This window comes from Paenibacillus shenyangensis (assembly GCF_000346635.1).
Classification (GTDB): domain Bacteria; phylum Bacillota; class Bacilli; order Paenibacillales; family Paenibacillaceae; genus Saccharibacillus; species Saccharibacillus dauci.
In genome coordinates this window covers 1-57,671 of sequence record NZ_AOIG01000009.1, presented here as the reverse complement: position 1 = coordinate 57,671, position 57,671 = coordinate 1, and the positions used below count along the sequence as shown (strand labels likewise).

Below are 57,671 nucleotides of genomic sequence, written 5' to 3'. Positions count from 1 at the left end.
AGTCGTCTTGGCAGTGAATATGCCCGCTGGTATACTCGCCAGAACGTGCTGCCTGCACCGGTCCTGCAAGCTGTACAGCAGAATCGCATTTATATCCATGACCTGGACCATTATGCTCTGGGCACGACGAATTGCATCTTTATTCCATTTGAGAAACTGCTGCGGGACGGATTCAGCAGTGGCAACGGCAGCCTGCGCACACCCAACTCCATCATGACCGCGATGGCGCAAGTCGCAATCATTTTCCAATGTCAGCAAAATGCCCAGTATGGAGGCGTCGCCGCCAACAAGCTGGATTATGATCTGGCTCCCTATGTGACCCGTTCCTTCCGCAAGCATCTGCGTAAAGGCCTGCGCTATTTTGAATCGGCTGCAATACATACCAGCGCCAATGCTGCTGCAGAAGAAGCCGACTTTGCAGCGTCGACCGGTTCATCGGCTGTATCCTCTGTATCTGCTGCCCAGTCATCCGGTTTTATAGAGCAGCCGGAATCCACGCTGTTCCAGAATACACTTAGAAATGATTGGGAAGAGCTGATTCTGACCGCCTCTATGGGCGATGAGCAGCTGGCTGTCCGTTATCCTCATGCTTATGCCTATGCGGTGGAAGAAACCCGTACCGAGACGTATCAGGCGGCAGAGAGCCTGATTCATAACCTGAATACGATGTCCAGCCGCGGCGGTGGCCAGATTCCATTTACCAGCATCAATTATGGTACCTGCACATCACCGGAAGGACGGCTTGTTGTACAGAGTCTGCTGGCGGCTACGGTACGCGGACTGGGGCATGGCGAGACGCCGATTTTCCCGATTCAGATCTTCAAATGCAAACAGGGGATCAACCAACAGCCCGGCGAGCCCAATTATGATCTGTTCCTGCAGGCTGTGGAATGCTCCTCCCGGCGGCTGTACCCGAACTTCGCCAACCTGGATGCGCCGCTGAATGCGGAATATATGATTCCCGGTAAGCCGGATACCGAATTTGCTACGATGGGCTGCCGTACACGGGTCGTAGCTGACCGATTCGGACGAAACCATCTGTCAGGCAAAGGAAATCTGTCTTTCAATACCATTAATCTGGTGAAATTGGGCATCGACCATGGCATTTACCGTCAGCAGCTCTCTTCGGCTCATCGTCAGCAAGCGCAAGGGAAGAGAATAAACGATCGTCCGGAGAACCTGCGCTCTGCGGATACTCATGTACATAGTATCCCGTCATCTTCTCCTGCGCTGCCGGATGAGAAAGGGTTCTACCGTGCACTGGACGAGTGTATCGCGATTGCCGCCGAGGCGCTGCTGCATCGTTACCAGATTCAGGCGGTGCAACCTGCCAAAGCATCGGACTTTATGATGCGGGAAGGCGTATGGGAAGGTGGAGATCATCTGCAGCCGGACGAGCCGGTCGGTGATTGTCTCAAGCATGGCACGCTGTCGATCGGCTTTATCGGGCTGGCCGAATGTATGAAAGCTCTATATGGTGCGCATCATGGTGAGGATGAACAGGTCTATGAACGTGCACTGGAACTGATCACCTATATGCGCCGTGCCTGTGACGCACTGAGTGAGCGGCATAATCTGAACTTCTCACTGATGGCAACACCTGCCGAAGGATTATCCGGCAAATTCGTGCAAATGGATCGCCAGATATACGGCTCGATTGAAGGCGTGACCGATCGGGAATATTACACCAATTCGTTTCATATTCCGGTCTATTATCCGGTGACGGCAGCACGTAAAATCCGACTGGAAGCGCCTTTTCATCATCACTGCAACGCCGGGGCCATCTCCTATATTGAGCTGGATGGCAACGCAAGACAGAATCCGGAAGCGATGACGTCCATTATCCGGTATGCATTGTCGCAGAATATCAGTTACTTTAGCATTAATCATCCTATTGACCGCTGCACTTCCTGCGGATACGAGGGTATCATCGGTTCTCATTGTCCGGACTGCGGTGCTTCCGAACAGGAAGTGCATATTGCCAGACTGCGCCGGGTAACCGGCTATCTGACAGGCGATTATCAGACCCGGTTCAATCCAGCCAAACAGGCTGAAGTGCGTGACCGGCTGAAGCACAGCTGATGAATATTTGCGGTTATATTCCCGAGTCGATCAATGAAGGGCCGGGGCTGCGCGCAGTTGTATTTATTAGCGGCTGCACCCACCGCTGTCCTGGCTGCTTCAGCCCGCATACGTGGTCTTTTCGTGCCGGTGAGCCATTTACCCTGGAGCTGCAGCAGCAGATTATTGAAGAAATGGCAGAGAATCCATTGCTCAGCGGTCTGACAATTGCTGGCGGCGATCCTTTCTTTTCCGCTGCGGAAGTAAGTGAATTTGTACAGCGTGTGCGGGAGGCTATCCCGAACTTCTCGATCTGGATCTACAGTGGATATACATGGGAAGAAATTATTCATTCTGCGATTCCGGAATATTTGAAACTTTTGCAATTATGCGACGTATTGATAGATGGTCGATTCGTTCAGCAGCAGCGCGATGTATCACTGCTCTATCGAGGAAGTCGTAATCAGCGTATAGTCGATGTTAATCGCAGCATGGATCAGGGGAAAGCAGTATGCTTGCTTTAATCCTATTTCTGAAATAATCAGTATGTAAATTATGCTATATTAGAAAAATGTTGGAAATAAAAAGATTGACTTTCGCGATTTAATTGCATATGATTTGCTTATAGTAGATTGATTTTGTAAAAAACAGGCGTTATCCATACCGGGCACAAGCAGCGGTATTAACCTCATAATTCTATTCCTGTTAAAGGGGAGTAGCTGTACAGGCACAGTCGTCATTACGGGTGAATAACCCCGGTTCTGCCTGGCAATGAATAATAACCATTGTTAGCGAGACCTTTACCACAAATTGGTGAAGCCTCGCTATTTTTCGAGAGACCTTTACCTTTGTGGTAAAGGTCTTTTTTAATACACGCCGAGTCATTTGACCGGTATATATTCTATTTTTAGGAGGAGTCTCATGGATGCAGCTTTGTTATTAGAGTATGGCTGGGTATTACTCGTGCTGATTGCACTGGAAGGTCTGTTAGCCGCAGATAACGCGCTTGTGCTGGCGATTATGGTTAAACATCTGCCGGATGATCAGCGGAAAAAGGCATTGTTTTATGGATTGTTCGGAGCATTTATTTTCCGATTCGGCTCCCTGTTCGTTATCTCGTTCCTCGTCGATGTATGGCAGGTGCAGGCGATTGGTGCTCTTTATCTGTTGTACATTTCTATCAATCATATTGTTCGTGCGCTTCTCTCCAAGCGTAGCGAGACGGAAGAAGCTGCCGAGGATAAAGGTCCAGCAGCCAATCCGAAAAAGCAGTCCGGCTTCTGGATGACCGTATTCAAGGTCGAAGTGGCTGATATCGCTTTTGCCGTCGATTCGATTCTGGCAGCAGTCGCGCTGGCAGTAGCCCTGCCGGCAAGTGGATTACCACCGATCGGTGGACTCGATGGCGGACAGTTTATTGTTATCTTCCTGGGTGGTCTGATCGGATTGATCATTATGCGTTTTGCCGCTTCTTTCTTCGTCAAGCTGCTTCAGGAACGTCCGGGTCTGGAACTGGCTGCATTTGTAATCGTCGGCTGGGTAGGTATCAAGCTGACCGTTATTACACTGGCACATCCGTCTCTGGCTATCATATCTGAACATTTTCCTGAAAACTCGATCTGGAAGCTCAGCTTCTATATCGTCCTCGTGGGGATTGCACTGGCTGGTTGGTTCCTGTCCAGCAAGCAGACTATTGATGAAAACGGAAATGCTGTCAAAGAAGTTAAAGAAGAAATCAAACGGGATCTGTAAGCCCAATCCTTCAAGCAAACGAGCGAAGCCTCTATCCAGAGCCTCGCTCGTTTTTTATATATTTTACTTTGTCGATGATATAAACACCGGATATACATAGATTAGCTAATTAATTTTCCATAATTTTGAATTAACTATTATAATTTTGAATTTATGGACGAAATAATAATCATACAAGCTTAACTTAGGTGAGTTCTTCAGAGCTATAGATGGATTATATTTCAAATTATAGAAATTAAAAGATTGATATTTATATAATTTGGATAACTGTGTTACATAAGCTCTGCAAGACACTCACACTATCATACATTGGAGTGAATATTATGCGCCTAGCCAGTAATTTCAAAACATTCACCAAATTGATCAGTGCCTTTATTTTAGTAGCTCTTATCCTTGCAGCGATAGGAATTTATGGACTGAACAATCAGAATGTTATGAAGAAAAACATCGATAGTTTATATACGAACAACCTCGTTTCTGTACAAGCCCTGTCCGCTGCCGAACTTTCTCTTCAAAAAATGCGTGTAGCCTCTCGTGATATTGCCCTGAGCAGCAGTACGGCCGACAAGCAAAAAGTACTCGATACCGTCCCTGATCTGATTGCTACCGTGAATGAAAATATAGATAAATACCGCAATACTCCACTGAGTACTGCTGAAAGTACAGAACTGCAGAACTTTGATAAATCGTGGGCTGTTTATCATGAGTTATATAACCGCGCTATCAAGCTCGCCGAGAATGCTTCTCCTGCACAATTCCAGCGTTTTGTACAAACCCAGGTACTGCCTGCCGGAACCGAAATGTACAAAAGTATCGGTACGCTGAATGAATTGAATATTCAGCAAGCCGGAATGTCGTATAACAAAGCCAACAATGTGTTCGATAGTGCCAAGCTCTGGACAACGATCTGGATTGTCGTCGCTTTCCTGTTCTGTCTGCTGCTTGGAACCGTTATTGCCCGGATGATCAGTGCTCCACTCAAAAACATTGCCGGATTGCTCAAAAAAGTAGCCGCCGGTGACCTGCGTGAACGCTCCAACCTGACAGGCCAGGACGAAATCGGCCAGCTCGCTACAGCTGCCAATGAAATGACCGAACGCCTGAACGTACTAGTATCCGAAATTATCGATTCTGCCCAGACGGTAGCTGCCACTTCCGAACAAATCTCTGCCAGCACCGAAGAAATCGCCGGCAGCAGTGCTAATCAGTCCCAATATGCCCAATCGATCGCCCAATTGTTCAAAGATATGTCGGTAGCTATTGATGATGTCGCCCACAGTGCAGAAGAAGCCGCTGAGCTGTCCAATAACACAGTGAACAAAGCACAAAAAGGTGGCGAAATTGTCGCTCAGTCCACTACAGGTATGCAGGAAATGAATCAGCAGATGTGCAAGCTCGAAAAAGACTCCAATCAGATTGGCGAGATTATCGGGGTCATCGATGATATTGCGGATCAGACCAACCTGCTCGCACTCAATGCTGCTATTGAAGCGGCACGTGCCGGAGAACAAGGTCTCGGATTCGCTGTCGTTGCTGACGAAGTACGCAAACTGGCTGAACGCAGCAGTGCCGCTACCAAAGAAATCACTGGTATTATCCGCTCCATGCAGTCTAATATGAAGCAGAGTCTGAGCGCTGTTGAACATAATGCGCAGCATTCCATTCATACAAGTGAAGCTTTTACCGATATTATAAATCGTGTCAGTGATTCCGCAATGAAAATCAATGGAATCGCCGCAGCCAGTGAAGAACAAAGTGCCCAGTCTGTTGAGGTTATGCACTCTGTCACAGAGATTGCTTCCGCTAGTGAAGAAGTCGCTTCAGCCTGTGAACAGACAGCAAGTTCTTCCCAGGATCTGGCACAGCTCGCTGACCGTCTGCATTCATCCATCAATACATTCAAAATCTAATTCCAAATAAAGAAATAAAGCATCCTCCTGTTCGCTGAGTACTTTGCAGCGGTACGGGAGGATGCTTTGATGTATAGGGTCTGATTTAGTCGTTACAACGATTCGATAATATCACCTGCCAGTAGGGACGCCGGGTGACCCGTCCGCTTGCGGGCGGCTTCTTCTCCGGCATGTCCATGCAAATGTACACCAAAAGCAGCTGCCTGCAGTCCACTTAGTCCCTGGGCCATGAGTCCGGAGATAATGCCAGTCAGTACATCTCCCGAACCGCCGGTAGCCATACCCGGATGACCGGTAGTGTTCACCAGTATATCTCCCTGCGGCGAAGCGACGATTGTTCGCGCACCTTTGAGTACCAGCACTACGCCATGCTCTTGGGCAAAGTCACGAGCGATACCGATCCGGTTGCGCTGAATATCCGCAGTGGATACACCAGCCAGCCTTGCCATTTCCCCAGGATGCGGTGTCAGTACCGTATCTGCCGTGCGGCGGGACCAATGAGACAATCCTCCGGCTTCGGATAATATGTTCAGTCCGTCTGCATCCAGTACCCAGGGTTGCTCGGTCTCTTCCCACAAGGTACGGAGCCATTCTCCATCCTGTTCGAATCGGCCCAGTCCCGGACCGATTGCGAGTACATCCGCTTTGGCAGTCTGCTCGATGATTGTTCGTGCAGTATCGGCTTTCCATTGTCCATCCGGGTCCTGGGAAGCAGGGATCATCATCAGTTCAGGCACATGCCCAACCATATGCTTCATCAGCTGCTCCGGCAGAGCCCATGTTACCAGACCACTCCCGATACGGAGCGCAGAACGCGAAGCCATCAATCCGGCACCACTCATATTCATACTCCCGCCAATCACCATCACATGACCATATGTCCCCTTATGACCATCAATCGCCCGGGAACGGCTCGTATCGATCTTCAGCACATCCTGCAGCACATCATCCGTGATCAGATGGTTGCGTAATCCAGCCTGCTGAGCTGTAGAGCGCGGAATCCCTATAGAACGCACAACTACTTCACCGGCTGCTCCAGCGCCGGGATACTGGGTAAGTCCCTGCTTGAGAAAGGCCAGACAGACTGTCAATTTGGCTTGAATACAGTTGTCTGCCAGCTCTCCAGTATCTGCGTTCAGGCCGCTCGGAATATCTGCAGCAATAATCGGTTTACCCGATGTGTTAGCGGATCGGATTATCGATGCATACGGTTCGCGGGGTTCTCCCTTGCTGCCTGTGCCAAGCAGAGCATCGATAATACCGGTATAGCGGCTCCAATGACTGGAGAATACCTCTTCTGATTGTGAAGCGGCATGATCGGTACGGATTCCCTTTGCACCAGGATCAGATTCTTGCGAATGCAGATTCCACTTTTCATTCCAGACCAGATGAGGAATACCTGAGCGCTGCGCAGCATCCCGCTGAAGTGCTGCGTCTCCTGTCAGTTCTTGTGGATCATGGGCATACAGCAGCGTTACGGCTATACCGGCATCGGTCAGATAACGGGCAGCAACCAGTCCATCTCCACCGTTATTGCCTTTGCCCACCAGTACGAGCCAGTGCTGACGGGAGCGGTCCGGAATGACTTTCTCATCGCTGCGGATGCCTCCTTCATTGGTCAGTGCCCGTCCGCGCGGCACATCAGCCTGCTCATCCTGCTGTCCGCCGCACCAGGCAATCACTTCCTCCGCAATCGCTTTGCCTGCACTCTCCATCAGGGACATCGCCGGAATTCCCAGCTGTTCAATCGTATATTGATCCAGATCACGCATCTGCTGCGCTGTTACAATGTACATGGTTCTGCTCCTTTCCTGATTCACCGTATAAGACGTTCTCTTACTATATAACCGTAATTGCAGGTATACAAAAAGTAGGTTTGTTCAGCGAAAACAAATGAGATTTGCAGGATTAGCTGATAATGCTGTCAAATAAAAAAACCTTTCTCTTTTTAGCGAGAAAATATTTTTTTATTTTATGCCGAGAGTATCCTGCTTACCTTACTGAACATATTAAATAAGCAGCAAGGATCTGCTAATAAATCGGATCCTTGCTGCTTGTTATTTTCCAAAGTATCCATTTTAAATAAGATCTGGTCAACTACACTTTTTGCTAGCTAACTGGCGGATCAGTAAGCTACCGTAAAACGGTCGTGAACAAACTGTGGATCTTCTACTTCATCGAACAATGCAGCTGCGTAATCCTCCGCAGAGATACGGCTGGCTCCATCATCATCCGTGATCAGACGGGATGTACCGATACGGAAATTGCCTGTACGTTTGCCTGGCTCGATCCAGCTGGCCGGGCTGACATAGGTCCAGTCCAGATCGCTATGACGATAGACCTCATAAGCTTCCACATGAGCCAGCGCAAGCGGCTTGATCTCTGCCGGGAAATCCGGCGTGTCCATCAGACGTACGCCTGGTTCCACTTCGAGACTGCCTGCTCCGCCAACAATTACGAGCCGGGATACACCGGCATTTTTCATGCCTTCTACAATAGAACGTGCCGCCTCCGGCAGTTCGGACTCCTGTCCAAACTGTGGACCGAATGCCGTGATCACTACATCATGGCCAGCTACTGCCGCTTCAACGCTGGCAGGCTCCATGACATTCATCCGAATGGCATGCAGACGCTCCGTAGTAGAATCAATTTTGGAAGAATCGCGTGTAGCTGCGGTCACTTCATACTTGCGGCGCAGCCCCTCCTGTACGAGACGCTGTCCAATTGTGCCTGTTGCACCAATAATAATTACTTTCATTGTTATTCATCCTTTCCGTCATGAACGATTAAGCCTGTTTCTGTTTTTTACATACCCCTGGCATCAGCTGCTGATTCAGTTTCAGCTCTGAATTGCCTGGCGAACTTCTTCCATCTGCTGGATATCTGTCGTAATCTGGTGCAGTGTAATCTGCTCCAGCTCCTGTTCCATCGCACGCTTTGCACGGGCAAATACCTGCTCCAGCTCCTGCTGGATATTGCGTCCAATCTCGCAATTAAGATTGGGATTATCGTGGATCGCAAACAATTCATCCCGCGCATCGTTCTGCGTCGCCCGGTAAATATCGAGCAGCGTAATCTCGCCGGCGGGACGTGTCAGCTGTGCACCCGCTACTCCCGGCTGGGTACGCAGCAGGCCTGATTTGGTTAACTGGCTAATCATACGGCGGATGACCACCGGATTGGTATTGACGCTGCCTGCGATCATCTCTGACGTAATGCGTCCTTCTGTGGAATCAAGCAAAGACAGTGTATGAATCGCTACGGCAAAACGGCTATTATACGCCATCTGGATTCCTCCTTTCCTGCTGGCATTCTGATATCGTGATCAGGTTCCCATTTATATGAATAATTGTCTATTTATAATCATTACAATTCCAGTCCATAATTTAGTATACCAGCAATTGACGCAAAGCCAATATTGTTTATCGATCAGGTACAGACAAACCGTGCTTTTTGTGGAAACACTTTATACAGAAATGGAGAAATCCGTCATGCGGGCTTGCCGCAGTCAGAATCTCTGCTGTATTTTGAAACTCAAAAGCGGATTTTTCGTTTAATAGAATAGGAGTGAGTATTTTATCATACTGTCGGTTTGATGTAGATCTATTTCGGAAAGGAAGCTGATATCATGTCAACCGCATTGCCTGTATTAAAATGGGTTACCTTTGCGCTGGAGGCGTTGATGGCAATTCCAATCATAGGCGGAACATTCGTGATCTCTTATGGATATTCGCCGCTGTTTATCGCTTTTGTCCTGCATCTGGTGGCGCTGGTACTCGCGGTACGTCTTGGGCGCTCGCCGTTCGGGAACGCTTTTGGTGTGATTACTTCGGCACTTGCCTGGATTCCATTCCTTGGCTGGATCATGCACTGTATCGCTGCCGTTCTGCTGCTGATCGAATCTATCGCAGTCACTGGAACCCGCAGCACGGATCGTTATCGTCGTTACTGAGTCAGAAAGTGATAGTCTCCCACCTGTTCTTGTATCATAAATAGTGATATCATCAGCATAACCATATCATTCGTATCAATGGATCAATAAAGGAGTGAATCGGGTGGGATCACTGGAATGGACATTGCTTCAACATTATCCGGCACTGCTAGTTACGGTCAGTCTTGCCGGATTGGCGTTACTTGCCCTGACGTACGGCCTGTCTGCCAGACAGCGGCAAAGTACGGATCGGGAACGCATGCGCCGGATTCAATCCAGTCTGGATTATTTTACCCAAGCAGCCGGACAACTGTATCCGGCTGTTGTTATGCCTGCTGCTACGCAGTCTGTCGCTGTAGCTAATTCCTATAAGGTGACCAATGATGAGAGTTCAGCTTCAGCAACCATTCTGGGCTGTAAGGCGGCTCCGTATGCTTCGGATGAGCTAGTGAAGCGGGTTGACGAATATCTGCAGCGTCCGGATCGGCAGTCCACACTGCTGCTCTATCGTACACTCGAGATGGAGATCAGTCGGCTGGCCCGGGAGCGCAGCGGATTGCTGACACGCGGCGAGCATCCTCGCTGGGGGATGCTGTACTGGGTAACTCTCCGTCCATTGCTGCCATTCACAGCGCTGATTGTAGAGATGATCTTCTGCTGGCAGCTAATTGCCGAGTTGTACAATGCGGTACTGCCGGGACCGCCTGCATCATTATTTGCTATCCTGCGGTTTGTGTCCTGCAGCGGAGCGCTGCTACTGCTGTACGGTGTGATTAGCGCCGAATTCCGCGAAAGCGGACGCCGGGCTTCCTTTGTCATCGTGACGCTGATGATTTGCGGGCTGGCTCTACTGCATCTTCTCGGACTAACAGCTGCGCCGTATATTCTGGTTGCGCAGGTGCTGATGTATGCCGCCGGATACCGGCTCACCCGGGAACCCAAGCGCAAGGAACGTCCCTATGCCGGAGAATATGAATAAAAAGGTGCAGTATCTGCCATAACCTGGATCGGGTTATTCAGATACTGCACCTTTTTTGATAAGTTAAACAGGAAACTTTATTAAAAATAGTCTGCTGAATCGTAATCCAATCAGCCTTCTACTTCATTCAGATCCGCCATCAGGCAGACTGGACGATTCAGCGTCAGTTCGTGTCCGGTAGGCGTCAGACGGCCGGTATCCGGTTCAGCGGCAAACTGGGCGATATTATTGCTGTCCTGATTGCAGACGAGTACATAACCACCAGGCACAACGGCAAAATTACGCGGTGTTTTCCCTTTGACAGGTACCCATTCTACAGGTGTCAGCTCGCCGGATTGCTCATCGATATGATAGTGGACGAGACTGTCATGTCCACGATTGGACGCGTACACATGGCGACCGCACAGGGACAGACGAATATCACCGCCTGTATTTTCGCCCTCGAAATCGTCCGGCAATGTCGATACGGTCCCCAGAATCTCCAAGACGCCATTCTCGATATTACGGGCATACGAAGTGACTGTACTGTTCAGCTCGTTAATACCATAGGCAAGCTGTCCATTCGGATGAAATACCAGATGACGCGGTCCGGATTGCGGCGGGAGTTCGGTTACGCCGGCTTTGACCAGTGCACCATTCTCGATCGCATAGCTGACAATCTGATCCAAGCCCAGATCGGATACATAAGCCATCCCGCTATCCAAAGAGGATACGGCAGAATGAAGATGTGGAGCATCCTGGCGTTCGGGATGCGTACCACTGCCTTCATGATGGACTTCGCCGCTCATTTCGCCAAGACTCCCATCTTCTTGTACCGGGAAAATGTTGGCATTTTTGCCGCTATAGTTGGCGACCAGCAGATGCTCTCCATTGGGTGTCAGCTGCACATAGCATGGCGCACCACCACCGGTAGCTTTGCGATCGATCAGATGCAGCTCATGGGTCTGCTCGTCGATCGTATAGGCAGCAATCTCTCCTTCATCGATCTCACATGCTGCATAGAGATGGCGACCATCCGCAGACAACGCCAAGTAAGATGGATTCTCTACTCCAGCTGTCTCCGAGGTGATATGCAGCTCTCCTGTTTCCTGATTCATTACAGCGACATGTATACCGGCTTCTTCCTTGCCTGCGTATGTACCAATGTACATCCATACCTGATTATCGGTTACCGACATGATTATTCCCCTCTCGTATCCGTATTCGCCTGCCTGCTTCTATATGATGCAGCAGGCGTATTCATTCTCTAATTAATACCGATTCTGCGAGGGGATGAATCATCAGTGCATCGATATCCTACGGATAAACATACGCAAAAAGGTCGGGACAGCCAGGAAAATCAGCAGTGTACGGAACAATTGATAGCAGCTTACTGTAGCAATATCGGCACTGACCTCATGCGCAATAATCCCCATCTGGTCCATGCCGCCGGGAGCCATACTGAGCAGTGCTGTCGCCGGTGTAAGATGATGCCACTGGATCAGAATAATACTCATAACACAGGCAAAACTCAGCAGTACTACCCCGCTGCCGACAGCGAGTATAGTCATCTGCAATTTGCGTTCCAGCTGCTCGGGATGCAGCATCAGCCCGATCGAGCTGCCAATCATCAGCTGCGCCGCATCCAGTATAGATGCCGGAAGTGCAGGACCCGGGATGCCGACCAGCTGGATGACTGCCGTGACCAGCATAGGCAGAAGCATATAGGCTGTCGGAAAATTAAACCGCTTGCCGATCACTGCCGCGACAGGACAGACAACAACAAACAGCCAGATCGTCGGGGGCAATGATGACCAGCCCGGCGAAGAATGGGTAATCGCCTCTGTGACCGTATTCAGATCCACGCCAAATAGTGGACTAAAAATCAGCAGCGGCACAAAAATGACGATCATCATCAGCCGGGATACCTGCAGGAAGGTAACGACTGTCAGGTCAATGCCTTTCAGCTCCTGTGCCAGCAGTACCATCTGGGTGAGCCCGCCGGGAATACTGCCGATCAGTACAGTCGGAAAAGGAATACGTGTCCACCGGGAAATCAGATAAGCGGTCGCCGTAGAAAACAAAAGCAGCAGCACCGTCATAACGATCATTGACGGTAGCTGCTGCCCGATCCGGGATAGAGTAGAGAATGTCAGTGATAATCCCAGCGAATAGCCAACGATGATCGTACCGGCATCTCTTGCTGCTGCGGGCCAGGCCAGCTGCAGCCTGCGCCCGCGGAGCAATCGGGAGCCGATAAATATCAGAATCATCGGACCAAGCAGCCAAGGCACCGGCAGATTAAACCATTTGAACAGGAGACCGCCAACCAGTGCCAGCAGCAGAGTATATCCCCAGCTCAGCCACGGGAAGCAGCTGCTCACGAAGATGGTACCAGCTCATCCAGCCGCTGCTGCAAATCGCCACGGAACAATCCACCATGATAGCAGACGACAGTATCTATATCGAGCTCGCGAAACGCGTTCAGTGATTGCAGTGCCTGATCTATATTCGGTGTGAAATTAGGCACTGGCCCCATCAGCTGACCCTCATCGATAGCCATGGCATCCGCAGTAATCAGCGTTTTGCTCGCAGGATGGTACAGGCTGATATGACCCGGCGTATGTCCCGGTGTGTGAATAACCTGAAGACCACCTGCGAATGGCAGCAATTCCCCGCCATGCAGGGTATGGGTTACATTGCCCGGCGTCTCCGGCGAGAAGACCGAATAAAATGCATCGCGCTCCGACTCCGGTAGTTCAGACAGCATCCCTTTCAAGCGTTCCGGTGAAGCTTTGAGAAATGGTGCTCTTCCGTCAATCGTCGGCTGATCACCGATATGCGCATAGACATTCAGCTTGCCGGGTGCCGCATCCAGCAGCTGTGGCAGAGTACCCACATGATCAAGATCCTGATGTGTCAGAATAACGGAACTTATCGTGGATCCTGGACGAATATGCTGCATCATGGTATTGTAGCCACCCGGAACTCCAGTATCAATCAATACGGCCTGATCTCCTTCATAGATTACTACCGGATGAATGACCATTTCATGCTCGCCATATTTTAACTTGAGTTCAATAACTTCTATTGTATCTGTAATTTTCATTATGTTCCAAAGTCTAGGATTAGACTTTGGTTCACCTCCTTGTAATGAATACTTGTCTTCACATCTATTATCCCGTGCTGTATAACCACCTGTCAAAAAACGCGTACAGGTGCCCTTTCATTTGCTTCATATACCGGCTGCACATACCCGGTTGCGTCCTTCGTGTTTGGCCCGGTATAGTGCCTGATCCGCCTCATCCAACAGTTCCTCTGCTGATCGATCCGGAAAAACAGATACTCCGATCGAAGCAGTAATTCTCAGCTGCTGACCATCCGGCAGCAGGAAGACATGCTGTTCAATCTGCTGGCGCAGGCGTTCACCTGCCTGCCGGGCCTGATTGTAACTGCAGCAGTGCAGCAACACGACAAACTCTTCTCCACCTTTGCGTGCACAATCATCCGAGGAACGGACAAAATGATGCAGCAGCTCTCCCATTCCCGCCAATACAGCGTCCCCTGCACTATGACCATATGTATCATTTACTGATTTGAAATGATCAATATCCAGCATCAGCAGGGCAAACGGCTCCCCGGTACGCGTCGCATGCAGCACCTTTTGCTCAAAGATCGCTTCAAATGCCCGTGGATTATGCAGTCCGGTCAGATAGTCACGACTGGCGCTTTCCTTGAGCAGATAAATAGATCGATTCGAACGGCTCAGATAAGTCAGCAGTAGATACGTAAATAACCCACCAAGCGTATAAACAAACATAACGAGCAAAAATGGCAGCATAATATTGCCGTCATACGTCATATATACAGGTAGACCGGGCAAAATCATGCTGCTTCCGACAACAATAGCCCACCGCTTCCAAGAGTGATTATGTTTCCCGTCAAATAAAGCACCCGAAAGCACAAAAGCAAGAATGAGCATTGCTATTCCGGCATATAGTCCGGCTGTATTGCTTATATCCAGCAGTACAAATCGTCCGATCAGCAGAATTATCAGACTGATAGCTCCTGCCAAACGACCCGACATATAAACCGCACTAATAATAGCCAGCACACGCAGATCCAGATGAAAACCACCGGGTGCATTAACGTTGAAGATCATAAGTCCAAGCCCCAGCAGTCCAAGCAAAACTCCTGTAATATAAGGAAAAGTACGGCTATACCGAGGGAAGCTTTCCTGAATCTTGTTCAGCAGCAGATTGCAGAGGAACAGGAAAGTAGTCATTAATGTTAAATTGTTCAACAGATTAACCAGCATGATATCCAGCCTTTCATACAAAAGGTATTCATGGAAAACTGCCCTAGGCGGACCTATGCGACAGAACCCATATATAGTTACGGTCTGTTGAAGCAAATAGTTCATTGATGCAGACCCTCTACATTATAACCGGATATCTTCCAGTATCTGTTACATGTTCTTCATTTATGCGCAAATGCACTCCGGATCAGTTGGCAGGCTTTACAGAAAACGAATAAAAAAACCTGGCGTCCGATAGGGCCAGGTCATTTATAATCTTTATTACACTATGAAATCAGAATGAATTTTTGATAACTGCTTCTTCCAGGGAAAAACGACCTGACGCATAAGCAGGCTTCGCCGCTTTACCGACAGAGATCAACAGTGTTGGAATATAACGTGCAGGCACATTGAAATGTTCCATGAATGCAGCAGCGTCAAATCCACCCATTGGACAAGTATCATAACCAAGTGCTTTGGCAGCCAGCATCAGGTTCATCGCTGCATAAGAAGCATTGCGGTTGGCACTGTCACGTGCTACATCAGAACTCTGGTATGCGCCATTGATCTGGTTAACCAGTGTATCGCGAATCTCTTGTGTCATAGAGCCGGCTTCCACCAGGGAATCATAGACAGGGGCTGCATTACGGTTCGCTTCCAGGTCACCCAGTACCGCTACGACAAAAGAACTGTCACTGATCTGGGACTGATTGTAGGCGATAGGCAGCAGTTCCTGCTTTTTGGCTTCATCATCAATTACGAGGAATTTCCAGTGCTGCAGATTCCATGCGGAAGGAGCGGCATTCGCAGCAGACAGGATCGTCTCCATGTCTTCTTGCGGAATAATATAGCCTTTTTCGTATACTTTGACCGAATGACGTTCTTCCATTACCTGAATTGTTTCCGGTTTGACCATATTAGACATCATAACCACTCCTCGGGATATTTTAAGTCAGGAATTATAAACAGGATGACTGAATTCATAACTATCAATAATAGTTACCAATAGTAATTAGGTGTATATTCCATTGTGATTATATAATCATACCTATCTACTGTCAACTACAGGATTTATATATGTTCATACTACCTGTATCTTTGAATATACTGAGGATTCAATCCCATTTGTCAGGAGTGATTAAAAGTGTACAGTGAAAACAGAAACTATCCTGATTGCAAGCAGATCAAGCGTATCGTAGAAATTGGCGGACTGACAAAAACGCAGCTGCTCCATAAGCTGCAGCAGCACTCTATAATGATGAATGAATTGGGAAAAACATTAATAACCGATAATAAATTCACAACTTCTGATATCAAATACAGTCTGCCGACTGTAGAACTCACTGTTGGTCAATTAGGTTTTCCTGAGGGAGCTACAATAGATCAGATCTTTGATAGAGCAGACGAATCGGGTTTGGCATTGTGCCCGTTAGAGCTGGGACCTCATCTAAGATTGGCGTATCTTGATCAGCCAGAAAATTATGGGGATCAGCCAGTTCAGCAGCATAGAGCGCCGGCCGGCTCTGTTACCATTGCCTCGAGGATACTGACTGAAGACGAAGAGTTTCCAAAGGGATTTTATCTTAGAAAAATCAATGGTGTCTTATGGCTACGCGGTTATATTGCTGACCATCTGCACGTTTGGAGTCCAGATGATCATTTTATCTTTGTTCAAACAACGAGCCGCACAGCAGAGGTCTAAATGAATAGAATTCACACTCGCAAACTGACAAATCTATAGAAAGACAACTTAACGAATGAAAAGAAGGATCGTTGCACAAATGCTAACGATCCTTCTTGTCCATTTATGATGTTATGATCGCACTCTCACGTACCCACTGCAGCAGACGCAGATCCTGATGTGCTCCGGCAATGATCGACAGGCCGACTGGTGCTCCATCTATCGTGCCTGTCGGTATAGTAATCTGTGGCAGACCGGCCAGACCGGCTATCGATGAGAGCTGCATGGTCTGGGAACGGCGGCGCTCACTGTCTTCACCCTGAATATGCAGCGATGGCGCCGGACCTGTAGCAGTTGGCAGGATCATCAAACTATCGGTGCCAAGCAGCGTTCGCAGCGAATCACGCACTGTATTCATTTTGGTAAATGCTTCGCTCTGTTCCTCACGCTTAAGCATACTCGCCCAGGCGAATCGATCAGCTATATCGGGAGCAAATACAGGCTGTACCTGCTCGATCCATTCCCGGTGCTGTTCCCAGATCTGAATCCCCTGTACGCTGCGAAATGCAGTCATCCACGTACCGAGTCCTTCCGGCGCGATAGAGATCCATTCACCGGCGGATGGATATCCTGTCAGTCTGGACAGCAGTTCATGTGCTGCTCCAAGCAGCAATGTGCGTGTACCTTCTTCCGTAATATCCCAGGCTTCCCTTGGTAAATACACCTTGGCAAAATCGTCGCTATCCGGCGCAGTCTGCAGTGGATCAGCCGCCAGCAGAACCTGTCCTACATCATGCAACAGTTCTGCCGTATTTGCCATCCACCCTACCGTGTCAAAGCCCGCTGCCAGCGGAATAACACCTTTCATTGATACCGCATCATGCGTCGGACGCATCCCATAGATTCCGCAGTAAGACGAAGGAATCCGCACCGATCCTCCCGTATCTGTACCAATAGCAAAATCACGCAGACCGGCGGCTACCGCTACAGCCGAACCGCTGGAAGAACCGCCTGGAATCCGATCTGCTGCCCGGGGATTAACCGGTGTACCATAATGAACATTTTGTCCATTCAGACTGTACATCAATTCATCCGTATGAGTAGTGCCTTTTAGCACAGCGCCTGCATGCAGCAGACTCCGAATTGCTGGCGCAGTAGTAGAAGAGGGCTCATGAGTACGCAGCCAGTCCGGATTGCCGGCGCCCGAAGTATAACCTTCCAGTGCAAATACATCCTTGACCCCAAAGGTTAACCCGCTTAGCAAACCTTTGCCGTTCTGGTTCCGTGTTAGCGTAAACTGCTCATTTACAAATGCATTCCACTCAGACGTCATACGGGTTCCTCCCCTATAGTCGGTTAACGGCAGCACAGCCACCTGATCAAACGTAAGCCGAATTTCATTTTAATATTGAAAACGATTATTAAACATTATATATTTATCCATATTGTAATTAAAAGTATTATTTTCTGAACAAAAAGAAAGTTGTATCGTTATTATTCCAGCCATTCGATAATTGTGCACCATGCACTAACGAACAGCTGACTATCCGGGAGTGAATATAATGAGCCAATCCAAATCCTCCGGCGGCATGCAGGAGAACCATATTGATGAGATTGACCGCAAGATTATTGCTATTCTTAACCAGAATGGACGTATATCCTATACCGATCTGGCCAAGGATATCGGTCTGTCACGGGTTGCCGTACAGGCGCGCGTGAATGCACTGATGGAGAATGGAACGATTGAGCGTTTTGCAGCTGTTATTAATCCAGCCAAAATCGGCATCGCCGTCTCGGCCTTTTTTAATGTCGAGGTAGAGCCCAAGCATCTGCACGAGACCGCGGATCAGCTGGCCGAAGAACCGTTTGTAACGAGTCTCTATCATATGACAGGGCCAAGCAAGCTGCATATGCATGGACTGTTCAAGGATAATCAGGAAATGGAGACTTTTTTGCGCGAGAAATTATATAATATGCCGGGTATTATGAGTGTGGACTGTCAGGTGCTGATTACACGCTACAAGAGCCGGATGGGAATGAGGTTATGACGTAATGAATACACACGCTTCCCCCTCTCCGGCCTCTGCCGATGCCCCGTCTTATCGTCAGGCGACCTACAGCGAACTGAGCTGGGCGATGATCCGTACCGGTGTACTCGGCTACGGCGGAGGACCATCGGTCATGCCATTATTCCGGTACGAAGCCGTCACCCGTTACCATTGGATCAGCGACGATGAATTTGGCGAAATTCTGGCGCTGGGCAATGCGCTTCCCGGACCGATCGCTACCAAGATGGCTGCTTATCTGGGCTACCGTGGCAAAGGAATTCCGGGCGCGATTCTGGCTGTACTGGCACATATTCTGCCTTCGTCCATTGCCATGATCGTACTTTTGTCCGCCGTTGCGTACTTGAACAGCTCCAAGATTATTCAGGGCATGATCGCTGCCGTCGTACCGGTAATTGCCGTTATGTTGGGGGTCATGGCTTATGAATTTGGTGAAAAGGCGGTCAAAGGACTCGGCAAGACGCTCGGTATTATTTTGTTTGTGATCGTGTTTATTTTGCTGCAGCTGCTAAATGTTCATGCAGCTATCGTGATTGCGGCATTCCTGGTCTATGGCGCTTTTCACTTCAGGCTGGTACAGCATCTGCGAAAGCGGCGTATCGACGGAGGTGAGCGCTGATGTCACTTGTGAATGACTGGCTGGAATGGCTGCGTCTGCTATGGGGATTTTTCCTTGCCAATGTGCTTGGCTATGGTGGAGGTCCGGCTTCGATTCCGCTGATGTACAACGAAATCGTCACCCATTACCACTGGCTGGATGATACAGCATTCTCCAATGTGCTGGCACTCGGCAATACGCTGCCGGGACCTATCGCGACCAAAATCGCTGCTTTTGTCGGCTTTGATGTGGCAGGTATTCCGGGTCTATTAATTGCTCTTCTGGCAACCATCGTACCTTCGGCGGCAGCGATGATTATCCTGCTGCGTCTACTGCAGAAACATCGCTCTTCGCCGGTAGTCAAAGGACTCACTTTGCTGGTACAGCCGGTTATTGCAGTCATGATGCTGGTACTGACCTGGCAGCTGGCAGATGAATCGTACGGTTCTATCGGGCTATGGCAGACGCTCGGTATTGCGCTGGTAGCCTTCTGGGCGATGCAGATTCGCAAGATTCATCCGGCTTTTGTAATTTTGGCGGCTTTTACCTATGGAGCTATTGTGTTGCCCTATTTTGTGTAAAAGATTGGTTGCACAAGTAGTTATCCGCGCCGCTATTTATTCATGCAGAATGCAGCAAAGCCCCTGTCTGGTATTATCAGGCAGGGGCTTTGCTGCGGCTATAGGCTATAGTATTTCAAAATCCATACTTGGTGAATTTATGTTATGTACCGATCAGACCAGCCGCTGATCTTCCAGCAGATTAGGCTTGAGCGCCTTATGTTCAATAGGAGAAGACAGTACGATCAGCGTTGTATAATCTCCATGGTTGCTAATACGGTCTTCAAAGTCTTCCAGCTCACGGATCGAAGAAGTCACGACTTTGAGCAGATAATTATAGGCTCCACTGGTTCGATGACACTCCACAATCTCCACAGCTTCCCGGCAAAAATCCAAAAAATGCAAACCATCACTGGCTCGGAACAAATAATAAGCTGTAGACTGATGCCCAATCTTCTCTGAGGACAAGATCGCCCGGTAGCCCTGAATAATACCGCTCTCCTCCAGCCGCCTCACTCTTTCGGTCACAGCAGGCTGTGACAGTCCGACCTCCCTGCCCAGATCCGTCATCGAGATGCGTGCCTGCTGCTGCAAATGCAGCAGAATATTTTGATCTACCTGATCCATTTCTTTCCCCCTCCACCTTCATGCTGATCGGTATACTGCAGACTCGAGCCTTATACGCCAAATCCGTACATGAAGTGTAATCGTTTACCTGCTTAATCGTCGATATTTCCCCGGTTGTTATATGTATTAGTGCGATAGTATCACAGAAGCGGTATAGAGTAAATCCATCGCACCGCAAATAAAAAGACTCCATCCTAAGCGAAAAAGCCTAGAAGCTCCTCCGCTCATCATGGAGACAGACCTGTACTGTCGTTTATTTGCTGCTGGCTGCAGCCGTTTCCTGAAGAATGGATTTCATCAAAGGCACATAAATATGCCAGTAAAAAGCATCTTCGCTGTTCGGACGGTCAAATGTCAGCCAGCGCTTGAAGTTCTCCCAGCCCTGATACTTGCGCCAGAATGAATAGTGGTCATAATCCGCATAGTCACCGGCAAAGTAGTAGGAGACATAGGTATCATGCTGCTGCCGGATCACAGCCGGGAATTCATAACTGATTCCGGCGGCCTGAAGCTTGCTCTTTCCATCATCCGTCAGTCCCAGATTGTAATTGGCCAGCACTTCCGCTCCTTCGGCAGGCTTCATCACGTCAAACCAGTAGTTGTAGCGAATCGTACTGTCCAGTCCGAGCCGGGCCTTGCCCTGGGTCGTCAATATCGTCTGCACACCTTCTTCGCCAATCTGCTTGCCATGCTCCAATACGACCACCCGGCCGTCTTCATGAACAAAGACTACGCCCGGTCCAGTATACGGCCAGCGGTTCGGATCACTGCCATCACCGCTCAGAAAGGCAGGCACTTCGCCGCCACGGGTTAGATCGCTGAAATACCTGCCGGTCCATCCTGTCCATTCTGCTCCAATTAGCGGGTAGAATTCCTGGCGGGTACCTGGCTGTGTCGGAGTTGCCAGACTGTTGAATTCGGCGATCAGCGTCTTTACTCCGCCACCCGTTACAGCACTGCGAATTCGCTGTATATCCGAGATGGTCAATCCTCCATAGAGCATTCCTCCCGATAGATCACCGGTGGTCGAATTGTTCTTGTCGTACTGCGCCCGTTCGATCCCGTACGTATCGGCTACATAGATCATATCGGTGCCCTTCAGATCCGCTGGCAGTCCGGTAGTCTCATATTGACGATCCGCTTTTGGGAAAAATCCGTAATAATCACGGGTGTAATCATAAGACTGTTGGTCTGCTTTAACATATTTCTGCTGATTTAGCAGCCAGACGAGTCCCTTGTGCTCACGATATGTCATATCCGGTACCGTCTTATCGAGGATGGCAACCTGCAGTGTGGTCGCCGGCTTCGCTTCCCACCATATCCACGGAGTCAGCAGCAGCACGACAACCAGCAGAGGAATCAGCCAGAATTTCCAGGTACGTTTACGTTTCATGGCTGTCCTCCATTTGTCCGGTTATCCGGTTTTTTGGAGTTCATGACACCACCGCGTGCCATATCCCCCCAGCCTTGATTTTTACGACGAACAATCTGAATCAGTCCTTCAAATCGCCAGAGTGTCATAATCGGGCGATACCAGAAAGTCTCGGATAGCGCGAACAAAAACAGTCGCGTCAGATCCGCTACCCGGTTGTATCGTTTGAAGCACCATTCTTCGAACAGTACTGCTCCCATAGACAGCAGTGAACCGTATAAGAGCATAAGAAGGGCGAGAACCATCGTTATTCTCACGTCTACCGTATCGAGGAAAATCCCGACAATTACCGTAACTACGCCAGCCAGCTCTACCACTGGCCCCAGCAGCTCTACGAATAGAAAATAGGGCATGGAGATCATGCCGATTTTGCCATACTTGGGATTAAATAGCATGACTTTGTGGCGCCATAGACTCTCATACAGACCTCGATGCCAGCGGGTACGCTGACGACGCAGGATTTTGGCTTTCTCCGGGGCCTCGGTCCAGCAGACCGGATCGGGTACATAGACAATCTGCGCCTTGCTTTTCTTTTCCTGGATCCGGCGATGCAGTCGGACGATCAGTTCCATATCCTCACCGACCGTATCCACCTCGTAGCCGCCCACCTCGATCACCCAGCTCTTTTTAAAAATACCAAACGCACCGGATACAATCAGCAGCAGATTATGACGGCTGAGTCCAATTCGTCCCATCAGAAAAGCACGCAGATACTCAATAACCTGCATTACCACCAGCGGTTTGCTGGACAGCCGTACACTCTCACGACTCAGATAACCACTATCTACATAACTGCCATTGGCGATTCCAACACTGCCGCCTGTAGCGACAATCTCTTCATTGGGGCCAGCATCCATAATCGGCTTCATCACTTTGATAAAAGCATCCTGATCCAGTACCGTATCCCCATCCAGTGAGGCAAAATATGGATACTGGCACACATTGATGCCTACATTCAGCGCATCAGCCTTACCGCCGTTTTCCTTGTCGACCAGCACCAGATTATTGTGCTGCAGCGAACGGTAAATGCCCCGGATCGGTTTGGTTGGCTTGCCGAGTCCTGACCAGCGTACCCGGCTTTTAACTTCTACCATATCAAATTCATCGATCAGATACTGTACCGTCTGATCTTTGGAGCCATCATTAACGACCACAATCTCGAACTGCTTGTAATTGATACCCAGCAGCGAGCGCACACTCCACACGATATTCAGTTCTTCATTATAGGCTGGCACAATAATCGACAGTGGCGGAGCCAACTCTTCTTCCAGTACCTGATCATACTGGCTCTCATTCAGATCCTTTTCCCGATTCAGCTTCCGGGCAGCCACGAAGAACAGAACGACATAAGCGATACTGACGGCAACGACATAGATCATAATAATAATGCTAACAATCTCGAATAGGGTTCCTGTAATATCAAGCCAGATTCCGCTCATATTGTTTCCTTTCCAGCGTCTCCTCCGCCATCTCGCGCGCATAGCGGTCCGCATGTTCACCGGCAGCTACCTTTTCCAGCAGCTCCAGTCCATTTTTGTAGGCAGCCAGGGATTCTGCCGCCTGCTGGCGAACCCGGTATGCCGAATCCCCCAGCATCTCCTCCAGATAAGGCACGAAAATATCTTCACGGATATTACCCATTACTCTTGCCCGCATCAGCCGCTCCGGCCAGGAGACCTGCTCCACCGTATGATCGTGCTCATTCTCCATCTGCTCTACCAACTGCCGCGTTGCTTCCGGCGTCAGATAGCCAAAGTTGGAAATTGCTTTGAGCGAACGGATACGCAGCTCACTATCTTCTCCAACCAACTGGCGTTCCAGCAGATTCAGCACTTCGGCAGAACGAATATTACGAATACGCAGCGAATCGATAAAGCTGCACCGAACCCGGAACGGATACTGTTCAAATTCGGCAATCAGCTCCCCCTGTAGTTCATCATTCAGTGGAAGCAGAATCTGCAGCAGCTGACTGTCGGACAGATCATGATTATTCTCCCGCAGATATTCAGGTACACGGTGGCTGTTCAATTTGGAAAGAATCCGCAAAATCTGAAAGTATTCCTCTTCCGAACACTGGGGATCATTCATCCATTCGAGCAGATCCTTTTCCATGGAATTCATCTGGAATTGCTCGATCCAAAGCAAGGTGTTCATGCGGGTACTCCACTGGCGATCATGCAGTGAATGTTCATATTGGCTGGAGAAATACTTTTCCGCAAAGTCATAAATCCGGCTGCGTTCTTCGGGAGTACGGCTGATCGAGAGCCTGTGCAGCAGTGCTTCCTGGATCGCCTCCATCCGAAAAGGCTCTTTGGTAGACAACCGGCGCGACGTCTCTCCGGTCAACAGGTACTCTTCCAGTACCGAATCGGATTGTTCCAGTTCCTTGCGCAGCTTGTAGACAGCAGCCTCTCTGCGGTTGAAGCTTGATTTGCGTATAGCCAGATAGACATACAGCGCAACCAGTGCAATCAGCATCACCGCACAAAGCCATAAGACAACGGTCAGTACGGAATCAGGGTCCATGCTGTTCATAGTCCCATCCTCCCCAGCAGGCGCCGGATGCGTGCTTCCAGTTCGACAATACTGAACGGCTTGGTCAGGTAATCATCCGTTCCAGCCCGGATAGCTTCCGCGACTTCACGGTCATCTCCAACACTGGTCAGCATAAGAACCATATAATTGGCGCGCATCTCCATGCTGCGAATACGGCGCAGCACTTCCATGCCGTTCATGCGTGGCATCATCCGGTCCAGGATAACGACATACTGCGCATCCTCTCCATGCCATGGATCTGTGAAAAATTCTTCCCCATCGCTGAATGTTCTAATCTCCAGCGTATGTTCGATATCCAGTCCGCCAAGCCTTTTGCTGAGCATACCACGGATCAGATCGTCGTCGTCGATAATAGCCAGCCGCCACGGTTTCACCCCGGCAGGCGGTACAGGAGCCTGTTCTACCTCGGCTACCTGTTGGCTAACCAGTGTCCGCTCCTCATATCCCATCCATTCCAGTGTACCGCGCCGTCCACCGGTCTCACCGGTCGATTCACGTTCGCGAATCGTATCTACCTGAAGCGGTAAAGAAGATGGTGTAGAGGAAGACATTTCAGAATCATTCGACCAGGAGGTTCCTTGGACTTCATCAGGAATAGTCGCTGCAGAGGCTGTAGATACCGATACTTCAACACTATCCACTGCAGTCCGTTCTTGTTGCAGCGGCACTGACTGATTCGAATCCTCTACGGTCAACATAGACGATTGCTCTTCCTGATCGCCAGGAAAAATGGGCTTTTTGTCTGCATATTTCTTGAGTCGTGAAGAAACCGAAGACAGCAGCGTTTCTACCTGATTCGTTGCTTTAGCCTCTTCATGGACTGCAGAAAATTGAACTTCACTTGCTGCAGCAGATGGTTCCCGATTCGATACTACAGCAGCCGAAGATGGTTCACCGGGCATCTCTTCAAATGGACGAACTGGACGCGGTTCCGTAATTCGTCGCCGCTCCGGCACGATCATTACACCATCATGCCTGCGCTTGGCTTCTGCTACAATACGCAGAATCTGGTCATAACAGGACTGTGCTGTCATGCCTGGCTTGAGTTCCAGTACACCTGCCGAAAAAGTAACCCGATAGCTGTCCGGGCCAATCAGATGTTCTTCTCCTTCCAGGCGTTCAAGCAGCTGATTGGCAAAGGAAACAGCTTCTTTCTCCCGTATTCCCGGTTGAAGCAGATAAAACCGATCATACCGATCACGTGCCCAGATATCCTGCGGTCCAAGCGAACGACGGACCAGATCGGAGAAATAACGCAGCAGCCGATCGCCTTCGGCATAACCAAATCGTTCATTAATATGGCGGAAACTGTCGAGATCGAACAGGGTTAGGACAGCGGGTTCATGTTGGTCTGCAAGTCGCTGCAGATGACGAACCAGTTCCTGGGCAAAATAGCTGCTGTTATAAGCCCCTGTCAGTTCATCCGACATAAGCAGTGTATTCAGCTTTATCCGCCGCTGTACCTGATGACGGATACGCAAAATAAATTCTTCCATATCCAGCGGTTTGCCGATAAAGTCATCGGCTCCCGATCCATAGGCACGCAGCCGCGTATCCCGGTCTGCACTTGTACTCATCAGAATAACCGGAATCAGATACTGTTCACTCCGTGCCTGAATTTCCCGCAGCAGTTCAAATCCATCCTTGTCCTGAAGCAGCACATCGAGAATAATGCAGTCAGGCTTCATATTATAAAAAATCTCCATCGCCCGGGTCCCGTCCGAAGCGGCAAATGTCATATAGCCCGCCTGCTCCAGCTGATCCTTGAGCATTTGCAGCAGACTCGTATCATCATCCACCACCAGTAATGTACCTTGATACGCCGGGGCTGGCTGTACTTCCGGCTCCATTGCAGGCACATCATCTTTTTCTGGATCTTCATCTGCCAGCAAAAACAAATAAACCATCGGTGCCAGCAGCTCTCGAATCTGCTCTGCTGACCACACCTGCTCCCCTTCCGGGTCCAGACGTTCTATCAATTCTGCAGATACGTTAAACCAGTCTTCCAGTCCAATTGTGCCGGAGGTTCCTTTGGCAGAATGCACCAGACGATACAGCTCCGGCTCGGGTGTCATTTGACCGGATGACGTCATTTTTTTGATTTTATCTTTCATCTGTTTGATAAAAAGCCGCTGATATTTATCCATACTGCCTCCTCCGGCTGTTCTGCATTTACGCTTTTATGGTGCGGCGCCAACGAAGCAGCCCGTTTTCTTTCCGAAATAATTTCCTTTTACTGTTCCATTACCCATTTCAGAGGAGATATCAGTCTTCTTCGCCCAGCAGATCCACACTAATAAAGTCTTCGTTGACCTGCATTTGTACGGCATGCAGTCCATTCTTTTTCAGTGCCGACTGAATTACCTGCTCATTGTGCCCGGCAATCACCACATCGTTGGTATGGGTTCCGCGCTGAATCAGAGCAATACCGAGCTCCTTCATCCGCTCTACGGTAAATGGTTTTTGCAAGTACTTCTCGTTGGGTTTCTCGGCAAAATCACCCGGCTGATCAAGCGCGGACGAGACAATAACAGGTACATGTCGACTGGCTTCCCGGCCTTTGAGGATGCTGATAAAATCCCAGCCGCTACGCGATCCGGACAGCCGAATATCTACAATGCACAGCAGGGGCGGCTTCTCGCTCCGCTCCAGACTGAGTATGGCGGCTTCGGCAGTATTCAGCGACAGGATATCGTACTGCTGCTCTTCAAAGGTAGCCCGGATAAGTCCGGACAGATTATCATCGTCTTCGATAATAACGACTTTGTTGTCCAGCTGCGGGACAAGGAACTTGGGTAAGCGGACAGCAAACGTGCTGCCTTCACCCAGACGGGAATCAAAATAAACCTCTCCGCCCAGATCGCGCACAATTTCGCGTACAATCGCCAGCCCCAGACCGGTTCCGCCAATCTGGCGACGATCCGAATTATCCACCCGGTAAAATTTACCGAACATTTTGTCGCGGGCTTCATCGGGTATGCCAAGTCCATAATCCTGCACCTCGGCGATCCAATCTGTTCCGCCATCGATTATCCTCACATCAATCTGCGGTTGACCTGGTGAATACTTCACTGCATTACTGATCAGATTATGCATTACCTGAGTAATACGATCGGTATCTCCTTCCACAAAGCAAGCCGATTCCGGCAGCTGTATCTGAATATGATGCTCCTGCTTGCCATCCCACTGACGGGCAACATCGTGTACTACCTGTCTCAGATCAAATGGCACCCGGGTATAGTTTTGCTTGCCGGACTCCATCCGCTGCAGATCCAGAAAGTCACTGATCAGATTGGACAACCGGTTGGCTTCCCGGTGAATCGTCTCCATATATTTGCGCGACTTCTCCGGCTTCACTTCGCGATGCAGCAGAATCTCCACAAAGCCGAGGATACTGGCCAGCGGAGTACGCAGTTCATGGGAGACGATGCTGACAAACTCATTTTTCATCTGATCGGCTTGTTCTTCTTCGGTACGATCACGGAATACCAGCAGATAATAGTCCTTCATATCGGCTCCCGTAATCGTATTGATATACAATTCCAGATAATAAACGGAACCATCTCGGCCCCTGAGAGAGAACTGGGTCTTCCAGTCATTCGCCGCGCCCTCAATCGCCTGCTGAATCTGTGCACCCAGATTCTCTGCATGAACGCTGTGTGTATCCAGATAATCACCCAACGCCATAATGCTTGCACCTGTGCGCAGATCTGGCAGTACACGGCTGACCTGCTCATTGGAAAAGGATACCGTTCCTTCCCGATCACATAGCACCAGTCCTTCATGCAGCGAATCGATAATTTCCTGAATAGCATCCCGCTGCTGTCGAATCATCAGCTTTTCTACTTCCAGTTCGGCATTCAGTTCTTCCAGTCGAATGCTCTGTTTGAGACGTTCTTCTCCCGCGAGCTGTGCCTGATAAGCCATGCCAAACTGGTTAATCAGCCCTTCAGTCAGCATCTTGTCATGAATCTGTACCGCTGCACTTCCATAGCTGGTCAGCAACAGAAAACCAATGATTCTCATCTGGTCATCACACAGCGGATAATAATGATCATCCGCACGTTCGTATCCCATATGAATACCGCGTTCTTCGCCGCTCAGTACGCGGCTGCGTACGATAGATCTTTTTTCTTCCATGACCTGAAGCGCCGGACCGAACAATGCGGTTCCATCAGGCTGCTCCATATGCCCAGGCCATCCGATCGCATGAATAGTATGAAATACCGAAGTATCCTGCTCCGACTGAATAACGAGCATCAGCGCATCATGATAGGTCGCCTGTAGCAGCGCTCGCAGGCTGTTTTCCAGAAACTCGCTCATGGTGGTGAATCCGGTCAGCTTTTCCTGATAGGAGTTAATCAATTGCAGCTGTCTCTCCCGGTCGGTCAGCTTGGCCAGTATCACTTCCTGTTCATGCTGCTGTACCAGAATCTCTTCATTTTGTGCTTCCAGTTCATCATGCTGTTCAGCCATATGCCGCAGATTTTTTTCCAGTTCCTGATGACGTTCCTGCAGCTGGTCGCTCATATGATTAATACCGTCCATGAGTCCACCGATCTCGTCTTCATTTATCCGCTGATCCAGTCGTACATGTTCTCCCTGACTGATACGGCGGACCGCAGATTCCATCTGTATGACGGGCTTGACGATCAGCTCCCGCAGATAACGGATGAGCAGGAGCGCTGCTATTAATCCGAGCACAATAAATACCAGTGGTATAAACAGCACCAGTGAATTAAGCTGCTGGCTCTTCTGCATCAGCATCGTCACTTCATCACGTTCATTGGTGATCATCTGTTCCATTTCTTCATTTACAGCGCTCACCAATACAGTCGTCGTCCTGGATAGACGCTCAATCTCCGCCTGATTGTCCTCCTGCTTCATCTGCTGAATAGCGGGGAAATAGCTAAAATATTCCTCGCTCTGGCGAACCAGACTATCCAGCTGTGCAGCCATACTGGTAGAGTGGTTGGATCGTGCGCGATAATCTTCAAGTTCGCTACGGAATTGATCTCTGTCGGTACGCGCTGCTGTCAGAAAATCTTCACGGTCAAACGCCAAATACGCACGGAAGTTGGATACCGTAGAGCGATAACCTTCTTCCATTTTTTGCAATCGGTTCTGCTGATCCAGATGATAGTTGATCTGATCCGTGATCTGTGAGACCTGCTGCTTAAACATCCATTCCACTGCAAATACAATCAGTCCAAAAATCAGAAAGATAACGATAGTCCACCGGGCAATTCTGCGCGCCAATCCCCCGCCGGCCTGCATCAGTTATCCCTCTGCGTACCGGATAACAGTTCTTCTACGGCATCCAGCAACTGTAGCGGACTGAATGGCTTGGAAATATACAGGGTAACTCCCGCCTGTTCCGCCCGCATTCGATCCTTTTCCTGTGCTTTGGCAGTTAACAGAATAATCGGCTTGTCCTCATTGACACTGCCGCTACCACGCAGCCATTCGCAGACTTCAATCCCGGTGGCTTCCGGCATCATATAATCGAGAATGATCAGATCATAAGATTGTTCCGCCAGTTTTTCTTTTGCCAGTCCGCCGTCCTCGGCTTCCGTTACTTTGTACCCTTCATCTTCCAGTGTCTCCAGCAGCAAAAATCGCAGCGCAGGTTCATCCTCCGCTATTAAAATCTCAAATGATGACATCATCGATTCCTCCCTGTATATTAAATATGATGAAATGAACATTTGCTGTTATATACCAATTAACAATAAATGGACTAATTTAAAAACAATAGCAATTTAATTTTAACATAATTATACTTTTCTGCTTCTGTTTGTCTGATCACGAATCACCTTTGCAAAAGTTTGCTTTAGTGTTGAGACAAGTATCTCATTCCAGACATTCTTTTATCGATGAGCAGCAAACGGCCAGACTTCCTTCTTTAATGTCGGTCAGCAAGTGTAATATACAAATAGGACCTAATGCGTAATCTGCTGCTTTCCGATCAGGACATTGCGATCGCACAGAGCGACGTATATAACTTATTTACGGAGATTCTGTGTGTATGGATTGGCGGTACCTGCAGACTCTATTTCAAAATTTAAACCGTCGAAAGATGTTCATACGGGTAATCGTGTGCAATAGGGTTGATCCCCAAAATATGATATACTAATAAAGTATTTTACTGCATGTTCCATGTCCTGCTGGACACCAAGCATTTTGTTTATTCAAAAGTAGTTTGCAGTTCAACATATTTTATATTCCGGAGAGGGGTTTGTCCTTTATCATGTTACAATTCAGTCCCTCCTTTTTACAGATAGGCTCTACTGTCGGTCTGCTGGTTATTGCTCTGACCGCTATTCTCGTACGTTCCCGAACCAATCACCGGCCGGTTAACGCCAAAAAGATCCTGATTCCACCGCTCGGCATGAGCACCGGCTTTTTCATGTTTGTGGTTCCTGATTTTCGGGTGACCTGGCTGTGGGCATTGGGTGCTTTTCTGGTGGGCTGGTTTATTTTCTCGTACCCGCTGATTCGCGGAACCCGGTTTGAACATAACGGGACCGATGTAGTTGTACAGCGCTCCAAAAGTTTTTTGTTTATTCTGATCGGACTGCTGCTGGTTCGTCTACTGCTGCACCGCTTTATCGAGCATTACATTACCATCCCGCAGACAGCAGGTGTATTCTTTATTCTGGCATTTGGTACGCTGCTTCACTGGCGACTTGATATGTTCCGCAAATATCGCAAGATCACCGAAGCTGCCGATTCCCGGCCAACCGTATAACTGCATAATTAAAGTAAACTTGTCGCAGGCCACTATACGTTCCCAGAGGATACGTACAGCAGCCTGCGAAGCGTTATCCTGCACGCGATATCTCTTCAAACACGATAGATATTTGCAAAATAATAAACGGAAATATAATCAAAAAAGCTAGCCATCCGGTCTGATCCGGAGGCTAGCTTTTTATTTAAACTTCATATGAATAGAGAACATACCGTTTTATTCTTCTGCTACTTTGACCAGTTGTTTACCCAGATTCTCACCGGTAAACAGTCCGAGGAAAGCTTCAGGAATCCGGTCAAATCCTTCTACGATGTTTTCTTTGTATTTCAGCTTGCCTTCGCGTACCCATTGTCCCAGTTCCTGCAGTGCCTGTACGTTCTCATCGGCATAATCGCCCACCAGGAAGCCTTTGAGCAGCACTGTACGAGTTAGCAGCGCTGGCAGAATACGTGGTCCAAGCTCGGGGTTTTCCTGATTATACAGCGAGATTTGTCCGCACAGCGGAATACGTGCATTACGGTTCAGCTGCTCAATAACGGCATCGGTAATATCCCCGCCTACATTTTCAAAATAGACATCGATACCGTCCGGACATGCTTTTTGCAGCGCTTCACGAATCGGCTGGTCTGTTTTGTAATTAATGACTTCATCAAATCCCAGTTCTTCCTTAAGATAACGGTTCTTCTCATCGGAACCGGAGATGCCGACGACCCGTGCACCTTTAATTTTACCGATTTGTCCGGCAATCATACCAACAGCGCCACCTGCGCCGGATACGACCATCGTCTCGCCCGGCTTCGGATCACCGATGCGCAGTGTACCATAATAAGCAGTCAATCCAGTCATACCGAGTACGCCAAGTGCGGTAGTGATCGGCGCCAGCTCCGGGTCAACCTTGCGCTGACCGTTACCATCCACGATTGCATACCGCTGCCAGCCCCAGCCGCCTGCGATAATATCGCCTTCCTGATAGTCGGGGTGCTTGCTGCTCAGAACCTTGCCGACCGAGCCACCAGTAATTGGCTCTCCCACCTGGAAGGGTGCCGCATACGATTTGGCATCTTTCATCCGTCCGCGCATATAAGGATCGACAGAGACGTACAGTGTCTTAATTAACAGCTGTCCTTCTTCCGGACTACCCAGTTCCGCCTTGTTAAACGAAAAGTTCTCCATTGCAGGTGTACCCTGCGGACGACTCGCCAGTGCAATATATTCATTTTGTTCTTCAGCCATGTTGATTCCTCCCAAAAGTATAAGTATCTGCGTTCCATCATATAGAACATCCACATGCCCAATGATCCCGTTTATTCAGTATCATTGGCATGCCACCTTTTATTATTACCCTTCTTACCTGAAATTAAGATGAAATTTATCTATTTATATATCATTGCTTGGATAATGAACGACTTGTTTATCATTCTTGGACATTTTATTTTCGCTTAACTGTACTGTTCATTTGCTCTTTTACCGATATTTTATTGGAGATCGCTTTGATTTTCGTTCTTTGTTTCATTTTCCAAAGATCAAATAGGCATTATTGTTCGCTTTTGAGCATGTATAGGCAGAAAATCAGACACATTTCCTATCTTTTCTAACTCACAAGTTAATTATTGTGACATATTTCCTTATTATCATTCCGATAAAAGTATGTATAATAGTAAATATGGAAAGTTAACTAACATTTAAATTCACTACTCATCCTACTTTAACTTATGTATTTCCCGGCAAGGTCGGGAATATCTTATTATTACGAATAGCAGGAGGGCTGTACAGCGTGGGTAAAAAGAACAGAAAAGTAGCAATTGTCGGCGTAGGAATGGTCGGGGCAGGATGTGCCTATTCAATGATTAACCAGTCGATTGCCGACGAGATTATGATGGTTGGACGTACCCATGAAAAGGCAGTCGCCCAGGCGCTGGATCTGTCGCACTGTATGGATTTTACGTCCCATCGTACCAAAGTATACGCAGGTACACTGCATGACTGCGGAGATATGGATATCGTCATCATTACAGCGGGTCCCAACCCTAAGCCAGGGCAAGACCGGATGACTCTGCTACACGAAGCAGCCGAGATTGTACGCGAGATTACCGATCCGATTATGGCAAGTGGATTTGATGGTATATTCATCGTTGCCGCCAATCCGGTAGACGTGGTCACTTACCTCACATGGCAATACTCGGGTCTGCCGCGTGAACGCATTATTGGTACAGGCACGTCCATTGACTCTTCCCGTCTCAAAACCATTCTGTCCGATGTATTCTCGATTGATCCGCGCAGCGTACACGGTTATGTCCTGGGTGAACATGGTGAATCCCAGTTCGTCGCCTGGTCACATGTGACAATTGGCGGTAAGCCGCTGCTGCATATTATGGAACAACATGCTCTCCGCTTCCCAGAGCTGAGTCTGGATGATGTAGCGCTCAAGACAAGGGATGCCGGCTGGGAGATCTTCACCCGCAAAGGCCATACCCAGTTTGGAATCGGCAATGCCCTCGCTCATATCGCCCGCTCGATCCTGTACGACGAGCACCGGATTATTGCTGTATCTTCCATTCTGGATGGAGAATATGGCGAACAAAATGTATGCGCAGGCGTACCGGCCATCATTTCCGGAGAAGGTATACAGGAAATCATTGAGCTGCGACTGGATGACAACGAACAGCGTCAATTCCACCATTCCTGTCAGGTCATTCGCTCGGCAATTGAACAGGTTCAAGTGATGGTGTAAGACGTTCGACGATTGCCTGCTGATATGTAGGCCGTTATATGCACAAAGCTATACACCCATATTGGATTTACAATTAAGGACAAAAAAGCGAATACTGAATATAGTGATATAGGCTTATAAGACCCAGTGATTTATAGGTATTATCTATGAACTTATAGGCAGATAGCGATCATATGGATATGTAGAACCCGGTGGTTAATTCGGGTTCTTTCTGTTTCAGTATTTTGCTTTTATTATTACTCTGTATCCTACTTGACTACATACCGAATGTTAAAAGACTACATAAAACATCGCATTGAATAAGATACTGAGTTGGGATATGCTGGAATATAATCATCAACCTTTTGGAAAAGGAGCTCGCACTGTGCATCCACTGCTCAAACATTATTTATGGGTTACACTGCTAACTTCGGTCATTGTTCCTGTCTTGCTCTTGATTATGGATAGAGATTCGGACACCGATCTGATCCATTTCAGCCGTGGAGAACTCATCGCAATGGTTATCTTCGCGGTAATGATTACCTGGAGCTTTATTTTGATCGGCGGAGGTCTGTTATCTGCGCTGCTTCGTTATTTTGTAGCACAACGGCTGGTACTGCCCTTTTTTCTGGCTATTGCACTAGTTCTATATGTAGTCTCTATATTGGCTGTACTAAATATACAAATTTTGCCGATTTATATAGCCGTATTCGGACTGTTCGATGCACTGCTATATAGAAACAAAGACCAACGGTTACAAAAAAGCACCGATACATGACTATAATGTATCGGTGCTTTACCATTTAACATACTACCTGTTTACACACTAGATGCGACAAAAACGGAAGCAAATCGAATTACTTCACCGTCATAACCGGACAGTTCGCATGCTGGATGACCTTATGACTTACACTGCCAAGGAACAATTCAGAAACTGCACTTTTGCCGCTTGTCCCCATAATGACCAGATCCATCTTTTCATCGTTGGCAGCATCACAGATCACTGTCGCCGGATCACCGGTATGATAACGAACTTCGTACTGCACACCTGTCGTATTCAAATACGTACGATACGGCTCGGTTACTGCATGCCCTTCTTCATCCAGACGCTCATCCACATCCACTCCCAGCGGCGGCTCTGCTACCATCATCACCGGATTCACATGCAACACCGTTAGACGACTGTCTGCTTTCAAAGATTTCACCAGCTGCACCGCATGCTCCAATGCGCGCTGCGCATGCTCCGAACCATCTACCGCTACCAGTATACGCTCATACGTTGAACTTCCCTGTACTTCTGACATGATCTGTTCCTCCATTTCGTATATTGATATCTGTCAGCCGGCTATAGGCTCTACACCCTGCTTTAATCTTTTTCAACGCTCCGTACCCTTACTCATGAAGCCTACTTTTGAAGTGCCTTTAATTCCTGTTCCATTCTGCATTAATATCTTTTAGCTTTTCAGATCATTTATCCTGCTCAAATTAAAACTCCCCGCACCAAGCAGAGCAAAGAGAATTCTGCCAATGACCGACATTTAAGCAGGGAGATCGACCGCCATGTGGTCATTCCAGATTTCCCTGCTTAACCGGAGGGAATGGCAGAATCTCTTTGCGCAGCGGATGATGCAAACAAGCAAGATCAATGCCCGTGCGACACATCAATTCCCGCCAGATGGCGACGACGTACCACCAGCACGATAACCGCTACCAGCACCATCGCACCACCAAAGTAAAACGGAGTCGCCGAGTTGTACCATTCTGCCAGTTTACCAGCCAGGAACGGCGATACCGCACCACCGAGGAAACGAACAAAGCTGTACGCTGCAGAAGCAACCGAACGTTCGACCGGAGCCGATTCCATTACCGCTGTAGTAATCAGCGTATTGTTGATACCAAGGAAAATACCAGCAACGATAACACCGATAATAACCAGTGTCGGCGAACCAAAGGCTGCGCCCAGACCCATGAACACCAGATCCAGTGCGAACAGGGTCAGCATGACACCCATCGAACCTGCCAGGTTAAAGCGTGCCTGCAGCTTCGGTGCCACAAATACGGAAGTAATCGCCAGCAGAATCCCCCAGCCGAAGAACACATAACCAAGACCATGCTCATCCAGTCCCATTACATACGGAGAATAAGCCATCAGGGTAAAGAAACCAAAGTTATACAGAAAAGCAACAATCGCCAGCGTTTTCAGTGCCGGGAATTTCAGTGCGCGGAACGGATCCGCCAGAGTGCTGCGTGTTTTTGGCTTTGGAATCTTGGGCAGCATAATCATAATAAAGATAAAGCCGATCAGCATCAGTACACTAACACCGAAGAAAGGACCTCTCCAGGAAATCGAGCCCAATTCGCCGCCCAGCAGCGGGCCGACCGAGATACCAAGACCCAGTGCAGCTTCATACAAAATGATAGCTTTGGCTGTACCGGAAGTGGACAATCCCACGATAGCAGACAGCGCAGTTGCGATGAACAGCGCATTACCGAGTCCCCAACCACCGCGGAATCCGACGATCTGACCGATCGTATTGGAATAACCACCAAGTGCCGAGAAAATAATGATCAGTACAACGCCGCTGAGCAATGTCCATTTGACACCGATACGGCTGGATACGACGCCGGTAATCAGCATTGCCAGACCAGTCACCAGATTATAACTGGTAAATAGCAGAGATACCTGACTTGGCGTTGCATTCAATTGACTCGCAATCGCCGGTAGAATAGGGTCAACCAATCCCAGACCCATAAATGAAATAACACAGGCAAAAGCAACGGCCCATACGGCTCTAGGCTGGGATAATAATCCGCCCTGCTGTGGCAGCTGCTTTGCAGTCGCTGGTTTACTACTCATAATGAAAAACTCCTCCTTGATCTTGCTGATTCACATCAAAATCATTTTATTGTTTTGCTAAGTATTTAGAGACAAAAGGAAAAACCGGACCCATCGGATACCCGGTGTGTGTAAAGAACGCCTGTTGTAAAGAAAACAAAAATGAATGAACTGTACTTCAGAGACACTAATGTATCCATTGACATATTAACCACTAATCTGAAATCTATTCAGTCACTAACCAAATGACTGCTAAATCGTATCAATTCTCTGCTTCACTGTTCAGCCTCGCCAGTCCATCGCGAACCTGCTCACGCAGCTGTTCAGCTTCCGCTTTAAATGAATGAATCGTACGAATCTTCTCTTCCATCATCTCCAGCTGCTCCCCCAGTGTACGGTCAATCTGTTCCAGCTGATGTCGGCGCTCCTGATGATCGGTAATGCTGCGATAACGTTCGCGCTGCCCTCTCAGCATCTCGACCACTTCGATATACCGCTGCAATTCCTGCAAGGAGAATCCCAGCACATCACGCGCACTGATGATTTTCTTGAGCCGCTCGATATCTTCACGCGTGTACAGCCGGGTATTACCATCGCTCCGCTGCGGTGACACGAGTCCGATCTCTTCATAGTAACGAAGGGTACGCTTGGTCAGATTACACTCGGTTGCCACTTCATCAATTTTGTAGAGTGTTATGGTGTCCACCTTCTCTTTATTTAAATATTTACATATCTTATATGAATATAATAGTACTATCTCACGTTAACGTCAACGTTATTAAGAAAATAAATTGATTTTTTTCAGAAAAAGATATCATTTATTATGATATGAGCTTTGTATTTTGTTTCAGCAGTCAGGTATGCTATGGTGAATAAGATCCTGAAAGCGAATACCAAATTTCAATCAGCAGGAGGAATCCATGAATATCACCAAATCACAAGCTTATATTGAACTAACTATCGCCAGCTGGGAAAATACGTCGCTGGGCGCCACACTGGCCGAGATCGTCCGCCGTCAAAGGCAGTATCAGAATGATTATGTAGAAGTACATCAAGTTGTGGAACTATTCAAAACCGAGGATAAAGCTGATTTTCTGGTCATTCTGAATGTGATTCGTGATGTGGACAATCCCGGCGATCCTGTTCCTCAGGAGACCTAATGAGACACACTTGTATCCAGAATAATATATCTATCCCTATATAAAATAACGATCGCTCTTAAGCCATAATGTTCGATAAACGAACAGCATATACAATTCGAAGTCATGAACATCTATAGGCATCGTCTCACGTGTAGGTCAGGAAATAAAAAAGCCTCTGCTGCCCGGACAAGTCATTCTCCGGGTGCAGAGGCTTTGCTGTGAGCAGAAATACTCCAACTGCTTTTGGCAAAGCAGCCGATAGGCATTTCTGTTCTATTTATTTGTTAATCTTATTTACTGGATTTCTCAACAGCGTGACCGCCAAATTCGTTACGCAGGGCAGCTACAACTTTACCTGTGAATGTATCATTGTCCAGGGAACGATAACGCATCAGCAGAGACAGCGCGATAACTGGCGTTGCCATTTGCAGATCCATAGCTTCTTCCACAGTCCATTTACCTTCACCGGAAGAGTGCATGATACCCTGGATTTCTTCCAGACGACCATCTTTGGCAAATGCATTTTCAGTCAGTTCCATCAGCCAAGAGCGGATAACGGAGCCATTGTTCCATACGCGTGCCACTTTTTCGTAGTTGAAGTCGTATGGGCTTTTCTCCAGAACTTCGAAGCCTTCACCGATTGCTGCCATCATACCGTACTCGATACCATTGTGGACCATTTTCAGGTAGTGACCGCTGCCTGCTTCACCAGCATACAGATAGCCGTTTTCTACAGAAGTATCGCGGAAGATTGGTTCTACGATTTCCCAAGCTTCTTTGTCGCCACCAACCATATAACAAGCGCCGTTACGAGCACCGCTCATGCCGCCGGAAGTACCTGCGTCCATGTAACGGATGCCGCTTTTTTTCATTTCGTTGTAGCGACGGATGGATTCTTTGTAGTGGGAGTTCCCTGCTTCGATCACGACATCGTTCTCGGACAGCAGCGGAGCCACTTCAGCCAGTACGGAATCTACTACGCCGTGAGGTACCATTACCCATACCACGCGTGGAGCTTCCAGTTTGCTGACCATTTCAGCGATTGTATCTGCACCTTGTGCGCCCAGACCGGACAATTCTTTTACCGCTTCTTTGTTCAGGTCAAATGCAACCACTTCATGATTATGATCCATCAGGTTTTGTCCCAGATTCATACCCATTTTGCCTAAGCCAATCAGTCCGATTTTCATTGTATAATCCTCCGTGTTGTTGGGGATGTTGTATCCCTCTTTTTTTGGTCGTACTCTCTATCCACTGCGGCGAGTGTATCCCACTCACCCCGGACGCATTGCTATACGTCCGCATCTATACCGCATTGTATGAAGACACAAAGCGGTTTGACAAAGCCGGAAACCGGCTCTGCAAGCATGGAGAATACGCTCTGTTCATCATTAACCAGAGCGTATGCCACTCATTCAATTGTATAAGGATCAGGTGTAATTAGCGTACAACTGTACTTTCTCTAACAGGTGCTGGTGCCTGGTCTCCAAGCCAGCGGAATCCCTGTTCAGCCAGCAGCGCGTTGGATGCTTCCGGACCATAGGTGCCAGCTGCATAATCATGAACCGGCAGGCTGTTGTCTGCAAAAGCTTCCAGCATCGGCTGGATCCACTGCCAGGACAGTTCCACTTCATCCCAGTGAGCGAAGAAAGTAGCGTCGCCGTTCAGCGCATCGCCAATCAACAGTTCGTAAGCTTCCGGATCATTATCCGTACCCATCACGAACTCGGAAGTCATTGGCTCCAGCTGACCGGTTTTGACATTGCGACGGTTCAGCTGCAGGGTGATTTTCTCTTCCGGATTGATGCTGATTGTCAGCATATTCGGCTGGCCATCGCAATCTACACAGATATCATTGTTTTGCATGGTGTTTTTGAATTCCACGACGATGCGTGTGGATTTTTCTTTCATGCGTTTACCGGTACGGATGTAGAACGGTACGCCTTGCCAGGAGAAATCATCTACCCAGACGCGTGCAGCTACAAATGTATCGGTATTGGAGCCCAGTTCGATACCCGGCTCATCCTGATAACCCTGTACTTCTTTGCCGTTTACTTCACCGGCAGTGTACTGGGCACGTACGAAGTGCTTGTGTGCATCTTCTTTGGAGATCGGACGCAGCGCTTTGGCGATGTATTTTTTGTGTGTACGTACATCGTCAGCATTGTGGCCGCCTGGCAGCGTCATCGCTGTCATCATCAGCACCTGCAGCATGTGATTTTGTACCATATCGCGAACAGCTCCGGTATGATCATAATAACCGGCACGTTCTTCTACGCCTACTACTTCGGAAGCCGTAATCTGTACATTGGCGATGTGGCGGTTATTCCACAGCGACTGGATCACAGGGTTCGCAGAAGTGAATGATTCCATGTTCTGTACCATCGGTTTGCCGAGGTAATGGTCAATACGGAAAATTTCTTCTTCCGCAAATGTTCTGCTCAGCTGTTCGTTCAGCTGACGAGCCGAAGTAAGATCATGGCCAAACGGTTTCTCGATAATCAGACGCTTCCAGCCTGTTGTGTTACCCAGACCGCTAGCTTTGATATTATCAGCGATCACTTCAAAGAATTCCGGTGCTACCGACATGTAGAACATGCGATTTTGCGGGATATTCAGTTCCGTCTCACGCTGCTCGACCAGCTTCAGCAGTTCCTGATAGCCGGCAGTATCGTTCACATTCAGAATGTGATAACGGATTGAACGCAGAAACGCATCCACAGTCTCGCGCTCTTGCGGTGTATTACGGGAAAATTCCTGCAGTGCCTGTTCTACATAGGTTTGGAAAGTCGCATCATTGAATGATTTGCGTCCCAGACCGATAATGGAGAATGCTTCAGGCATCTTGCGATCAAGAAATAAATTATACAATGCAGGGAAGATTTTGCGTTTTGCCAAATCCCCTGTTGAACCGAACAATACAAATGTCATAGCTTCCATAATGGTTTCTCCTCCAAAATGTACCTCACCCGGTTCTCTATATGGCCTGGGTGTAAGTATTCAGACTTAATTCATGGGTATACTATACGGTTGATATAGCAACTATATCGGCAAAAAATAAACGAGCGACCCGGTATATGAGCTGCATCTGTTAAACAGCAGCTGTATATCGAAGCCTCGTCGTGAAGTCAATCTTTCATTGTGTCTCTTTTGTGACAGTCATTCTTTACAAAATTTACAATAGACCTTGTGTCGAACAATGTCAAGGGTAAAAATGAAAGTTTCACAATGAATATTACTTGTTGGTTAAATTATTTATCGGTAACTTTTATCGGTTTGTGAATAGCTGCGTTGACAGTTATCTGCAAAAATGTTAGTCTAACGTCGATTAAAAGGTTGATATAGCAACTATAATACTACATGTATTGCCACATACCAATATTATTTAAGGGTGAATACTCATGCCATATGACTTAGAAAATAGTTACACCGTATTCATTCGTGACGTTCATCTTGCGATTGCCGGATATATCAAAAATAAATTAGCTCCCTTCAATCTTGCTCCCGAGCAGACCTTTGTACTGATGCTCCTGTGGAAAAAAGATGGGCTCGCGCAAAATGAAATAGGCGAACGTCTGGGCAAAGACAAAACCAATATTACGCGCATGATCTCCAATCTGGAGAGTAAAGGATTTATTCGCAAGATTACCTGTACCGATGATCGCCGCTGCTTCAAAATCTACCTGACCCCCGAAGGCGCACAGCTGGAGCAGGATGTCGCTGTGATCATGAAAGAGATCAGCCTTGATCTGATGGATGGCATCTCCGATGACGAACGGATCGTGCTGCGCCGGCTGCTGAACAAGATCAAGGATAATGCACGCGTGAATGAAGCCGATCGTATAGACCTATTGGATTGCTGACGATAAATAAAGAAAACAAAGACGCCCAAAAGGCGTCTTTTTATTGTTATGCAGAATGGGTCTTCCTCGGTAAAATGGCTCTTCATCAGCACAATAGAGCTTAATCAATCGAACCCAATGTCCAGGCTCCATTTTGACCTTTTACAAAATAAAAGACATAAGAGGCTTCGCTTGCTTCTTTGGTTTCGTTATCGGCCTGGTTCCCTTCGACAGGAACAATAATATATATGGATTCGTTATCATCAAAGGATACTGTACTATCATCCTTCATCCTTGTACGAACGAATAATCTGGATCGGCCCGTTGGAGTTGAGCAGGATCATCTGCTCGGTCATTTCCTCGGGAGTATAAGGCATGCCATTTTCCAGCCACCAATGAATAATACCTACATAGGCGGAGCTGATATAGCTGGCGATCACATCCTTGTGTACCGGCAGCTTATCGTCATCCAGCTCTGCAAACTTCTCCTCGTAGAACCGTGCAATATACCTTTTCATATAAGACACGAAATTAAACATTGCCTTGCGCTCAAACATTACTTCAAAGAAACGCCGATAACGAATCATATATTCAAAAATGCGTCCCGCAATGTAGCGCTGTAATTCATCCACCGACTGTTCAAATGAACCGGCATCCCTTGCCTCTCCAAACAGTTCATCCAGCATCCCGTCCGTTACCGCATACAGCAGATGATCCTTGGATTCATAGTGTAGATAAAAAGTTTTACGGTTCACCGTAGCCAACTTGGTAATATCCTGAATCGTAATTTTGTCGTACGGCTGCTCTTGCATTAACTGCTTAAGCGCCTCATGCAGTGCTGTCCTGGTCCGCACAACGCGCGGATCGACGGTCTGTTCTTTCATTGCTGCATCCTTTCTGTAACCGGTATTTCTTTCTTTATTTCGGTAGTTATGCCTACATTTATTACCCATCTGTGGCATAAACCCCACATTGAACAGATCTGGTTATTGTAACATAACATTTCCTGTCTTATAATCCGATATATTGCGAGTAATCATATGTAAATAAATACAATTGCATCAAACATTTATTTGAGGAGCTGACTATTCATGCTTAATGTACAACCACTCGTCCAGCAGCAGCGGACGTTCTTTTATACAGGCCAGACCAAAGACGTATCCTATCGTATGACTGCCCTTCGTCAACTGAGACAAGGAATTGAAAACTATCATCAGCGTATTCTCGACGCGCTGCGTGCCGATCTGAACAAGTCCGAAGCCGAAGCTTACGGTTCGGAGATTCGCATCGTTATGGGCGAGATCGACTTTGCACTGGAACATCTGGAGCAGTGGGCAGCACCTCGCCAGGTGCCGACTGCAGCGGCTCTGCCGGATGCGGTAAGCACCATTTATCCTGAACCTTACGGTGTGGCACTGATTATTGCGCCATGGAACTACCCATTCCAGCTGGCATTCGGTCCACTTGTCGGTGCGATTGCAGCCGGTAACTGTGCGGTACTCAAGCCATCCGAGCTGACACCTGCTGTATCCAAATTAACCTATGATCTGATCCATGAGCTGTTCCCGGAAGAATACATCGCTGTAGTGGAAGGCGAAGTCGAAGCCAGTACCGCTCTGCTCAAAGAGAAATTCGACTACATCTTCTTCACAGGCAGCACAGGCGTCGGCCGAATCGTGATGCGAGCAGCAGCAGAACATCTGACTCCGGTCACCCTGGAACTCGGCGGCAAAAGCCCTAGCATCGTTCACCATGATGCCGATCTGAAGATCGCAGCGCAGCGCCTTGTACGCGGCAAGTTCCTCAATGCCGGTCAGACCTGTGTAGCGCCGGATTATCTGCTTGTGCACAAGGATGTACGTGCTCAACTGCTCGATCTGATCCAGGCAGAAATCAAAGACAAGCAGGGTGAAGATGTATTACAGAATCCGGACTTCCCGCATATTGTCAACACACGCAATTTTGACCGTCTATCTGCTCTGATGGAAGGCGAAGAAGTACTGATCGGCGGCCGTAGTGTACGTGATCAGTTGCTTATCGAACCTACCCTGCTGGGCGGCATTGACTGGAATTCCCGCATTATGCAGGAAGAGATCTTCGGACCAATTCTGCCGGTGATCGAATATGATGACCTGAATCCTCTGCTGGACGAGATCGTAAGTCGTCCAAAACCGCTGGCACTGTATCTGTTTACTGAGGACGAGCAGCTGCAGGAACAGGTGCTGAATACTGTATCCTTTGGCGGTGGATGTATCAATGACACGCTGTCCCATATGACTTCGCATTATCTGCCATTCGGCGGTGTAGGCGAAAGCGGCATGGGTTCGTATCACGGACAGCAGAGCTTTGAAGTGTTCTCTCATCTGAAAAGTGTGATGAAACGCAACGCTTGAGTTGAACGTTCTGGTGCAGCTTATACTTGGCCAGATGAAGGCATAGTGCAGTGTATTCTCGAGTAGGCTGATGTGGTGGTTCGTATTTGTTGTTGGAGTGTGGGATGAAGGGTATAGCGCATCCATCGCTCCGACAAGGAATAGGGGCACGTCCTCCGGTGGAGCCTGGAAATTATGGGATTAGGAAAAGGTCAATTTCCAGGCTCCAAGGTCGTCTTTGCCCCTATTTCCTTCTCTCCGCTAAGTGCTGAGCACTATCCATTGGCATTTGCATACTGCGTAATATGAATAGAATTAAGGCTAAAATGCAATTGCAGAATAAATTTAATAGACGGGCCGGGGCATGTCATGCTCTGGCCTGTTTTTTTACATACTTTGTCTACATAGTGATTGTACGGTAGTGTCTGATCCACACAATAATACGGTTATTAACTGTTCTATACCCATAAAAAATTCTCGACTTTATGGACATCTACTATTGAAGTGTGGCATATGCCACATTCGAAAATTCATTGTTTATTGAGGTCAATTTATATTGGTTATATAATAATATGTATAAATTTACTTATTAAAATTTGTGTTTAGTTAATCGTTCTAATTTCTAAGTTTTAAGTTTTAAGTTTTAAGTTTTAAAATATATCGTTCTTTTCCAGGTTCAATTATTATGCTGTTGAACTTCCTGTATTACTCTACTTCTCCACTTCTTATTCCTTCATTATTTAATTCTTATTTCTATTGGAATGATATAGACGACTACCAGGAATATCTTTGGACAGAGCGCAAAAAAGGAAATCTGAGCAAAAGACGACCTTAAGTATTTGGCAGTTAAAACGCGTGGTTCAATAAGAGGTTTAATAAAAAGTAATTTTTACGAAGCAAAATATCTCATCTCTTCCCACTATCAAAGGATCTTCAGGTTTACCTCTTATTCATTTCTGGAGTGGATACTGCCAAGTCAGATGCAATGACCAGCTGCATAACTGCAAAATATGCAATTCCACCGCCTTATACTTTTACACTATCTTGGAAACGGAGTGAACAACATGATATCCCAACCTACCAACAACACAGAAACCGCTGCCCAATTAAAAGAAAAAATCCGTCAGGCCGAGCAGAATCGTGCAGATCATACGGAATTTGATATTCATCAGGAACTGGAGCAGCTGCTAAACAGTATCGGATTATCCGCAGCAGACAGCGGCGGCGAGATTTCTTTTACCGGTAAAGATCCTATCATACCAAGCGTACTGCGTCTGGCCAGCTCGGCAGGGATCGGGATGGTCGCCAAATCGGTTGCTGCTGCCAAGCTATGGAGAATGCGTGGCGGCAAGGAGCAGGATATCTCGTTGGACCTGCGCAAGATTCTGCATCGGCTGTCGCCTTTTTACGATCGAAAATGGGAAAAGCTGAATGGTTATTCACCAGCAAGCCCTTCCGATCCGAGTCAGGCACTGAAATTCGGATTTTACCAGACAAAAGATGGTAAATGGGTGATGCCGCTGGAGCCGTATCCAAAGCTGAAAATCAATACACTGAAGCTGCTGAACTGCCCGGATACCCCGGAAGCGGTAGCAGCAGCTATTGCCCAGTGGGATTCTGCCGAACTGGAAGAAGCCGGTCGACGTGCCGGAATCGTCATGCCGGTTGCCCGCACACTGGAAGAATTCCTGAATGATCCCGTATCGGATGTGATCGCTGCTCAGCCACTGATCGAGATCGAGAAGATTGGTGACAGTGACCCGGAGCCTCTGTCGACGGGCGTTTCTTCTCCACTGGAAGGCATTCGTGCACTTGGTATGGGACATGTGATCGCCGGCGCAGGGGTTGGCCGGGCGCTGGCACTACATGGTGCAGATGTGCTGAACATCTGGCGTCCCGGTGATTGGGAAGTGGACACTACCTACTACACCGCCAATGTGGGAATGCGTTCTTCTACGCTGGAAGTAGGAAATGAACAGGGACAGGCCAAGATGCAGGAGCTGCTGCGTGGAGCAGATATTTTCTTTGCCAATCGTCGTCCGACATATCTGGAACGATTTGGTCTGAGTCCTGAACAAGCGGCGGCTGCACGGCCGGGTATTATCCATGTCTCGGTATCGCTCGGTGGTAATGAAGGCCCTTGGGCGGATCGGATTGGATTCGACCAGACAGCTGGTACGCTGACCGGGGTGATGTGCCTCGAAGGTACTCCCGACAAGCCGCAATTGCCTGCGATTCTGGTCGTTAATGACTATATTATCTCTTGGCTGGCTGCTGCCGGGGCAATGGCTGCACTGGCACGCCGCGCTGAGGAAGGCGGTAGCTACCGGGTGCATATTTCCCTTAGCCGGGTATCGCTGTGGCTGATGTCAATGGGATTGTTCGACAAGGAATTTGCCCACCAGACAGCCGGTTCATCTGATGAGCATCTGTATCTTGATCCAGAACTGTTTACAGCCGATACCCTATGCGGACATTATCAAGGGGTGACCGATCAGGTGCATATGTCGGAGACACCAGGCGAGTACCGGACGGTGCTGGTACCGCGCGGATCGTGTCGGCCGGAGTGGCTGAAATAATGGTTATAGCAAAAGGAGAATCCTATCTGGCTTTAGGCCGAAGGGATTCTCCTTTTTAATTTGCTATCCAGAAATCAGGGTTGAGGTTGGATTTAGCTTTCTGCTTGCAGCTTGTTCATATCCGTATCAATATGGACTTTCAGCTGGCCTTTCATTTCAGCAGAACCGGAAGATACAGTAATCATGTATGTACCAGATGCCAGCTTGTCACTAGTATAGAATTTCTGATAATCAGATGTAGGTTTTACTGTGCCGGACAGTACTTGTTGTCCGCTGCTATGATTTTTATTTACGGTAAAAGTTATGTTCTGTGAACTGTCATTCTTTATACTGACTTTTATATAGCTTTTCGGGATGGTGATTTCTTTCTGAAAAGTGGTATTGTCCAACGAATCATTAATAATCATTCCATACTTGGTTTGGGAAGTTATTTTATTACTATCAGTGTTTTCTTCTGCAGCAGAGGACGGATTGCTATCTACCACAGTATTATTGGAGAATATAATAATTTGCCCAAATGGTCTGTAGATCAGAATAATCGTTAGGACGATGAACAATAATATGATCATAATGATAATTTTCTTTTTGCTCATTTCTCAGCTTCTCCTTTTATTGATTAGTAATCGCTCTCATGGATGCGGCAACAGTCTACCACAATTAGACGGAAATTTATAAGAATCTGCGTGATAAATATATCGCAGTCCAGTCCAATGAGATGATCGCCAAAATCCAAAAGTTAATTGGTAACACTAATCTTGGTTACAATACCGTAGATCCGTATGCTATATAATAAAATCATTATCTTCACTATATCAAGACGATTTGGATAATCCTGATTAAAAGAGATTCCAGATTATGGTTCCACCACCCCCTTTCGGGGTAAAAATCGTTAGCATTTACATAACCGTACAGGAGGAACATTCATGCTCATTGAAGCCGTCTATCACCGTCCAAAATTAAACTGGGGTTATCCATACGATCGCGAGACGATCCATCTTCGTCTGCGTACCAAAAAGCAGGATGTTAAGCAGGCCTGGGCACTCGCCGGAGACAAGTATATGTGGGAGAAATCCAAAGAACTGGTGCCGATGAGCATCTTTGCAACGGATGATCTGTTTGATTACTGGGAATGTGCGGTCAAACCGCCATATCGTCGTCTGAAATACGGATTCAAGCTAGCGGATGATCAGGAAGTTATCTGGATGGACGAAGACAAATTCGGCGCGGAAGAACCGCAGATGGATCGTCTGTTCGATATTCCTTTCATTAATCCGGTCGATGTATTCACTACGCCGGAATGGGTAAAAGACGCTGTGTTTTATCAGATTTTCCCGGAGCGCTTTGCCAATGGGGATACGTCCAACGATCCGGAAGGCACGCTGCCATGGGGCGGCAAGCCGGAGTGGAACAATTTCTTTGGCGGGGACCTGCAGGGCATTATCGATCATCTGGACCATCTGACCGAACTGGGCGTGAATGCGATCTACCTGTGCCCTATTTTCAAAGCAACAACCAACCATAAATACGATACCGAAGATTATATGAAGATCGACCCGAGCTTTGGAGATGAAGAGACGCTCAAAAAGCTCGTCAACACCTGCCACAGCAAAGGCATCCGCGTGATGTTCGATGCGGTATTCAACCATTCCGGCAAAACGTTCGCACCCTTCGTCGATGTACAGGAAAAAGGCGAGAAGTCCAAGTACAAAGACTGGTTCCATGTACGCAAATTCCCGCTGGCTGTGGAAGACGGTATTCCAACGTACGATACGTTCGACTTTGAGCCGCTAATGCCTAAGCTCAACACCGAGAATCCGGAAGTCAAAGAATATCTGCTTGGCGTGGCTCGCTATTGGGCAGAAGAGTACGGTATCGACGGCTGGCGTCTGGATGTGGCGGACGAAGTGGATCATCAGTTCTGGCGCGAATTCCGCCTGACTCTCAAGGCGATCAACCCGGATATTTATATTCTCGGCGAAATCTGGCATGAGTCGATTCCATGGCTGCAGGGCGACCAATTCGACTCGGTGATGAACTATCCATTCAAAAATGCGGTAACGGATTTCTTCATTAAAGACACCACCGATGCGCAGACATTCTCGCACGCGATCGGCAACCAGATGTCCCGCTATCCGCGTCAGGTGGCAGAAGTCGCTTTCAACCTGATCGATAGCCATGATACGCCGCGTGCACTGACCGTCGCTGGCGGAGACAAAAACCGTCTCAAGCTGGCTGCGCTGTTCCAGATGACCTTTACCGGTGCACCTTGTATCTATTATGGAGATGAAATCGGTATGGAGGGCGAAGGCGATCCAGACTGCCGCCGCTGCATGGTCTGGGAGGAAGACGAACAGGATCGTGAGCTGTTCGCCTACTACCAGCAAATTATCCGTATGCGCAAGCAGTACCCGGCACTGCGCCAGGGTACCTTCCGCTTCCTGCACTCCCGCAAGGGAAGCAATGAACTGGTATATGAGCGTTTCGACGATCAGGAGAAGTTCATTATTGCAATCAACAGCTCTACTGAGCCGATCGATATTGAGATTGATATCAAAGGAACCCATTGGGAAGATGTACTGGAAAATCGCGAACTGCAGCTGGAAGGCGGTATTCTGAAATACCAGCTGCCCGCTTATGGTTACCAGGTGCTACGCTGTCTGGACAAAGACAAAAAACCTCAACAAACCGGCTAAATAATCTATGGCCATGAGTAACCTATACACACTGACAGGATCATGCATTTGTCTATCAATTAGACGACTGCGTATCCTGTCAGCAAGCGCCTCTTCTGTCCGCAGACGAGGCGCTTTTCCTGTGTAAATTCGCCCGGTTAATTCTCTTGGTTAAACGGTGGATTTGTGCTATATTAATACTTCGTGTCATTTATTCCCATGCTGTTTGGGACGTTCACTGCTATGTCTCATTCTGCTGAATGGCAGGGATTGATAGGTAGGAATGCTGCCGATTACAGTTGATTCATTTCGTTTACATAATAAACAAGCTTGTTATGTTATCCCTATGCTGATATGCCGATATTATACTGGCATGATATAGATTGCAGGAGGCCATAGTAATGAGTAGAACTCTTAATCCATCTATGCTTGCGGCGTGGGCCAGTCTGATCAGTAATATCTTACTGACCCTGCTCAAGCTGATCGTCGGTGTACTGTTCAACAGTCAGGTACTGATTGCAGACGGTATCCATAATGCCGGAGATGTGATCGCTTCGGCGACAGCGCTCGGCTCCATGCGGATCTCGTCCATGCCACCCGATGAAGACCATCCGTATGGTCACGGCAAAGCCGAAGTCGTCGGAGCCAGTGTGGTTGCCGGTATCCTGCTGATTGCAGCGCTTTATATCGGTTATCATTCCTTTATGCTGCTGTTCGAGCCGCCATCACAACCACATATCATTGCGCTCATCGCCGCATTTATTTCCCTGATCTGGAAACTGCTACTGTACGTGTACACGATGCGGATCGGACGCGAGACCAACAGCAAAGGCCTAATCGCGACCGCGCAGGATCATCTGGCAGACGTATATGCCTCGGCAGCTGCCTGTGCCGGTATCGGTCTGGGTTTGATTGGTGAAGCGTACGGCTGGTCGCTGCTCTCCTATGGTGATCCGCTCGCCGGTATGATCGTGGCCCTGCTGATCCTCAAGCTGGCCTATGAGACAGGACGCGACTCAATCGATATTCTAATGGAGAAAGCTGTTCATCCGGAGAAAATCGAAGCCTATACCACCGTGCTCAAAAATATGCCGGAAGTCAAACGAATCGACCGTATCCGCGCCCGCGAGCATGGTCAATATATTGTAGTCGATGTGCGAATTGGTGTAGATGCGACCCTGACGATTCAACAAGGACATGATATCTCGCGAATCATGAAGAAGAATATCATGACTGTAGATACACAGGTTACCGAAGTTCTCGTCCATCTGAATCCATGGTATGCCGGGGAGGAACCGGCGCATGAAGTGACAGTGGAATTTGATTCACGAAAGCCTTTATAGCCTGCATGAAGTTCAGTTATACCTTTCGTAATAACTGGGATCGCTGCAGATTGATCTGTTGGCACTCGTATTTCCTACAACGAACCTGTTGCTCTTCATACCATATTTTGCTTTTATATTTTTGGCTTCTGTAATAAAATGCCCTGCTTTCAGTCCGATATCCATGGCTGAAAGCAGGGCATTTTTGGGCGTTCGATAAATAATGATCATGACCGTGCAGCAGTTGATCCGCTGTCTGCAAGTTACTCTTTCGATAAATTGAACTTCTTTTAGCCAATTCGAGCCGGACTATTCTGAACAACTTCAAGCCAGCGCTTGGCCAGTAATCCGTGACCTGCAGTCGTCGGATGGATACCATCCCATATCCAGTACGAAGCCGGCGCCACTGCACAGGCATCATCCAAAACATCCTGCAGCGGGACAAAGACAGCATCGAACTCATCTGCCAGTCTTCGTACAGATGCCGCGCAATCTGCCACGGCCGCTTGCCAGCCGATCCAGTCGTCATCTGTATGTCCCCCCGGCAGAATAAATGGCTCGCATAATACCAACTGGACCTCCGGCAGTTCTGTCCGTGTATGCTGCAGTAGCTGACGATAGTTATTTTCATATTCAGCGCTATCAAAACCTCCGCGTGCTGTTATCGACATCAGGATATCGTTCACACCAATCAGGATACTGATCGTATCTGGCTGCAGTTGCAGAGCATCTTCATGCCAGCGATTCTGAAGATCGGTGACACGATTACCGCTAATCCCCCGATTCAGAAATGTCGGCCGGGAGGCTGCCAGAGTGTGTCCCAGTTCAGCTGCAATCCAGAATGCATAACCATGCCCCATCACATGATTGGGATCGGCATCCCGCCCACGATTACCGTCGGTAATCGAATCCCCCTGAAATAAAATGGTCTGCCGTTTATGTACTTTATTCTGATCCATATTTCCTGTCTCCTCTCTGCAAAACCCTGTTCATTCTCTCCTTCTAACGTATTCGGTACCTTCTCGTATTCTCTATCTTCTGTTTATTTTCGATTTTACCGAATATTTATGCGTTTTACTTTCCGAAAAATGTTTAGACAAGTTTTGTTCCGGTTTAATGGATGAAGTAAATCAGTATGGCATAGACTCATATCATCCATCCGAATCTTGTTTCCCAGTGTTCCTTTTGTCACTATTTGTCGCATCCTACCAGTCAATAATGATCTGGATGACCTACAAAAATAACCATCTACAGACATCCTCGTCTATACAAAAAAAGGAACTTTCCCTATCTGTTGATATACCCATTTCTATTCTTTCTTTATCTTTGTCCCTTATGGATAAAGGACAAATCAAGGCATCTTTCAATTGATCTCCACCTCTCAGAAGCTTAAACTTTTAAGTATAAGAACTAGTTCTATTTTCTCACACCGCTTTCATGATATCGTTTTCAGTCGGAATTTGGAAAGGAGGATGTCGATTTTGGAGAAGCTGACCGCACGGCTCACGATGATGCTGCAGTTTCTGGTCGGTTCCCATGGAGAGTATATTACGATCCGTGACCTGTCAGATCATCTGGATGTGAGTGAGAAAACGGTCAAGCGTGAACTGCCGGCTGCCGAAGAGTGGCTGCGCAAGCACAAGCTGAAGCTGCTTCGCAAACCCGGAACAGGACTTGCCCTGGAAGGCAATGAATCCGACTTTGCCAGTACACAGCGTGAACTGGAAGAACAGACACCCCGGAAAGACTACACCCGCGAAGAACGGCATTACTTCATTATCAGCGAGCTTCTCCTGTCCAAAGAGCCGATTAAACTATATTCGTTTGCCTCTCAGTTCAAAGTAACAGAAGGCACACTGAGTAATGATCTCGACCGAATTGAACAGTGGCTGTCCTCTTTTGGCATTACACTGGTTCGCAAACCCGGATTCGGTATTTATGTCGAAGGCACCGAGAGCCATATCCGCTCTGCACTGATTCATCTGCTGTATGAGAGTGTCGATGAATACCAGCTCAATCATCTGGTACGCGAGCCGCTGGCTGCCGATGAAGAAGCTGGTCGTGTCCAGTTCCATATCCGCAACCGGCTGCTGAATCTGGTCGATGACGGAATGATGGACCAGCTCCAGCAGTATCTCAGCGATCTGGAACGGGATACCCGTATCAAGCTGACCGATAGCGCATACATCGGTCTGACTGTACATCTGGCACTGGCGATTGAGCGTATCCGGCGCGGACAGCGCATTACCATTGCGCCCCGTATTCTGGATGAACTCAAGCAGCTCAGTGAATTCCAGACCGCCCGCAAACTGGCGGAACGTCTGGAGCAATCTTTTGACATTGCGATTCCCGAAGATGAAATGGGTTATATTACCATGCATCTCAAAGGAGCCGAGACCCGGCTGAATGCCGAATCGGACCCGTATTACGAGCATGTTAGCTTTGAACTGGTGAAGCTGGCTCGGGATATTCTCAAAATGGCGGAGTCCGAGACCGGATTTGAACTTAAAGGCAACAGCAAACTGTTCGCCGGATTTATCAACCATCTGGGGCCGGCAATTGAGCGGCTTCGCCTGGGACTGGATATCCGCAATCCGCTGCTCACACAGATCAAGGAGCAATACGGACCGACTTTTGAGATTGCGCGCAAGTGCTCTCGGCTGCTCGGTGAATTCACTCACCGGGAAGTACCGGAGGCCGAGATCGGTTATCTGGCGATGCATATCGGCGCCATGTCCGAATACGCAGCTGCCCAGCGCAAGCCGGTCAAGGCAATTATCGCCTGTGCGAGTGGTCTGGGAACGTCCAGCCTGCTCTCGATTCGGGTCAAGCGGGAATTCCCGTCACTGCAAATTATTGATGTGGTCTCTTCCGCAGAAGCCGTCAAGCTGGAGAATCGGGCAGATATTATTATCTCTACCGTCGAAGTGGACAGCCAACTGCCGACCGTTCGTGTCTCTCCCCTGCTCTCGCCGGAAGATATCCGGGATATCCGCAGTGCTGTCTCCGGGCTGGAAGTGAGCGTAGAGAATAGTCATATGGATTCGCCCGCTGCCGATCCGGCTACACGCCTGACCGATACACTGGGCAATCACAAAGAGACGCTGACCGGTATTCTGGATCTGACAGCCGGACTGGTGATCAAGGACCAGTTCTCGATCTCCTCGGTCTCTGATCTGATCCACCGGATCGCCGGTATGTTCACGGCTTCGGCCGAACGCTCCGACATTCTGGAGCAGAAACTGCACGAACGTGAACGTATGGGCGAGACCGTACTGTCACAGGATGGACTGATCCTGCTTCACTGCCGCTCCAGTGTAGTGAACAAGCTATTTCTCGGTATTATCCGCTTCAGTGATCCCATATCGGCAGTGAGCAGTCCTACCGAGCTGTATGCTGCAATCGTGCTGCTTGCCCCGAGGGACAGCAGCAAATCCTATCTCGAAGCTGTAAATGAAGTCAGTAAATCGCTGATCGATCGACCCGGTTTTGTGACCCGGCTGGTCTCCGATCCCCCTGCCGGACTTCAGGCAGAGATCTCCAGCATGATGAAAGATCTGTACACACGCAAAATAGAACAATATATGATGGAGGTCGAACAATTATGAGCACTGTAAATGCTTCTACTCGCGAGAAGAAAAGCGCCAGAGACCGCGTCCAGGCATTCGGACGTTTCCTGAGCGCCATGATCATGCCGAATATCGGCGCATTTATCGCATGGGGTCTGTTAACTGCCCTGTTTATTCCTACAGGACGTATGCCAAACGAAGACCTCGCTAAACTGGTTGATCCGATGATTAAATTTTTGCTGCCTCTATTGATTGCTTATTCAGGCGGTAAAGTAGTTCATGGACATCGTGGTGGTGTGCTAGGGGCTATTGCAGCAATGGGCGTTATTGTCGGTTCTGAAATTCCAATGTTTATTGGAGCCATGATCATGGGGCCGTTAGGCGGATGGATCATCAAGCAATTCGACAAATTAGTAGAAGGCAAAATCAAATCTGGTTTTGAAATGCTTGTTAATAATTTTTCTGCCGGTATTATCGGTATGTTACTGGCTATAGCCGGTTTTTATGGAATCGGTCCACTCGTTGTAGGATTTACCAATCTGTTGGAAGCGGGCGTCAACTTCCTGATTGCTCACGGGTTATTGCCACTTGTTTCTATCTTTATTGAACCTGGTAAAATTCTGTTCCTTAATAATGCAATTAACCATGGTATCTTTACTCCGCTAGGTACGCAAGATGCACTGGAACATGGTAAATCCATTTTCTATCTACTGGAAGCCAATCCGGGTCCTGGTCTGGGTCTTCTGCTAGCGTACTGGGTATTTGGTAAAGGCTCAATTAAAGGTTCTGCACCAGGTGCAATCATCATTCAATTTTTCGGCGGTATTCACGAAATCTACTTCCCTTATGTATTGATGAGACCAATTCTGTTCCTGGCTGTTATTCTTGGCGGTATGGCAGGTGTATTTACCAACGTATTATTGGGTTCCGGCTTAACTGGTGCTGCTTCGCCAGGTAGTATCATTGCAATCATGGCATTAGCACCCCAAGGTGGCGAACTTCATGTAATTGCTGGTATTGCTGCAGCTACAATCGTTTCATTCCTTGTCTCTGCTCTCTTCCTGCGCAAAGCTGCAGTTGGTGATGAAGACTTGGAAAAAGCACAGTCTGCTTCCAAAAACATGAAATCCGGCGGCAATGCTGGTCCAGCACTGACTACATCTGCTGATCTGCAAACCGGTGAAGTTCGCAAAATCGTATTTGCTTGTGATGCAGGTATGGGTTCCAGCGCAATGGGTGCTTCTTCGTTCCGTAAGAAAGTACAGCAAGCCGGTCTGCCGATTCAGGTAACCAACTCTGCAGTTGACGCGATTCCTGGGGATGCCGATATCGTTGTAACCCAGCAGAACCTGACCAGTCGTGCACGCGGCAAAGCGCCTAATGCACAGCATGTATCGATCGATAACTTTATCAATAACCCGATCTATGATGAAATGATCAACAAACTCAAAGCAACCGCTGCCGGCAATGCAGAATCTTCAATTCCGGATGAGGCTGTCGGCGTTAAAAAAGAAGTAAGCGAAGTGCTGAGTCACAATGCTCCACATGTGGTAGAAGATACAAAAGATGGCGTACCGACTTCCGGTTCCAGTGTACTGCGCAAGGAAAACATCGTCATGGGTCTCGCCAGCGAACCCAAAGAAGATGCTATCCGCAGAGCAGGCGAACTGCTTGCTGCTTCCGGTTATGTGAAGCCTGATTATATAGCTGCCATGCACGAGCGCGAGAAAGTTGCTTCCACTTATATTGGTAACGGTGTAGCTATTCCTCACGGTGTAGGCGAAGCAAAAAAGCAAATTCAAACCTCCGGTATTGTTGTTCTCCAGTATCCAAACGGCGTTGAATTTGAAGGTGGCAAAGCGTATCTGGTTATCGGTATTGCTGGTGCGGGCGGTGAGCATCTGCAGATCCTGACCAAGATCGCTGAGACGATCGAAGATGAATCTGTGGTTCATCATCTGGCCAAAGTTACGGATTCCAACGAAATCTATCGTACATTCTCTATCTAATATAACAAGCTTCTTATGGTTAAATCAGCAGCGCATCAGCTGCTGATTTAACCTGTTTATCCATATTCCTGCCCGTAGACGATATGTATACGGGCACCTATTTACGGCTGCTGCCCTTTTTGTCCATGATTATTGAAAGCCAATATCCGGCTATCTGAATCTTACTGCAAACCGGCAGCAAGCCCATACTTACGGAGGTGCAAGTTATGAAAAAAGCTATTCAGTTTGGTGCAGGTAATATCGGTCGCGGATTTATCGGAGCGTTGCTGGCAAATGCCGGATATCAGGTGGTATTCGCAGATGTCAACGAACAGATGATCCAGGAGCTGAATGAGAAAAAAAGCTACCAGATTCATATCCTCGATCTGGAGAAAAGCGTAGAGACGATTACCAACGTCTCCGGCTGCATGTCCAATGGACCGGAAATCATTGACGAAATCGCCAGCGCAGAGATTATTACGACTGCAGTGGGTCCGAATGTGCTCAAGTTCATCGCTCCTACGATTGCCCAAGGGATTGAAGCCCGCCGTGCTGCTGGTGCAGGTCCACTGAATGTGATCGCCTGTGAGAATATGGTTGGCGCAACCAGCCATCTGCAGGAGCAGGTAGAGAGCCATCTGTCCGAAGAAGGCAAAACCTATGCACGTGAGCATGTAGGATTCGCCAACTGTTCTGTAGACCGTATTGTCCCTCCTTTCCAGGGTGAGAACCTGCTGGATGTGGGCGTAGAAGCGTTCCATGAATGGATCGTGGAAGAGCCGAAGCTCAGAGGCGGTACTCCGGAGATCGACGGCATGAAGCTGACCGACAATCTGGTCGCTTATGTACAACGCAAGCTGTTCACACTGAATACCGGTCATGCAATCACTGCCTATCTGGGCTTCCTGAAAGGAATCGAGACGATCGACCAGAGTATCCAGGATGAGTCCGTACGCTCAATCGCCCGTCCTGCCATGGAAGAAAGCGGCGCAGCGCTGGTGAAAAAATACGAATTCGACGCTGCCGAGCATGCCAAATATATCGATAAAATCGAGACTCGTTTCAAAAACCCATATATCCGCGATGAAGTCATCCGTGTCGGTCGTGAGCCGCTGCGCAAGCTGGGTCCTGCCGATCGTCTGATCGGTCCTGCCAATATGGCTGCCGAGCTGGGACTGGGCCGCGATCACCTGCTGCAGGGTGCAGCAGCTGCCTTCCTGTATGACAACAATAACGATCCACAGTCTGCCGAACTGCAGGCGCGTATTCTGGCAGAAGGCGTAGGTCCTGTAGTAAGTGATGTGACCGGCTTTGCCAAGGATAGTGAAGACTATAACAAGATCATGGCTGCTTACGAGAAATTTAAAAGCTTGAAAGCTTAAGTTGGACCAATAAGCTGCTATCGCTCGCTGAATAAAACAAAAGCCCCTAAGCAATTAGGGGCTCAGAATGTCGAGAA

General features: G+C 48.2%; 48 protein-coding genes (1 of these 48 running past the window's edge). 22 read left to right on the top strand and 26 right to left on the bottom strand.

What is annotated here, in order from left to right; genetic code table 11:
• The 4 genes from H065_RS0108095 to H065_RS0108080 all read left to right on the top strand — a co-directional run.
• Window positions 1-2,082, top strand: partial view of an anaerobic ribonucleoside triphosphate reductase gene (locus H065_RS0108095; protein ID WP_017812535.1) — the 3' portion only. 174 nt of this gene lie to the left of the window's left edge; 2,082 of the gene's 2,256 nt are visible here — the last part of the coding sequence; its start codon lies off the left edge, out of view; the stop codon is at window positions 2,080-2,082.
• Window positions 2,082-2,585: an anaerobic ribonucleoside-triphosphate reductase activating protein gene (gene nrdG, locus H065_RS0108090; protein WP_017812534.1), complete on the top strand. Its 504-nt coding sequence runs from the start codon at window positions 2,082-2,084 to the stop codon at window positions 2,583-2,585. The genes H065_RS0108095 and nrdG overlap by 1 nt, the downstream gene beginning before the upstream one ends.
• A gap of 397 nt (window positions 2,586-2,982) precedes the next feature.
• Window positions 2,983-3,813: a TerC family protein gene (locus H065_RS0108085; protein ID WP_017812533.1), complete on the top strand. Its 831-nt coding sequence runs from the start codon at window positions 2,983-2,985 to the stop codon at window positions 3,811-3,813.
• A 323-nt stretch (window positions 3,814-4,136) separates the two neighbouring features.
• Complete coding sequence (locus H065_RS0108080) at window positions 4,137-5,723, top strand: methyl-accepting chemotaxis protein (RefSeq protein WP_017812532.1); 1,587 nt, start codon at window positions 4,137-4,139, stop codon at window positions 5,721-5,723.
• Between the two features lie 92 nt (window positions 5,724-5,815).
• On the opposite strand, the gene H065_RS0108075 is transcribed toward H065_RS0108080, so the two are convergent.
• The 3 genes from H065_RS0108075 to H065_RS25510 all read right to left on the bottom strand — a co-directional run bounded on the left by H065_RS0108075 (window position 5,816) and on the right by H065_RS25510 (window position 9,009).
• Window positions 5,816-7,519 (bottom strand): bifunctional ADP-dependent NAD(P)H-hydrate dehydratase/NAD(P)H-hydrate epimerase, encoded by a 1,704-nt coding sequence (locus H065_RS0108075; RefSeq protein WP_017812531.1) that lies wholly within the window; start codon window positions 7,517-7,519, stop codon window positions 5,816-5,818.
• Window positions 7,520-7,848: 329 nt separating this feature from the next.
• Window positions 7,849-8,481 carry an NAD(P)-dependent oxidoreductase gene (locus H065_RS0108070; protein WP_017812530.1) on the bottom strand — a complete coding sequence of 211 codons (633 nt, stop codon included), beginning with the start codon at window positions 8,479-8,481 and terminating at the stop codon, window positions 7,849-7,851.
• 81 nt (window positions 8,482-8,562) lie between these two features.
• Window positions 8,563-9,009 carry an Rrf2 family transcriptional regulator gene (locus H065_RS25510; protein ID WP_017812529.1) on the bottom strand — a complete coding sequence of 149 codons (447 nt, stop codon included), beginning with the start codon at window positions 9,007-9,009 and terminating at the stop codon, window positions 8,563-8,565.
• Window positions 9,010-9,351: 342 nt separating this feature from the next.
• Here H065_RS25510 and H065_RS0108060 point away from each other — a divergent pair, with 342 nt between their 5' ends.
• Window positions 9,352-9,675 (top strand): hypothetical protein, encoded by a 324-nt coding sequence (locus H065_RS0108060; protein ID WP_017812528.1) that lies wholly within the window; start codon window positions 9,352-9,354, stop codon window positions 9,673-9,675.
• Between the two features lie 103 nt (window positions 9,676-9,778).
• A complete protein-coding gene (locus tag H065_RS0108055) occupies window positions 9,779-10,633 on the top strand; it encodes a hypothetical protein (protein WP_017812527.1) in 855 nt (284 codons plus the stop codon).
• A gap of 110 nt (window positions 10,634-10,743) precedes the next feature.
• Here H065_RS0108055 and H065_RS0108050 read toward each other — a convergent pair whose 3' ends face one another.
• The 5 genes from H065_RS0108050 to H065_RS0108030 form a co-directional block, all read right to left on the bottom strand.
• Window positions 10,744-11,811 (bottom strand): lactonase family protein, encoded by a 1,068-nt coding sequence (locus H065_RS0108050; RefSeq protein WP_017812526.1) that lies wholly within the window; start codon window positions 11,809-11,811, stop codon window positions 10,744-10,746.
• Window positions 11,812-11,913: 102 nt separating this feature from the next.
• Window positions 11,914-12,996, bottom strand: coding sequence for an AbrB family transcriptional regulator (locus H065_RS0108045; RefSeq protein WP_017812525.1), 1,083 nt, complete (start codon window positions 12,994-12,996; stop codon window positions 11,914-11,916).
• Window positions 12,993-13,721 carry an MBL fold metallo-hydrolase gene (locus H065_RS0108040; RefSeq protein WP_017812524.1) on the bottom strand — a complete coding sequence of 243 codons (729 nt, stop codon included), beginning with the start codon at window positions 13,719-13,721 and terminating at the stop codon, window positions 12,993-12,995. Before H065_RS0108040 ends, H065_RS0108045 begins: the two co-directional genes overlap by 4 nt.
• A gap of 126 nt (window positions 13,722-13,847) precedes the next feature.
• Window positions 13,848-14,915, bottom strand: a complete 1,068-nt coding sequence (locus H065_RS0108035; protein WP_193746769.1) for a GGDEF domain-containing protein — start codon at window positions 14,913-14,915, stop codon at window positions 13,848-13,850.
• A 289-nt stretch (window positions 14,916-15,204) separates the two neighbouring features.
• Entirely contained in the window at window positions 15,205-15,834 is a 630-nt protein-coding gene (locus tag H065_RS0108030; protein ID WP_017812522.1) for a nitroreductase family protein, read from the bottom strand.
• Between the two features lie 219 nt (window positions 15,835-16,053).
• Here H065_RS0108030 and H065_RS0108025 point away from each other — a divergent pair, with 219 nt between their 5' ends.
• Window positions 16,054-16,611 (top strand): hypothetical protein, encoded by a 558-nt coding sequence (locus H065_RS0108025; protein WP_017812521.1) that lies wholly within the window; start codon window positions 16,054-16,056, stop codon window positions 16,609-16,611.
• 103 nt (window positions 16,612-16,714) lie between these two features.
• Here H065_RS0108025 and H065_RS0108020 read toward each other — a convergent pair whose 3' ends face one another.
• Entirely contained in the window at window positions 16,715-17,923 is a 1,209-nt protein-coding gene (locus H065_RS0108020) for an amidase (RefSeq protein WP_017812520.1), read from the bottom strand.
• Window positions 17,924-18,152: 229 nt separating this feature from the next.
• Between H065_RS0108020 and chrS the strand changes: the two genes are divergently transcribed.
• Genes chrS through chrA form a run of 3 tightly spaced genes read left to right on the top strand, consistent with a single transcriptional unit; the run spans window position 18,153 to window position 19,835 of the window.
• Window positions 18,153-18,638, top strand: coding sequence for a chromate efflux transcriptional regulator ChrS (chrS, locus tag H065_RS0108015; RefSeq protein ID WP_017812519.1), 486 nt, complete (start codon window positions 18,153-18,155; stop codon window positions 18,636-18,638).
• Between the two features lie 4 nt (window positions 18,639-18,642).
• Window positions 18,643-19,275, top strand: coding sequence for a chromate efflux transporter ChrB (gene chrB, locus H065_RS0108010; RefSeq protein ID WP_017812518.1), 633 nt, complete (start codon window positions 18,643-18,645; stop codon window positions 19,273-19,275).
• Window positions 19,275-19,835, top strand: coding sequence for a chromate efflux transporter ChrA (gene chrA / locus H065_RS0108005; protein WP_017812517.1), 561 nt, complete (start codon window positions 19,275-19,277; stop codon window positions 19,833-19,835). The genes chrB and chrA overlap by 1 nt, the downstream gene beginning before the upstream one ends.
• A gap of 153 nt (window positions 19,836-19,988) precedes the next feature.
• On the opposite strand, the gene H065_RS0108000 is transcribed toward chrA, so the two are convergent.
• The 7 genes from H065_RS0108000 to H065_RS0107970 form a co-directional block, all read right to left on the bottom strand.
• Complete coding sequence (locus tag H065_RS0108000; RefSeq protein WP_017812516.1) at window positions 19,989-20,441, bottom strand: Lrp/AsnC family transcriptional regulator; 453 nt, start codon at window positions 20,439-20,441, stop codon at window positions 19,989-19,991.
• Window positions 20,442-20,694: 253 nt separating this feature from the next.
• Complete coding sequence (locus H065_RS0107995) at window positions 20,695-21,834, bottom strand: hypothetical protein (RefSeq protein ID WP_017812515.1); 1,140 nt, start codon at window positions 21,832-21,834, stop codon at window positions 20,695-20,697.
• Complete coding sequence (locus tag H065_RS0107990; RefSeq protein WP_017812514.1) at window positions 21,831-23,312, bottom strand: glycosyltransferase family 2 protein; 1,482 nt, start codon at window positions 23,310-23,312, stop codon at window positions 21,831-21,833. Before H065_RS0107990 ends, H065_RS0107995 begins: the two co-directional genes overlap by 4 nt.
• A complete protein-coding gene (locus H065_RS0107985) occupies window positions 23,293-24,408 on the bottom strand; it encodes a HEAT repeat domain-containing protein (protein ID WP_017812513.1) in 1,116 nt (371 codons plus the stop codon). The genes H065_RS0107990 and H065_RS0107985 overlap by 20 nt, the downstream gene beginning before the upstream one ends.
• The gene (locus H065_RS0107980; RefSeq protein WP_017812512.1) at window positions 24,405-26,576 is read right to left on the bottom strand and encodes a GGDEF domain-containing response regulator; all 2,172 of its coding nucleotides are present in this window, start codon (window positions 26,574-26,576) and stop codon (window positions 24,405-24,407) included. The genes H065_RS0107985 and H065_RS0107980 overlap by 4 nt, the downstream gene beginning before the upstream one ends.
• A gap of 118 nt (window positions 26,577-26,694) precedes the next feature.
• Complete coding sequence (locus H065_RS25505) at window positions 26,695-29,688, bottom strand: ATP-binding protein (protein WP_238557919.1); 2,994 nt, start codon at window positions 29,686-29,688, stop codon at window positions 26,695-26,697.
• A 17-nt stretch (window positions 29,689-29,705) separates the two neighbouring features.
• A complete protein-coding gene (locus H065_RS0107970; protein WP_017812510.1) occupies window positions 29,706-30,095 on the bottom strand; it encodes a response regulator transcription factor in 390 nt (129 codons plus the stop codon).
• A 584-nt stretch (window positions 30,096-30,679) separates the two neighbouring features.
• Here H065_RS0107970 and H065_RS0107960 point away from each other — a divergent pair.
• Window positions 30,680-31,180 carry a CcdC family protein gene (locus H065_RS0107960; protein WP_017812508.1) on the top strand — a complete coding sequence of 167 codons (501 nt, stop codon included), beginning with the start codon at window positions 30,680-30,682 and terminating at the stop codon, window positions 31,178-31,180.
• A gap of 216 nt (window positions 31,181-31,396) precedes the next feature.
• Here H065_RS0107960 and H065_RS0107955 read toward each other — a convergent pair whose 3' ends face one another.
• Window positions 31,397-32,413: an NADP-dependent oxidoreductase gene (locus H065_RS0107955; protein ID WP_017812507.1), complete on the bottom strand. Its 1,017-nt coding sequence runs from the start codon at window positions 32,411-32,413 to the stop codon at window positions 31,397-31,399.
• Between the two features lie 541 nt (window positions 32,414-32,954).
• Here H065_RS0107955 and H065_RS0107950 point away from each other — a divergent pair.
• On the top strand, window positions 32,955-33,911 hold the full coding sequence (locus tag H065_RS0107950) for an L-lactate dehydrogenase (RefSeq protein WP_017812506.1): 957 nt from the start codon (window positions 32,955-32,957) through the stop codon (window positions 33,909-33,911).
• A gap of 295 nt (window positions 33,912-34,206) precedes the next feature.
• Window positions 34,207-34,668 carry a hypothetical protein gene (locus tag H065_RS0107945; protein ID WP_238557918.1) on the top strand — a complete coding sequence of 154 codons (462 nt, stop codon included), beginning with the start codon at window positions 34,207-34,209 and terminating at the stop codon, window positions 34,666-34,668.
• A gap of 79 nt (window positions 34,669-34,747) precedes the next feature.
• Here H065_RS0107945 and H065_RS0107940 read toward each other — a convergent pair whose 3' ends face one another.
• The 3 genes from H065_RS0107940 to H065_RS0107930 form a co-directional block, all read right to left on the bottom strand.
• Window positions 34,748-35,194, bottom strand: a complete 447-nt coding sequence (locus H065_RS0107940; protein ID WP_017812504.1) for a universal stress protein — start codon at window positions 35,192-35,194, stop codon at window positions 34,748-34,750.
• 338 nt (window positions 35,195-35,532) lie between these two features.
• Window positions 35,533-36,747, bottom strand: coding sequence for an MFS transporter (locus H065_RS0107935; protein WP_017812503.1), 1,215 nt, complete (start codon window positions 36,745-36,747; stop codon window positions 35,533-35,535).
• Window positions 36,748-36,988: 241 nt separating this feature from the next.
• Window positions 36,989-37,423, bottom strand: a complete 435-nt coding sequence (locus H065_RS0107930; RefSeq protein ID WP_036629621.1) for a MerR family transcriptional regulator — start codon at window positions 37,421-37,423, stop codon at window positions 36,989-36,991.
• A 223-nt stretch (window positions 37,424-37,646) separates the two neighbouring features.
• Between H065_RS0107930 and H065_RS0107925 the strand changes: the two genes are divergently transcribed.
• On the top strand, window positions 37,647-37,886 hold the full coding sequence (locus tag H065_RS0107925) for a hypothetical protein (protein ID WP_017812501.1): 240 nt from the start codon (window positions 37,647-37,649) through the stop codon (window positions 37,884-37,886).
• A gap of 272 nt (window positions 37,887-38,158) precedes the next feature.
• Here the strand turns inward: H065_RS0107925 and gnd are convergent, their stop codons facing one another.
• Window positions 38,159-39,058 (bottom strand): phosphogluconate dehydrogenase (NAD(+)-dependent, decarboxylating), encoded by a 900-nt coding sequence (gnd, locus tag H065_RS0107920; protein WP_017812500.1) that lies wholly within the window; start codon window positions 39,056-39,058, stop codon window positions 38,159-38,161.
• Window positions 39,059-39,308: 250 nt separating this feature from the next.
• A complete protein-coding gene (gene zwf / locus H065_RS0107915; RefSeq protein WP_017812499.1) occupies window positions 39,309-40,808 on the bottom strand; it encodes a glucose-6-phosphate dehydrogenase in 1,500 nt (499 codons plus the stop codon).
• A 461-nt stretch (window positions 40,809-41,269) separates the two neighbouring features.
• Here zwf and H065_RS0107910 point away from each other — a divergent pair, with 461 nt between their 5' ends.
• On the top strand, window positions 41,270-41,731 hold the full coding sequence (locus tag H065_RS0107910) for a MarR family winged helix-turn-helix transcriptional regulator (RefSeq protein WP_017812498.1): 462 nt from the start codon (window positions 41,270-41,272) through the stop codon (window positions 41,729-41,731).
• Window positions 41,732-41,831: 100 nt separating this feature from the next.
• On the opposite strand, the gene H065_RS28165 is transcribed toward H065_RS0107910, so the two are convergent.
• Both H065_RS28165 and H065_RS0107900 read right to left on the bottom strand, forming a co-directional pair.
• A complete protein-coding gene (locus H065_RS28165) occupies window positions 41,832-42,002 on the bottom strand; it encodes a hypothetical protein (RefSeq protein WP_017812497.1) in 171 nt (56 codons plus the stop codon).
• Complete coding sequence (locus H065_RS0107900) at window positions 41,992-42,594, bottom strand: TetR/AcrR family transcriptional regulator (RefSeq protein WP_017812496.1); 603 nt, start codon at window positions 42,592-42,594, stop codon at window positions 41,992-41,994. Before H065_RS0107900 ends, H065_RS28165 begins: the two co-directional genes overlap by 11 nt.
• A gap of 207 nt (window positions 42,595-42,801) precedes the next feature.
• Between H065_RS0107900 and H065_RS0107895 the strand changes: the two genes are divergently transcribed.
• Window positions 42,802-44,103 carry an aldehyde dehydrogenase gene (locus tag H065_RS0107895; protein ID WP_017812495.1) on the top strand — a complete coding sequence of 434 codons (1,302 nt, stop codon included), beginning with the start codon at window positions 42,802-42,804 and terminating at the stop codon, window positions 44,101-44,103.
• 1,043 nt (window positions 44,104-45,146) lie between these two features.
• Entirely contained in the window at window positions 45,147-46,661 is a 1,515-nt protein-coding gene (locus H065_RS0107890) for a CoA transferase (RefSeq protein WP_017812494.1), read from the top strand.
• 92 nt (window positions 46,662-46,753) lie between these two features.
• Here the strand turns inward: H065_RS0107890 and H065_RS0107885 are convergent, their stop codons facing one another.
• Window positions 46,754-47,254 carry a hypothetical protein gene (locus tag H065_RS0107885; RefSeq protein ID WP_017812493.1) on the bottom strand — a complete coding sequence of 167 codons (501 nt, stop codon included), beginning with the start codon at window positions 47,252-47,254 and terminating at the stop codon, window positions 46,754-46,756.
• A gap of 330 nt (window positions 47,255-47,584) precedes the next feature.
• Between H065_RS0107885 and H065_RS0107880 the strand changes: the two genes are divergently transcribed.
• Both H065_RS0107880 and H065_RS0107875 read left to right on the top strand, forming a co-directional pair.
• Window positions 47,585-49,354 carry an alpha-glycosidase gene (locus H065_RS0107880; protein WP_017812492.1) on the top strand — a complete coding sequence of 590 codons (1,770 nt, stop codon included), beginning with the start codon at window positions 47,585-47,587 and terminating at the stop codon, window positions 49,352-49,354.
• A gap of 380 nt (window positions 49,355-49,734) precedes the next feature.
• A complete protein-coding gene (locus tag H065_RS0107875; RefSeq protein WP_026136099.1) occupies window positions 49,735-50,676 on the top strand; it encodes a cation diffusion facilitator family transporter in 942 nt (313 codons plus the stop codon).
• 269 nt (window positions 50,677-50,945) lie between these two features.
• Here H065_RS0107875 and H065_RS0107865 read toward each other — a convergent pair whose 3' ends face one another.
• On the bottom strand, window positions 50,946-51,614 hold the full coding sequence (locus H065_RS0107865) for an SGNH/GDSL hydrolase family protein (protein WP_017812489.1): 669 nt from the start codon (window positions 51,612-51,614) through the stop codon (window positions 50,946-50,948).
• A 522-nt stretch (window positions 51,615-52,136) separates the two neighbouring features.
• On the opposite strand from H065_RS0107865, the gene H065_RS0107860 reads away from it, so the two are divergent.
• The 3 genes from H065_RS0107860 (at window position 52,137) to H065_RS0107850 (ending at window position 57,594) form a co-directional block, all read left to right on the top strand.
• A complete protein-coding gene (locus H065_RS0107860; protein WP_017812488.1) occupies window positions 52,137-54,263 on the top strand; it encodes a BglG family transcription antiterminator in 2,127 nt (708 codons plus the stop codon).
• Window positions 54,260-56,233: a PTS mannitol transporter subunit IICBA gene (locus H065_RS0107855; RefSeq protein ID WP_017812487.1), complete on the top strand. Its 1,974-nt coding sequence runs from the start codon at window positions 54,260-54,262 to the stop codon at window positions 56,231-56,233. The genes H065_RS0107860 and H065_RS0107855 overlap by 4 nt, the downstream gene beginning before the upstream one ends.
• Window positions 56,234-56,439: 206 nt before the next feature.
• Window positions 56,440-57,594, top strand: coding sequence for a mannitol-1-phosphate 5-dehydrogenase (locus H065_RS0107850; RefSeq protein ID WP_017812486.1), 1,155 nt, complete (start codon window positions 56,440-56,442; stop codon window positions 57,592-57,594).
• Window positions 57,595-57,671: the final 77 nt, after the last annotated feature.

Bases quoted from the DNA above. Each gene is read 5' to 3' on its own strand.
- nrdG (WP_017812534.1), top strand. From the start codon at position 2,082: ATGAATATTTGCGGTTATATTCCCGAGTCGATCAATGAAGGGCCGGGG.
- H065_RS0108085 (WP_017812533.1), top strand. From the start codon at position 2,983: ATGGATGCAGCTTTGTTATTAGAGTATGGCTGGGTATTACTCGTGCTG.
- H065_RS0108080 (WP_017812532.1), top strand. From the start codon at position 4,137: ATGCGCCTAGCCAGTAATTTCAAAACATTCACCAAATTGATCAGTGCC.
- H065_RS0108075 (WP_017812531.1), bottom strand. From the start codon at position 7,519: ATGTACATTGTAACAGCGCAGCAGATGCGTGATCTGGATCAATATACG.
- H065_RS0108070 (WP_017812530.1), bottom strand. From the start codon at position 8,481: ATGAAAGTAATTATTATTGGTGCAACAGGCACAATTGGACAGCGTCTC.
- H065_RS25510 (WP_017812529.1), bottom strand. From the start codon at position 9,009: ATGGCGTATAATAGCCGTTTTGCCGTAGCGATTCATACACTGTCTTTG.
- H065_RS0108060 (WP_017812528.1), top strand. From the start codon at position 9,352: ATGTCAACCGCATTGCCTGTATTAAAATGGGTTACCTTTGCGCTGGAG.
- H065_RS0108050 (WP_017812526.1), bottom strand. From the start codon at position 11,811: ATGTCGGTAACCGATAATCAGGTATGGATGTACATTGGTACATACGCA.
- H065_RS0108040 (WP_017812524.1), bottom strand. From the start codon at position 13,721: ATGAAAATTACAGATACAATAGAAGTTATTGAACTCAAGTTAAAATAT.
- H065_RS0108030 (WP_017812522.1), bottom strand. From the start codon at position 15,834: ATGTCTAATATGGTCAAACCGGAAACAATTCAGGTAATGGAAGAACGT.
- H065_RS0108020 (WP_017812520.1), bottom strand. From the start codon at position 17,923: ATGACGTCTGAGTGGAATGCATTTGTAAATGAGCAGTTTACGCTAACA.
- chrS (WP_017812519.1), top strand. From the start codon at position 18,153: ATGAGCCAATCCAAATCCTCCGGCGGCATGCAGGAGAACCATATTGAT.
- chrB (WP_017812518.1), top strand. From the start codon at position 18,643: ATGAATACACACGCTTCCCCCTCTCCGGCCTCTGCCGATGCCCCGTCT.
- chrA (WP_017812517.1), top strand. From the start codon at position 19,275: ATGTCACTTGTGAATGACTGGCTGGAATGGCTGCGTCTGCTATGGGGA.
- H065_RS0108000 (WP_017812516.1), bottom strand. From the start codon at position 20,441: ATGGATCAGGTAGATCAAAATATTCTGCTGCATTTGCAGCAGCAGGCA.
- H065_RS0107995 (WP_017812515.1), bottom strand. From the start codon at position 21,834: ATGAAACGTAAACGTACCTGGAAATTCTGGCTGATTCCTCTGCTGGTT.
- H065_RS0107990 (WP_017812514.1), bottom strand. From the start codon at position 23,312: ATGAGCGGAATCTGGCTTGATATTACAGGAACCCTATTCGAGATTGTT.
- H065_RS0107985 (WP_017812513.1), bottom strand. From the start codon at position 24,408: ATGAACAGCATGGACCCTGATTCCGTACTGACCGTTGTCTTATGGCTT.
- H065_RS0107980 (WP_017812512.1), bottom strand. From the start codon at position 26,576: ATGGATAAATATCAGCGGCTTTTTATCAAACAGATGAAAGATAAAATC.
- H065_RS0107970 (WP_017812510.1), bottom strand. From the start codon at position 30,095: ATGTCATCATTTGAGATTTTAATAGCGGAGGATGAACCTGCGCTGCGA.
- H065_RS0107960 (WP_017812508.1), top strand. From the start codon at position 30,680: ATGTTACAATTCAGTCCCTCCTTTTTACAGATAGGCTCTACTGTCGGT.
- H065_RS0107955 (WP_017812507.1), bottom strand. From the start codon at position 32,413: ATGGCTGAAGAACAAAATGAATATATTGCACTGGCGAGTCGTCCGCAG.
- H065_RS0107940 (WP_017812504.1), bottom strand. From the start codon at position 35,194: ATGTCAGAAGTACAGGGAAGTTCAACGTATGAGCGTATACTGGTAGCG.
- H065_RS0107935 (WP_017812503.1), bottom strand. From the start codon at position 36,747: ATGAGTAGTAAACCAGCGACTGCAAAGCAGCTGCCACAGCAGGGCGGA.
- H065_RS0107925 (WP_017812501.1), top strand. From the start codon at position 37,647: ATGAATATCACCAAATCACAAGCTTATATTGAACTAACTATCGCCAGC.
- gnd (WP_017812500.1), bottom strand. From the start codon at position 39,058: ATGAAAATCGGACTGATTGGCTTAGGCAAAATGGGTATGAATCTGGGA.
- zwf (WP_017812499.1), bottom strand. From the start codon at position 40,808: ATGGAAGCTATGACATTTGTATTGTTCGGTTCAACAGGGGATTTGGCA.
- H065_RS0107910 (WP_017812498.1), top strand. From the start codon at position 41,270: ATGCCATATGACTTAGAAAATAGTTACACCGTATTCATTCGTGACGTT.
- H065_RS28165 (WP_017812497.1), bottom strand. From the start codon at position 42,002: ATGAAGGATGATAGTACAGTATCCTTTGATGATAACGAATCCATATAT.
- H065_RS0107900 (WP_017812496.1), bottom strand. From the start codon at position 42,594: ATGAAAGAACAGACCGTCGATCCGCGCGTTGTGCGGACCAGGACAGCA.
- H065_RS0107895 (WP_017812495.1), top strand. From the start codon at position 42,802: ATGCTTAATGTACAACCACTCGTCCAGCAGCAGCGGACGTTCTTTTAT.
- H065_RS0107890 (WP_017812494.1), top strand. From the start codon at position 45,147: ATGATATCCCAACCTACCAACAACACAGAAACCGCTGCCCAATTAAAA.
- H065_RS0107885 (WP_017812493.1), bottom strand. From the start codon at position 47,254: ATGAGCAAAAAGAAAATTATCATTATGATCATATTATTGTTCATCGTC.
- H065_RS0107880 (WP_017812492.1), top strand. From the start codon at position 47,585: ATGCTCATTGAAGCCGTCTATCACCGTCCAAAATTAAACTGGGGTTAT.
- H065_RS0107875 (WP_026136099.1), top strand. From the start codon at position 49,735: ATGAGTAGAACTCTTAATCCATCTATGCTTGCGGCGTGGGCCAGTCTG.
- H065_RS0107865 (WP_017812489.1), bottom strand. From the start codon at position 51,614: ATGGATCAGAATAAAGTACATAAACGGCAGACCATTTTATTTCAGGGG.
- H065_RS0107855 (WP_017812487.1), top strand. From the start codon at position 54,260: ATGAGCACTGTAAATGCTTCTACTCGCGAGAAGAAAAGCGCCAGAGAC.
- H065_RS0107850 (WP_017812486.1), top strand. From the start codon at position 56,440: ATGAAAAAAGCTATTCAGTTTGGTGCAGGTAATATCGGTCGCGGATTT.